This is a genomic window from Collinsella sp. SGI.095, from assembly GCF_050314535.1.
Taxonomy (GTDB): Bacteria; Actinomycetota; Coriobacteriia; order Coriobacteriales; family Coriobacteriaceae; genus Collinsella.
The window spans coordinates 1-48,738 of sequence record NZ_JBNPNG010000015.1 but is presented as its reverse complement, the minus strand read 5'-3'; the positions used below and the strand labels follow the sequence as shown (position 1 = coordinate 48,738).

At 60.3% G+C, this 48,738-nt stretch carries 38 protein-coding genes and 1 pseudogene; 20 read left to right on the top strand and 19 right to left on the bottom strand.

What is annotated here, in order from left to right; genetic code table 11:
* Positions 1-42 precede the first annotated feature (42 nt).
* Positions 43-1,605 (bottom strand): cation:proton antiporter, encoded by a 1,563-nt coding sequence (locus ACQRCA_RS06600; RefSeq protein ID WP_427719616.1) that lies wholly within the window; start codon positions 1,603-1,605, stop codon positions 43-45.
* A gap of 184 nt (positions 1,606-1,789) precedes the next feature.
* On the opposite strand from ACQRCA_RS06600, the gene ACQRCA_RS06595 reads away from it, so the two are divergent.
* The 5 genes from ACQRCA_RS06595 (at position 1,790) to ACQRCA_RS06575 (ending at position 10,477) form a co-directional block, all read left to right on the top strand.
* Positions 1,790-5,536: a phosphoribosylformylglycinamidine synthase gene (locus ACQRCA_RS06595; protein WP_427719615.1), complete on the top strand. Its 3,747-nt coding sequence runs from the start codon at positions 1,790-1,792 to the stop codon at positions 5,534-5,536.
* 100 nt (positions 5,537-5,636) lie between these two features.
* Positions 5,637-6,572, top strand: coding sequence for a DMT family transporter (locus tag ACQRCA_RS06590; protein ID WP_427719614.1), 936 nt, complete (start codon positions 5,637-5,639; stop codon positions 6,570-6,572).
* A 135-nt stretch (positions 6,573-6,707) separates the two neighbouring features.
* Positions 6,708-8,618: an indolepyruvate ferredoxin oxidoreductase subunit alpha gene (iorA, locus tag ACQRCA_RS06585; protein ID WP_427719613.1), complete on the top strand. Its 1,911-nt coding sequence runs from the start codon at positions 6,708-6,710 to the stop codon at positions 8,616-8,618.
* A complete protein-coding gene (locus ACQRCA_RS06580) occupies positions 8,618-9,226 on the top strand; it encodes an indolepyruvate oxidoreductase subunit beta (protein WP_427719612.1) in 609 nt (202 codons plus the stop codon). Before iorA ends, ACQRCA_RS06580 begins: the two co-directional genes overlap by 1 nt.
* Positions 9,227-9,241: 15 nt before the next feature.
* Positions 9,242-10,477: a phenylacetate--CoA ligase family protein gene (locus ACQRCA_RS06575; protein WP_427719611.1), complete on the top strand. Its 1,236-nt coding sequence runs from the start codon at positions 9,242-9,244 to the stop codon at positions 10,475-10,477.
* Positions 10,478-10,533: 56 nt separating this feature from the next.
* Here the strand turns inward: ACQRCA_RS06575 and ACQRCA_RS06570 are convergent, their stop codons facing one another.
* Both ACQRCA_RS06570 and ACQRCA_RS06565 read right to left on the bottom strand, forming a co-directional pair.
* The gene (locus ACQRCA_RS06570; protein ID WP_427719610.1) at positions 10,534-11,685 is read right to left on the bottom strand and encodes a diguanylate cyclase domain-containing protein; all 1,152 of its coding nucleotides are present in this window, start codon (positions 11,683-11,685) and stop codon (positions 10,534-10,536) included.
* Positions 11,686-11,835: 150 nt separating this feature from the next.
* A complete protein-coding gene (locus tag ACQRCA_RS06565; protein WP_427719609.1) occupies positions 11,836-12,858 on the bottom strand; it encodes a 2-keto-3-deoxygluconate permease in 1,023 nt (340 codons plus the stop codon).
* A gap of 514 nt (positions 12,859-13,372) precedes the next feature.
* On the opposite strand from ACQRCA_RS06565, the gene ACQRCA_RS06560 reads away from it, so the two are divergent.
* Positions 13,373-14,185: an HD domain-containing protein gene (locus ACQRCA_RS06560; protein ID WP_427719608.1), complete on the top strand. Its 813-nt coding sequence runs from the start codon at positions 13,373-13,375 to the stop codon at positions 14,183-14,185.
* Here ACQRCA_RS06560 and ACQRCA_RS06555 read toward each other — a convergent pair.
* Genes ACQRCA_RS06555 through ACQRCA_RS06545 form a run of 3 tightly spaced genes read right to left on the bottom strand, consistent with a single transcriptional unit; the run spans position 14,182 to position 17,807 of the window.
* Complete coding sequence (locus tag ACQRCA_RS06555) at positions 14,182-15,387, bottom strand: FAD-binding protein (RefSeq protein WP_427719607.1); 1,206 nt, start codon at positions 15,385-15,387, stop codon at positions 14,182-14,184. The two genes, ACQRCA_RS06560 and ACQRCA_RS06555, sit on opposite strands and share 4 nt — an antisense overlap.
* Positions 15,388-16,203: an electron transfer flavoprotein subunit beta/FixA family protein gene (locus ACQRCA_RS06550; protein WP_427719606.1), complete on the bottom strand. Its 816-nt coding sequence runs from the start codon at positions 16,201-16,203 to the stop codon at positions 15,388-15,390. It abuts the gene before it with no gap.
* A 2-nt stretch (positions 16,204-16,205) separates the two neighbouring features.
* On the bottom strand, positions 16,206-17,807 hold the full coding sequence (locus ACQRCA_RS06545) for an FAD-binding oxidoreductase (protein WP_427719605.1): 1,602 nt from the start codon (positions 17,805-17,807) through the stop codon (positions 16,206-16,208).
* Positions 17,808-18,151: 344 nt separating this feature from the next.
* On the opposite strand from ACQRCA_RS06545, the gene ACQRCA_RS06540 reads away from it, so the two are divergent.
* The 8 genes from ACQRCA_RS06540 (at position 18,152) to ACQRCA_RS06505 (ending at position 27,821) form a co-directional block, all read left to right on the top strand.
* Positions 18,152-18,448 carry a hypothetical protein gene (locus ACQRCA_RS06540; RefSeq protein ID WP_154517147.1) on the top strand — a complete coding sequence of 99 codons (297 nt, stop codon included), beginning with the start codon at positions 18,152-18,154 and terminating at the stop codon, positions 18,446-18,448.
* On the top strand, positions 18,445-18,954 hold the full coding sequence (locus ACQRCA_RS06535) for a hypothetical protein (protein WP_427719604.1): 510 nt from the start codon (positions 18,445-18,447) through the stop codon (positions 18,952-18,954). Before ACQRCA_RS06540 ends, ACQRCA_RS06535 begins: the two co-directional genes overlap by 4 nt.
* Before the next feature lie 87 nt (positions 18,955-19,041).
* Positions 19,042-19,644 carry a hypothetical protein gene (locus ACQRCA_RS06530; RefSeq protein ID WP_427719603.1) on the top strand — a complete coding sequence of 201 codons (603 nt, stop codon included), beginning with the start codon at positions 19,042-19,044 and terminating at the stop codon, positions 19,642-19,644.
* Positions 19,645-19,924: 280 nt separating this feature from the next.
* Positions 19,925-21,316 carry a hypothetical protein gene (locus ACQRCA_RS06525; protein WP_427719602.1) on the top strand — a complete coding sequence of 464 codons (1,392 nt, stop codon included), beginning with the start codon at positions 19,925-19,927 and terminating at the stop codon, positions 21,314-21,316.
* A gap of 87 nt (positions 21,317-21,403) precedes the next feature.
* Entirely contained in the window at positions 21,404-22,120 is a 717-nt protein-coding gene (locus ACQRCA_RS06520) for a DUF554 domain-containing protein (RefSeq protein ID WP_154517132.1), read from the top strand.
* Between the two features lie 88 nt (positions 22,121-22,208).
* Positions 22,209-23,969: a TerB N-terminal domain-containing protein gene (locus ACQRCA_RS06515; protein ID WP_427719601.1), complete on the top strand. Its 1,761-nt coding sequence runs from the start codon at positions 22,209-22,211 to the stop codon at positions 23,967-23,969.
* Positions 23,962-25,260: an ATP-binding protein gene (locus tag ACQRCA_RS06510; RefSeq protein WP_427719600.1), complete on the top strand. Its 1,299-nt coding sequence runs from the start codon at positions 23,962-23,964 to the stop codon at positions 25,258-25,260. Before ACQRCA_RS06515 ends, ACQRCA_RS06510 begins: the two co-directional genes overlap by 8 nt.
* A 116-nt stretch (positions 25,261-25,376) precedes the next feature.
* The gene (locus ACQRCA_RS06505; RefSeq protein ID WP_427719599.1) at positions 25,377-27,821 is read left to right on the top strand and encodes a DEAD/DEAH box helicase; all 2,445 of its coding nucleotides are present in this window, start codon (positions 25,377-25,379) and stop codon (positions 27,819-27,821) included.
* Between the two features lie 204 nt (positions 27,822-28,025).
* Here ACQRCA_RS06505 and ACQRCA_RS06500 read toward each other — a convergent pair whose 3' ends face one another.
* The 4 genes from ACQRCA_RS06500 to ACQRCA_RS06485 form a co-directional block, all read right to left on the bottom strand.
* Complete coding sequence (locus tag ACQRCA_RS06500) at positions 28,026-28,901, bottom strand: spermidine synthase (RefSeq protein ID WP_427719598.1); 876 nt, start codon at positions 28,899-28,901, stop codon at positions 28,026-28,028.
* The gene (locus ACQRCA_RS06495) at positions 28,902-30,809 is read right to left on the bottom strand and encodes an elongator complex protein 3 (protein WP_427719597.1); all 1,908 of its coding nucleotides are present in this window, start codon (positions 30,807-30,809) and stop codon (positions 28,902-28,904) included.
* A gap of 97 nt (positions 30,810-30,906) precedes the next feature.
* Positions 30,907-31,803, bottom strand: a complete 897-nt coding sequence (locus ACQRCA_RS06490) for a DUF4097 family beta strand repeat-containing protein (protein WP_427719596.1) — start codon at positions 31,801-31,803, stop codon at positions 30,907-30,909.
* Entirely contained in the window at positions 31,803-32,519 is a 717-nt protein-coding gene (locus ACQRCA_RS06485; protein ID WP_427719595.1) for a helix-turn-helix domain-containing protein, read from the bottom strand. The genes ACQRCA_RS06490 and ACQRCA_RS06485 overlap by 1 nt, the downstream gene beginning before the upstream one ends.
* Before the next feature lie 267 nt (positions 32,520-32,786).
* Between ACQRCA_RS06485 and ACQRCA_RS06480 the strand changes: the two genes are divergently transcribed.
* The 3 genes from ACQRCA_RS06480 (at position 32,787) to ACQRCA_RS06470 (ending at position 37,609) form a co-directional block, all read left to right on the top strand.
* On the top strand, positions 32,787-33,659 hold the full coding sequence (locus tag ACQRCA_RS06480) for a class I SAM-dependent methyltransferase (protein WP_427719594.1): 873 nt from the start codon (positions 32,787-32,789) through the stop codon (positions 33,657-33,659).
* Positions 33,660-33,778: 119 nt separating this feature from the next.
* Positions 33,779-34,660, top strand: coding sequence for a tRNA (guanine(46)-N(7))-methyltransferase TrmB (gene trmB / locus ACQRCA_RS06475; RefSeq protein ID WP_154517108.1), 882 nt, complete (start codon positions 33,779-33,781; stop codon positions 34,658-34,660).
* Between the two features lie 267 nt (positions 34,661-34,927).
* Positions 34,928-37,609 carry a DEAD/DEAH box helicase gene (locus tag ACQRCA_RS06470; RefSeq protein ID WP_427719593.1) on the top strand — a complete coding sequence of 894 codons (2,682 nt, stop codon included), beginning with the start codon at positions 34,928-34,930 and terminating at the stop codon, positions 37,607-37,609.
* A gap of 79 nt (positions 37,610-37,688) precedes the next feature.
* On the opposite strand, the gene ACQRCA_RS06465 is transcribed toward ACQRCA_RS06470, so the two are convergent.
* The 7 genes and pseudogenes from ACQRCA_RS06465 to ACQRCA_RS06435 all read right to left on the bottom strand — a co-directional run.
* Positions 37,689-39,446 carry a DUF2130 domain-containing protein gene (locus ACQRCA_RS06465; protein ID WP_427719592.1) on the bottom strand — a complete coding sequence of 586 codons (1,758 nt, stop codon included), beginning with the start codon at positions 39,444-39,446 and terminating at the stop codon, positions 37,689-37,691.
* A gap of 150 nt (positions 39,447-39,596) precedes the next feature.
* Positions 39,597-40,157 carry a metallophosphoesterase gene (locus tag ACQRCA_RS06460; protein ID WP_427719591.1) on the bottom strand — a complete coding sequence of 187 codons (561 nt, stop codon included), beginning with the start codon at positions 40,155-40,157 and terminating at the stop codon, positions 39,597-39,599.
* A gap of 92 nt (positions 40,158-40,249) precedes the next feature.
* Positions 40,250-40,387 carry a hypothetical protein gene (locus ACQRCA_RS06455; protein WP_427719590.1) on the bottom strand — a complete coding sequence of 46 codons (138 nt, stop codon included), beginning with the start codon at positions 40,385-40,387 and terminating at the stop codon, positions 40,250-40,252.
* An 18-nt stretch (positions 40,388-40,405) separates the two neighbouring features.
* The gene (locus tag ACQRCA_RS06450) at positions 40,406-40,732 is read right to left on the bottom strand and encodes an HIRAN domain-containing protein (RefSeq protein ID WP_117655201.1); all 327 of its coding nucleotides are present in this window, start codon (positions 40,730-40,732) and stop codon (positions 40,406-40,408) included.
* Positions 40,733-40,855: 123 nt separating this feature from the next.
* Positions 40,856-42,235 carry an aldehyde dehydrogenase gene (locus ACQRCA_RS06445; protein ID WP_427719589.1) on the bottom strand — a complete coding sequence of 460 codons (1,380 nt, stop codon included), beginning with the start codon at positions 42,233-42,235 and terminating at the stop codon, positions 40,856-40,858.
* A gap of 8 nt (positions 42,236-42,243) precedes the next feature.
* Positions 42,244-42,531 carry a hypothetical protein gene (locus tag ACQRCA_RS06440; protein WP_427719617.1) on the bottom strand — a complete coding sequence of 96 codons (288 nt, stop codon included), beginning with the start codon at positions 42,529-42,531 and terminating at the stop codon, positions 42,244-42,246.
* 52 nt (positions 42,532-42,583) lie between these two features.
* Positions 42,584-42,757: pseudogene (locus ACQRCA_RS06435) on the bottom strand (iron-containing alcohol dehydrogenase); the annotation flags it as partial.
* 406 nt (positions 42,758-43,163) lie between these two features.
* Here ACQRCA_RS06435 and ACQRCA_RS06430 point away from each other — a divergent pair.
* Positions 43,164-43,724: a ferritin family protein gene (locus ACQRCA_RS06430; protein WP_154517090.1), complete on the top strand. Its 561-nt coding sequence runs from the start codon at positions 43,164-43,166 to the stop codon at positions 43,722-43,724.
* 249 nt (positions 43,725-43,973) lie between these two features.
* Here ACQRCA_RS06430 and ACQRCA_RS06425 read toward each other — a convergent pair whose 3' ends face one another.
* Complete coding sequence (locus ACQRCA_RS06425) at positions 43,974-44,846, bottom strand: hypothetical protein (RefSeq protein ID WP_427719588.1); 873 nt, start codon at positions 44,844-44,846, stop codon at positions 43,974-43,976.
* Between the two features lie 545 nt (positions 44,847-45,391).
* On the bottom strand, positions 45,392-46,822 hold the full coding sequence (locus tag ACQRCA_RS06420) for a PLP-dependent aminotransferase family protein (protein ID WP_427719586.1): 1,431 nt from the start codon (positions 46,820-46,822) through the stop codon (positions 45,392-45,394).
* 145 nt (positions 46,823-46,967) lie between these two features.
* Here ACQRCA_RS06420 and pdxS point away from each other — a divergent pair, with 145 nt between their 5' ends.
* On the top strand, positions 46,968-47,858 hold the full coding sequence (pdxS, locus tag ACQRCA_RS06415) for a pyridoxal 5'-phosphate synthase lyase subunit PdxS (RefSeq protein WP_427719584.1): 891 nt from the start codon (positions 46,968-46,970) through the stop codon (positions 47,856-47,858).
* A 20-nt stretch (positions 47,859-47,878) separates the two neighbouring features.
* Complete coding sequence (gene pdxT, locus ACQRCA_RS06410; protein ID WP_427719582.1) at positions 47,879-48,466, top strand: pyridoxal 5'-phosphate synthase glutaminase subunit PdxT; 588 nt, start codon at positions 47,879-47,881, stop codon at positions 48,464-48,466.
* Positions 48,467-48,738: the final 272 nt, after the last annotated feature.

Genomic DNA, 48,738 nt, shown 5'->3' with positions numbered 1-48,738 from the left:
GGCTTTAAAGCGGGACGCGGCTTCCCCTAGGGAAGCATCTCGTTATTTGCCGTCGTCGTCCTGGGCTTCATCGCGCGCGTAGAGCTCCAGCATGCGGCGGCGGTATTCGCGCACGGCGAGCTTGGCGCGCTCCAAGCGGCGGCGCTCACGCGGAGTCAGCTTGGACGGGTCGATCTCGTCGCCATAGGTCTTCTCAGCCAGCAAATGAGCGGCGTCCACGATGCGGGCATCGATGTGGCCGCTCGCTGCCTCGATCGAGAGGCGGTCAGCAATGGAATCAAGGGTAGGTATGCCGTCGAGCGAACGCCCATGGCCATGCGAGGTCAGCAATTCGTGTTCGCGCGCGAGCAGGCTCGCTAGGTCGTGGTGAGCGCGCAGGATATCGAGTGCGTCGGCAGGGTGCTCGGCGACCTCTGCCACGGCAGTGGCCGGCGCGGCATCAACCACGCGATAGAAGAGCTGCGCGAGCAGCGGCATCAAGAACACCGTGATGGCACCGGCGGCTACCATAACCGAGGCGACGTCTTGCGACAGCGCGCCTGCGTTGACGGCCACACTCGTCACGGCAACGATGATCGGCAGGGCCGTAGTGCAGTACAGAGCCACGGTAATGCGGCCATACGCCGAAACGTCACGTGTCGCGGGACAAATGCTCATAGAGACAAGGATCGGCACGGCGCGAATGATCAGCAACGCCGCGATAAAGCCCACGAGCAGACCCGGGCGCGACGCCACGGCCGTCAGGTCAATCTTTGCGCCCGACACGGTAAAGAACACCGGAATCAAAAAGCCATAGGCCAGGCCATCGAGCTTGGTCTCGAGCGTATGGTTGCCCTCGGGGATGATATAGCGCAGGACAAAGCCGGCGGCAAAAGAGCCCAACACGATGTCGAGGTCAAAGATGGCGGAAAATGCCACGAGTGTGACCAGGATGAGCACCGTCAGGCGCACGAACGTCTGCGACGTCGTGTCGGCCCGTTCCTCGACAAACGCAAAGAAGCGGCTGCCGACGCGCTTGGAGCGGCTCGGAACCACGGCCAACAGCACACAGACCAGTGCAAACAAGCCAAGGATCACGAGCGTCTGGATACCAGTACGAGCGGAGAGCAGCACCGACATGGCAAGCACGGGACCGAGCTCTCCCCACGTGCCATAGGCAAGGATGGAGTCGCCCACGCGCGTGCCGGTCAGCGAGCGCTCACGCATGATGGGCACGAGCGTGCCGAGCGCCGTCGAAGTGAGCGCCAGCGTCACGGCGATACCGTCGAAATGGCTGACCGAGAACCACGGGGTAAAGCGCACGGCAAGCCAGGCAATGCCAAACGTGACGACCCACGTCGCCATGCCGTAGCGTCCCTCGACGCCCGTGATGTTCTTGGGGTCGATCTCAAAGCCGGCAAGCAGGAACAAAAAGGCCAGACCGAGCTCGGACACAAGCGAGACCTCGGCATCTACATGGATGACGCCGAGCATGTGAGGTCCCAGCACCGCGCCGAACACGAGCAAAAAAACCGTCTCGGGAACGGGCTTTCCGGGAATCGCCGATGCGATAAAGGGGCTTGCGAAGGCCACAAGCGCGATGATGGCGAGCGAAACGAATGCCATGAGATGCCTTTCTCTTGTTTGCGCTTCACTGTAGCACCCTCGCCGTCCTCAATACGCCATGAGCTGTCGTATCATAGTGACGTTTACAAACATGTGGCTCAAGGCGACCGCGAGGCTTGTCCCGCAAACCGACCGCTGCCGCATACCGCACCGTACGCCCAACCGATCAGGAAGGCAGGAACCAATGGTCTCTCGTATTTACGTGGAGAAGAAACCCGGGTTCGACGTCGAGGCTCAGCAGCTCAAGGGCGAGCTGACCGAAATTCTCGGCATCAAGGGCATCGAGGCCCTGAGGATCATCAACCGCTACGACGTCGAGGGCATCGACGAGGAGCTTTTCCGCTCCTGCGTGCCGACCGTCTTTAGCGAGCCCCAGGTCGATGTGACCTACGACGAACTCCCCGCAAGCGATGGCGCCGTCTTTGCCGTCGAATTCCTGCCTGGCCAGTTTGACCAGCGCGCCGACTCCGCCAGCGAGTGCGTGCAGCTCATCAGCCAGGGCGAGCGCCCCGCCGTGCGTTCCGCCAAGGTCTATATGATCTCGGGCGCTCTGGACGAAGCCGCCATCGAGGCCATCAAGCACTACGTGGTGAATCCCGTCGAGGCCCGCATCGCCTCGCTCGACCTACCCGAGACGCTGTACATGGAGACCCCCGAGCCCCAGCCCGTTGAGGTGCTCGACGGCTTCCGCGAACTCGACGAGGCCGGCCTTGCCGCCTTTATCTCCGAGCGCGGCCTTGCCATGGATGAGGCGGACATCGCCTTCTGCCAGCAGTACTTCCGCGATGAGGACCGCGACCCCACCATCACCGAGATCCGCGTGATCGACACCTATTGGTCCGACCACTGCCGCCACACCACCTTCGGTACCGTCCTGGACGACGTGACAATCGATGACGCCGTGGTACAGCAGGCCTTCGACCGCTATATGGAGATGCGCCACGAGCTCGGTCGCGACGCCAAGCCCGTCTGCCTCATGGACATGGGCACCATCGGTGCCAAGTACCTTAAGAAGACCGGCGTCATGACCGATGTCGACGAGTCCGAGGAGATCAACGCCTGCACCGTCAAGGTGAAGGTCGATGTCGACGGCGAGGACCAGGACTGGCTGTTCCTGTTTAAGAACGAGACCCACAACCACCCGACCGAGATCGAGCCCTTCGGCGGTGCCGCCACCTGCGTGGGCGGCGCCATCCGCGACCCGCTCTCTGGCCGCAGCTATGTGTACCAGGCCATGCGCGTCACCGGCGCCGGCGACCCCACCGTCCCGGTCTCCGAGACGCTCGAGGGCAAGCTGCCGCAGCGCAAGCTCGTGACCACCGCTGCCGCCGGCTACTCCAGCTACGGCAACCAGATCGGCCTTGCCACCGGTCAGGTCAACGAACTCTATCACCCCGGCTACGTGGCCAAGCGCATGGAGGTCGGCGCCGTCGTGGGCGCCACCCCGGCAAACCACGTGCGTCGCGAGTGCCCCGCCCCCACCGACAAGATCATCCTGCTGGGCGGCCGCACCGGCCGTGACGGCATCGGCGGTGCCACCGGCTCCTCCAAGACTCAGAATACCGATTCCATCGAGACCTCGGGCGCCGAGGTCCAGAAGGGCAACGCCCCGGTCGAGCGCAAGCTGCAGCGTCTGTTCCGCCGCGGCGACGCCTGCCGCCTGATCAAGCGCTGCAACGACTTTGGCGCCGGCGGCGTCTCGGTCGCCGTGGGCGAGCTTGCCGACGGCCTGTATGTCGACCTGGACACCGTGACCAAGAAGTACGATGGCCTGGACGGAACCGAGCTCGCTATCTCCGAGTCCCAGGAGCGCATGGCCTGCGCCGTCGCCGACGGTGACGTCGAGGAGTTCATGGGTTATGCCGCCGAGGAGAACCTGGAGGCGACCGTCATCGCCGAGGTTACCGCCGAGCCGCGCATGCGTATGGCCTGGAACGGCGTCGCCATCGTCGATCTGTCCCGCGAGTTCCTCAACTCCAACGGCGCACCCAAGCACCAGGTCGCCCACGTGTGTGCCCGTAGCGTGTGGCAACCCAGCTGGGCCGGCACCACGCTTGCCGAGCGCATGACCTCGCTTGTCACCGATCTCAACGTCGCCTCCAACAAGGGCCTTTCCGAGCGCTTCGACTCCACCATCGGTGCCGCTACCGTGCTCATGCCCTTTGGCGGCAAGACGCAGCTCACCCCGAGCTCTGCCATGGTCGCCAAGTTCCCCGTGGACGGCGAGACCACCACGGCGAGCGCTATGGCATGGGGCTTCAACCCCTACCTGATGGAGGCCGACCAGTTTGCAGGCGCCTACCTGTCCGTGGTCGAGTCCATCGCCAAGCTCGTTGCCGCCGGCTTTGAGCACAAGCGCGCCTACCTCTCCTTCCAGGAGTACTTTGAGCGCCTGCGCACCGAGCCCGAACGTTGGGGCAAGCCCATGGCAGCCGTCCTGGGCGCCCTTATGGCCCAGGTCGACCTGGGTGCCGGCGCCATCGGCGGCAAGGATTCCATGAGCGGCTCGTTTGAGGACGAGGCCGGCGAGCTCAACGTTCCGCCGACCCTGATCAGCTTCGCTGTCGCCGTGGGCCGTGCCGCCCGCGCCGTCTCCCCCGAGTTTAAGGGCCTCACGCACCGCGTCGTTCGCATCGCCCCCGCCACCTATGGCGAGGACTACCGCCCCGATGCCCAGCAGCTGCTCGCCGCGTTTGACGCCGTCGAGGCGCTCACCGCTACCGGCGACGCCCTGGCCGTCTCTACGCCCGGCTACGGCTGCGGTGCCGAGAGCCTCTTTAAGATGTGCGTCGGCAACCAGATCGGTATCGAGCTTGCCGAAGATGTGGACGCGGAGAGCCTCTTCACCCCGCTCTACGGCAGCTTTATCGTCGAGCTCGCCGAGGACGCCGAGCTGCCCGAGGTCGCCGACGGCGTTGTCGTCGAGCCCCTGGGTACCACCGTCGAGGGCTATGTCATCGACACCGGCTCCGAAGTCATCGAGCTCGCCGAGCTCCAGGAGGCCTGGGAGAGCGGTATCGAAGGCGTCTTCGCCTACCGCAGCGCCGGCGAGACCCCAGAGGTCGAGGCCATCGACTTCCGCGCCAAGGATATCCACGTGTACGGCGGCGCCAAGATCGCCCGCCCGCGCGTGATCATCCCTGTGTTCCCCGGCAACAACTGCGAGTACGATAGCGCCCGCGCCTTCCGCGCCGCCGGCGCCGAGGCCGACACCTTCGTGATCAACAACCTCACGCCCGAGGCCGTCGCCGAGAGCACCCACGAGCTCGCCCGCCGCATCCGTGCAAGCCAGATCGTCATGATTCCCGGCGGCTTCTCGGGCGGCGACGAGCCCGACGGCTCCGCCAAGTTCATCACGGCGTTCTTCCGCGCTCCCGAGGTCACCGAGGCAGTCCGCGACCTGCTCAAGGCCCGCGACGGCCTGATGCTGGGCATCTGCAACGGCTTCCAGGCCCTGATCAAGCTCGGCCTGGTGCCCTACGGCGACATCGTCGATGCCACGCCCGATGCGCCCACGCTGACGTTCAACACCATCGGTCGCCATCAGAGCCGTCTGGTGCGCACCCGCATCTCGTCCAACCTGTCCCCGTGGCTGTCGCAGTGCAGTCTGGACGACCCCTACACCGTCGCCATCAGCCACGGCGAGGGCCGCTTTGTCGCCAACGATGAAGTGCTCGCCCAGCTGATCGCCAACGGCCAGGTCGCCACGCAGTACGTGGGCGAGGATGGCAAGCCCAGCATGAATCTCTCCGTCAACCCCAACGGCTCCGCGCTCGCCATCGAGGGCATCACGAGCCCCGACGGCCGCGTCCTGGGCAAGATGGGCCATGCCGAGCGTCGCGGCGACAACCTGTACCGCAACGTGCCCGAGCATGTCCCCGGCGATAAGTTCATGCCGATCTTTGAGAGCGGCGTAGCCTACTTCGCTTAAATACGTTCCCATCGGGTACAATCCCCTCGGGTAACAACACCCGCCACCGGCACACCCGGCGGCGGGTTCTTTTTTACTTCGCGCATACAGGAAGGACATCATGGAAAGCCGCAAGCCGTATCTCGCCACCCTGCCCGGACTCATCCTGGGCTGCCTCGTCTGCTGCGCACTCTGGGGGTCGGCTTTCCCCTGCATCAAGATCGGCTACGAGCTCTTTGGCATCCCCGCGCACGATAGCGCCTCGCAGCTGCTCTTTGCGGGCTTGCGCTTCACGCTTGCCGGCGCCCTGGTTATCGTTGGGATGAGCACGGCCCAGCGCTGCCCACTCGTTCCACAGGCTCGCGACATTAAGCCCATCTGCATCCTGTCGCTCTTCCAGACTATCGGGCAGTACTTCTTTTTCTACCTGGGACTCTCGCGCGCCAGCGCCATGTCGAGTTCCATCATCGAGGCCAGCGCCAACTTCCTCGCCATCCTCTTTGCCGCTCTGGCGTTTCGCACCGAAAAGCTCGATGCAACCAAGGTGCTCGGCTGCGTACTGGGCTTTGCCGGCGTCGCATTCGTCAACCTTTCGGGTGCGGACGGCACCTTTGGCTTTACACTCGACGGCGAGGGATTTATCTTGGCTTCCACTATTGCGGGCGCCCTGTCGACCTGCCTCATTGGCATCTTCTCGCGCGAGCATGACGGCGTCTTGCTCGCCGGCTGGCAGTTTTTAGTCGGCGGTTTGGTCCTTACCGCCATCGGGTTTTTGATGGGCGGCGCGCTATTCCCCACCGAAATCGCCCCCGCCATCGCGCTCATCATTTATATGGCGCTCATTTCCGCCGTCGCGTACTCGCTGTGGTCCCGCCTACTCGCCGTCAACCCCGTTAGCCGCGTTTCGGTCTTTGGCTTTATGAACCCGGTCTTTGGCGTGCTGTTGAGCGCGTTGTTGCTCGGAGAGGGCGCTGGCACGACCCCCGTTACCGTAATTGTGGCCCTGCTCTTGGTCTGCAGTGGCATCATCATTGTCAACAAACCTAAAAAGGCCTAACAAACCACCCCGTTTGGAAAAGGGCAGCTCTCACTTTAGCTTAATGGAGTACACTGTATCTCGTTGATTTCGTACCGAGTCGCGGCGACAGACGCCGTCTTGCCGTAACGCGCCGGCGACATCGAGGGGATACAGATGCATAAGAAACTGGTTATGGGAAACCAGGCCTTTGCGTATGCCGCGCTTGCGGTGGGCGTTCGCGTGGTCGCCGGTTACCCGGGCACGCCGTCGACGGAACTTGTCGAGACAGTTGCCAAACTCAAGGCCCAAGGTAGTGCCGAGGGTGTCCACGTCGAGTGGTCGACCAACGAAAAAGCCGCGCTCGAGGTGCTGGCAGGTGCATCGTATGCAGGAGCGCGCTGCCTTTTTACCTGCAAACAAGTCGGACTAAACGTTGCCTCCGACCCGCTCATGAGCCTCAACTACGTGGGCATCAAGGGCGGCCTGGTGCTGTTTGTTGCCGATGATCCCGGCCCCATCTCCTCTCAAACTGAGCAGGATACGCGCCGCTTTGCCGCATTTGCGAAGATCCCCGTGCTCGATCCGCAAAATCTGGAGCAGGGTTACGCGATGATGCAAGAGGCATTTGAAATCTCGGAGCGCTACCATACGCCCGTTATCGTGCGCCCCACCACCCGCGTATGTCACGCCTCAACCTATTTGGAGGTACCCGAGCATACCGTCGCACATCCCGCTGGCACCTTTGAGAAGGATCCCAAATGGGTTATCTTCCCGCGCCGTTCGTTTGCCGCCCATGGCGAGGTTAACGAGCGCCTGCCGCAGATTGCAGACGCCTACTCCAGCGGCAAGGCCGCAGACGCGTTTAACCCCATCGAAAACCATGGCGATGCCACGCCGCGCCTGGGTATTATGGCCGGTGGCGTCTCGTATGCATACACGCGCGAGGCGCTGGCGATTATCGAGCGTCGCGCCGCCGCGGCAGACATCGCCGTGCCGCCCTATCGCTTGATGCAGGTCGGCCTTCCCTATCCCTTCCCCACTGCAGCTGCCGGGCGCTTTGCCGAAGGGTTGGGTCAAATTCTCGTCGTCGAAGAGCTCGACTTTGTCCTTGAGGACGAGATGCTGCGTCTAGCGGGCCGTACGCACGCGGCATATACCGTGCACGGCAAGCTCGACGGCACCATGCCCGGTCGCGGCGAGAACACCGTCGACGATCTGGTTGAGCGCCTGGCGGCGTTCCTTGGCATCCCCGCCCAGGCTATTACCCCACGCGCCGACGCTTCGCTTCCCAAGCCGCCCGCGCTCCCCGTGCGCCCACCGGTACTTTGTCCCGGATGCCCGCACCGTGGCAGCTTTTACGCCGTCAAGCAGGCACTCAAAGCGATAGGCGCTACCGACGCCGTCCTTTCGGGCGATATCGGCTGCTACACGTTGGGCAACGCCGCCCCGCTCGATGCCGTCGACACCTGCCTGTGCATGGGGGCCGGCATCACTATGGCCCAGGGCCTAGGTATTGCCGAACCCTCGCGAAAGCAGATCGCTTTTGTGGGCGACTCCACGTTCTTTGCCAGTGCCATGACCGGCATCGCCAACGCCGTCTACAACGGCCACGACATCACTGTCATCGTGCTGGATAACGCCACCACCGCCATGACGGGCGGCCAGCCTCATCCAGGCACCGGCCTGCGTTTGGATGGTACCAAAACCCAGCCCATCAAAATCGAGGCCGTGCTGCGCGCCTTGGGCGTCACCTGCATCGAACATGCCAACCCGTTTGACCTAGCTCAGACAACCGAAGCCGCCCAACGCGCCATTACGCACGAAGGCCCCTCGGCGCTCATCTGTGAGGGCCTCTGCATTACGCTGAGCAAGCCCAAACCCGCGCTTTGCGTCGACGAGAGCCGCTGTACGGGCTGCAAACGCTGCATCACGCAGATCGGCTGCCCCGCTATCTCTTGGGACGCCGAGCAACGACGTGCACGCGTTAACCCGACCCTTTGCAACGGCTGCGGCCTGTGCACGCAGGCCTGCAAGTTTGGAGCCATCGGTCCAAACGCAGAGGCCGCGAAGGGAGGCGAGGCCTAATGCTCAACATCATGATTACCGGTGTGGGCGGCCAGGGCACCGTCCTTGCCGCCAAGGTGCTCGCGCAGGCAGCCGAAACCCGAAATTGGCGGGTGCGCACCGCCGAGACCATTGGCATGGCCCAGCGCGGCGGCTCCGTCGTATCGCATGTCCGACTGGCAAATCAGGACGAGCCCCGCATCGACGCGCCGCTTATCGCCCACGGCGAGGCCGACCTCATCATTGCATTTGAGCCCGCCGAGGCCGTGCGCTGCCTGGGCTATCTACGTCCCGGCGGCGCCTTGGTAAGTGCTACGAGTAGCGTGCAACCCGTAACGGCGGCGCTCTCGCGTGACGCCTATAGCTCCAAGCCTTTCCTAGAATACCTGCGGCAGACTGTCCCCAATTGCCTGCTGGTCGATGACACCGCGCTCATTAAGCAGATCGGCTCGCCCAAAGCGCTCAACGTCGCGCTGCTGGCAAGCGCCGTCGCCATAAGCGACCTGGGGCTCACCGTCGAGGAACTTCGCGCAGCCATGCACGCCAGCGTGCGCTCCCAATTTGTCGCACTCAATGACCGCGCCATTGATGTGGCTGTTGCCGCCATCTCCGCATTCGCCTCCCGTTAACGCAAGGACAAAACCATGAAGATGCAGCCCGCGCAGCTTGAGCTTATTACCAAGCAGTTCCAGACCCTTAAAGACCGCTCGCCGTTTTATGCCAAAAAGTTCGATGGCATTGACATCGCAAACATTTCCACACAAGAAGAATTTGAGCAGCTGCCCTTTTCCGAGAAGGCGGACCTTCGCGAGGCGTACCCGCTTGGCATCCAGGCCGTACCAGACGAAGAAGTCGTTCGCATCCACAGCTCATCCGGAACCACCGGCACGCCCGTGATCATCCCCTACACCAAACAAGACGTGGACGACTGGGCCGATATGTTCGCCCGCTGCTATCGCACGGCCGGCATCACCGCGCAGGACCGCATCCAGATTACCCCGGGCTACGGACTGTGGACGGCGGGTATCGGCTTTCAGCTGGGATGCGAACGCCTAGGCGCCATGGCCATTCCCATGGGTCCCGGCAACACCGAAAAGCAGCTCAAGATGATGCAGGACCTAGGATCGACCGTCATCACGGCAACCTCGAGCTATGCCCTGTTGCTGGCCGAGGAAATCACCAAACGCGGTCTGCGCGACAAGCTCCACCTAACCCGCGGCGTCATCGGCTCGGAGCGTTGGGGCGAAAAGATGCGCAAGCGCATCCAAAACGAGCTGGGCATCGAGATCTTTGACATCTACGGTCTCACCGAGATTTACGGTCCGGGCATCGGTATCTCGTGCCGCGAGCACGACGGCATGCATATCTGGTCCGATTACGTGTACTGCGAGATCGTCGACGCCAAGACCGGCAAGGTCCTTCCTGACGGCGAAGTGGGCGAGCTGGTTCTTACAACCCTGCGCAAGCAAGGCGCACCGCTTATCCGCTACCGCACGCACGACCTGACACGCATCATCCCCGGCACATGCGCCTGTGGCCTTGACCACCCGCGCATCGACACCCTGGTCGGGCGCACCGACGATATGATCAAGGTCAAGGGTTGCAATATGTTTCCCGCGCAGATCGAGGAAGTTCTTAAGTTCGTCGACGGAGCGAGCTCGGAGTACCAGGTAATGATCGAGGCCGTCAACGGTCGCGATGTACTCGAGCTACTGTTCGAAAGCGAGCTGACGGGCGCCGAGCGCGATGCATGCGAGCGCGAAGTGGCTGCCGTCTTTAAGGCCAAGATCGGCTGCACGCCCAAGGCGACCGCCGTACCGCTCGGTGAGCTACCGCGCTCCGAGAAAAAGACGAGGCGCATCTTCGACAGCCGATACTAGTCCCCGAAAGCGCAGAAGGGGCGCACGACCATCGCAACGGTCGTGCGCCCCTTTTTCTAGCGTATCTGGACGCCGGCTTTCTTCTTCTCGCGCTTTACGCGGTAGAGCTCCGCGTCGGCAGCACGGAGCAAGTCTTGCCAGGTATCGACGCCATCACCAACCCGTGCGTAGCCGATGGACATCCGCAACAGATACGGAACCTCGGCGCGCGCGAGCTCGTCGTTGATTGCCGCGCACAGATGCAAGATATCCTGCTCCGCTGTCGCCTTTTGAAGCACCACGAACTCATCGCCGCCATAACGCGCGATAAAGCTACCAGACGCCGAGCAGACTTCTTTGAGCGCAGCGGATATGACCTGAAGAGCATGGTCGCCCTCCACATGTCCATAGCGGTCGTTAATCTGCTTAAAGCCGTCGGCGTCCATCATAAGCAGATACACGTCTTCGGCCTGATCCACATTTGAGAAGAGCGACAGTATATAGGTCTCAAAACGGTTGCGATTGTTGAGGCCAGTCAACGGGTCGGTCGAGATGAGCTGCTCCTGGAAGACAATGTAGAGCAGCAATATGCTAATCATTATGCCGACACAAAGGCCGGGCAACGAGTATACAACCTGAAAGGTACCGCCCACCAGGGCCGGAATGGCGAAAAATGCCAAGGTTCGATAGATGGTCTTCGTCTGCAGGCTCTCGACCCTGCGAGATTGCACAAACGCATGTAGGGACGTATGTAGAACGTAACAGTAGCTGACAATGGGCTGGATCATATAAGCAGGGCCGCGACTATACACGCCCTGCGAATCGATATAGAACAGGGCGTGCGTCCAGTAACTGGTAAACGCCAGCACGACCACCAGAACCGTAGGCGACGCTACAAGCACCACCCTATAGCGCGAGGCCAAAAGGCGAGAACCCTGCACCGTCTCGGAATAGATAAACCAAATGAGACACACGATGGCAAAGAGCGAAAACGAAACCGCGTTGGAAATCCAGTTGACAGCAATGCCCAACGCGCCGTCCACACCATCCAATAGCACCCAGATCATATCGAATAATATGTACGCGGCAGAGGTGTAGCCAAGCATGCTAAACAATAGCTGCTGGGTGCTCGAGAACAAGGAGCGACGACTCCGCACGGCAAGCCCGATAAGAACAATCATGCATAGCAGGAATATCTCAATCTTGAGCGCCTTAACCACCAGGCCCATCTCCCCATCATCAAACCGACAGCGCTTCTCCGAGCCGCACGCATCACCATAACTCCCCCAATCCAGAGGGGAATGAGGGAATAATACCAGAGCGCCCGGGCGCTCTCACGGCGCGAGTTGCACGCCAGCATCATTGATGGGCGCCGATGGCTACTCGCCATCGATGTCGGCCGCGACGGCTTCCTCGATGGCCTCGACACCGGCGGGCGACAGGTCTTCCTTGCCCTGGTAGAACTTCTTATCGACCCAACCGGTCAGAATCGGAGCCATGATTGCCGTGATGATGACGGCGGTGGCGATCTGAGCGTATGCGGCGGGCGCAAGCTCGGCATAGCGCGGCGCGACCTCGGCAAGAGCAACCGGCGTGGTCATAGCCGTGCCGGCGATGGTGGAACAAGCCACGGCGGCTTTGCCGTTACCGCCGCACAGGCGCTCGAACGCAAAGGTGATGGGACCGACGACAAACAACGTGACAAGGCCCAGCAAGATGCCGGAAATGCCGCCGGTGATAAAGCTCGACAGGCTCATAGACGCACCGAGCTGAAATCCGATGACGGCGATCGCAGGATTGGTGCCGGGAACCAGCAGGTTCTTGATGAACGGGAAGAGGTTGCCCAAAACCATGCCAATCACGAGCGGCAGGATGGAACCGATGATGGTGCCAACGGGAATGTTGGCAAGACCAGAGACACCAAGAATGATCATGGTAACCGCAGGGCCCGCCGTGAAGAACAGGATGCCCACGGCGCCCTGCTCGGACTCGTCGCCAAACTCGCCCATGATGCCCGTGTAGAGCGCCATGTTGCAAAACGTAATGCCGCCGATGATGGAAACCGAGCTCAGGCCCAAAAAGTTGTCATTAAAGAAATACGCAACGCTCAAGCCCAGCACGGCTGCCACCACAAGCTTAGGAATCAGTACGACGATGCCGGTCTTGATGGCACCCGGCGTGGACTTAAAGCTGATGCCGGCACCCACGAACAACAGGATCGCGGCGACGATGGTATTGGAACCGCCGCGGCAGGCGGCGGTAAAGAAGCCGCCGATCTCGAAGACCTGCGGGCAGAAGGTATTGAGCAAAAGGCCAACGATCATCGGGTAGATCATGATGTCACCCGGAATGCGCGGTACTTTGAATTTCTTTTGCTCGTTGGCGATCGCTTCCTGTGCCATGAAACCCCCATTTCCGCCGACGCAGAACAAAAGCCCACGTCATGCTTTGCTACAGTAAAGTTTGACCATGGTACCAGAAGAAGCAGACCGGCTCGGTGAGAAATCCGTTTCGTTGGGCCCGGACGGTAAACGCACCCCACTCCTATACGAGGCTCAAAACGATATAGAGCCCGATACCCGAGACGCAGCACCACAACATCGACTTTGTCTTGATTGCCACCGCAACGACGCCGACAGCCGCTGCGAAAAGAGCAGGCAAATAAAGAGCGATGTGCAGACAAAACCCGCAATAGCGGTGGGGACATCGACAACGGCGCGCCTATCGCAACATTGGTAAGCATCACCGGCCAGACGGTTTTAACGATTTTGAGCACCATAGTGTTCCTCGTCCCGACAAGCTTTCCGAGCCGCATTCGACGACATGGCAGAATCATCGCCCGGCGGCAACCGAGTTCACCTACAATTGCCACCGGATCGAAAGACACAGAAAGACACAGCTTTTTAGGAAGTCGTTATGACAGCTATCGATCGAACGGGGGCAATCGCGGCCTTCAGGACCTACACCGATGCCTACGATGCCTCCAATCCGCGTATCGCGCTCAAAATCGAGCATACGTACCACGTTGCCGAGGCATGCGATGCCGTGGCACGCAAGCAGGACTGGACACCGCAGGACATTGACCTGGCGTGGCTTTGTGGGATGTTGCACGATATGGGCCGCTTTGAGCAGCTGCGACGCTGGGACACGTTTAAGGATGCCGAGAGCATGAGCCATGCGAAGTTGGGCCTCGAGGTCCTTTTTGGCAAAAACCCTGCAGACGCGCCCGCGGCAACAAGTATCCGCGACTTTATCGACAGCCCGGCAGAAGACGAGCTCATCCGCGCGAGCATCGCCTATCACAGTGACTTTCGCCTGCCGGCACAACTCGACGAGCGTACACGGTGCTTCTGCGATATCGTGCGCGATGGCGACAAAATCGACATTATGCGCACCATCGCCGACAGCACCGTAGACACCATCCTCAAGGTGGATGAGGACGCATTTCTCGCCAGCCACTTCTCGGCGCCGACGTTGGCCGCCTTTGACGAGCACCGCTGCGTCGCACGTGATGAACGCGACGAGCCCGCGGACTACCTGGTAGGACTCATCTGCTTTATGTTTGAGCTCGTCTATCCGGCGAGCCGCGCGCTGGCGCGCGAGCAGGGCGATATCCACCGCCTGCTCGACGCGCCCTTTGGTATTACGCAGCCCTTTACCGACCCCGCCACACAGGCAACCTGGAGCCGTCTTAGGGAAGAGATGCGCGACTGGCTGGCGCGCGCCTAGCGCTCAAGCTGGGCTAGCAGCTCCTCGACGACCTCGACGGCATCACCGACAACCTTGTACTGGGCAGCACCAAAGATGGGGGCATCCGGGTCCTCGTTGATGGCGATGATGCATTCCGCCCCACCGATGCCGGCAAGATGCTGGATGGCGCCCGAAACACCGATGCTCACAAGAATCTTGGGCGAAACCGATACGCCCGTCTGGCCAATCTGATGGCGATACTCCAACCAGCCGGCCTCCACGACGGGTCGCGTGCAGCCAAGCTCGGCTCCCAGAGCCTCGGCGAGCCTTCGCATCAGCGGCAGGTTTTTCTTGGAACCAATGCCGCGACCTACCACGACCAGGCGCTCGGCATCGGCGATTGAAGCCTGCTGTCCCCACTCCTCGGCGGGAATCGAGATCTCGACACGAGCCTTAGCATCATCCGCAAGTGCTATCTGGGTGATCGTGCCGGAGCGGCCGTAGTCAAAGTCGGGCGCCTTAAAGATGCCGGGGCGCACCGTTGCCATCTGGGGACGATGATTGGGGCAGACGATGGTGGCCATCAGGTTGCCGCCAAACGCCGGACGCGTCTGTTGCAGCAGCCCCGTCTCCGTATCCATCGAAAGCACGGTGCAGTCAGCCGTAAGGCCCGTCTGCAAACGCACGGCAACGCCGGGTGCCAGTTCGCGGCCAAAGGCGGTCGCTCCGTACAGAATGGCCTCGGGCTTGCGCTCTGCCACCAAATCGCAGATGAGGCGAGCGTAGACCTCCACATCGTTCTGGCGCAGACGCTCGTCGCGACAGATCAGGACCTCGTCTGCACCGGCGCAAACCAGATGCTCCAGGTCACCGAGAGAACCCTCGGGGCCCATGCCGACCAGCGCCACCAGGCGACAGCCGCGTGCATCCGCAAGCTCGCGGCCCTTGCCCATGAGCTCGAAGGCAACGGGAGCCACCGTATCGTGCTCGTCGGTCTGCGCGAATACCCAAATGTCTCGATATGCATCGAGGTCAACCGCGCCGGCGGCCTCGTCGCGCTCGATCGAAATGGCATTGACGGGGCAAGCGTCGACGCAGCCGCCGCATAGGATGCAGCCGTCGGTTACGCGGGCGCAACGGTTGGGCCGCTCGCCTTCCACTACGATGCCGCCCGAGGCACAGGCGCGAACGCAGCGACCACAGCCGATACAGGCTTCGCTATCGATAATCAGTCCGCTCATCTATGCCATCCCCTCGATAATCTTGGCAAGTTTCGCCGCCTGCTCGGACGCCGTTCCGTCAACGGCCTCGCACGTTTGGTTGCGGTCGGGCACAAACGATCGCACGACCTGTGTCGGCGAGCCGGCAAGACCGCAGCGCGCGGGGTCGGCGTTCACGTCGGCAGTGTTGACCACGCGCACGTCCGCCTCCTCGGCCGCACGAATACCGGCGATACTCGGCATACGCAGTTGGCCAATCTCCTTGGCAGTCGTCATCGCGCACGGCATCTCAAGATAGACCGTCTCCTCGCCGGCATCGCAGCCGTGAACAAGCGCCAGTGAACCACAGGTCGTAAAGCCCGCACTCTGCACGCAGCTCACGTCGGTCACGCAGGGAATCTCGAAGGCACCGGCAAGCTCGGGACCAATCTGGGCCGTATCGCCGTCCACCGCCATCTTGCCGCAGATGAGCAGGTCGAAGTCCTCGTCGAGCGCCTCGATGCCGCACTTGAGGGCATAGGTGGTTGCCAGGGTATCGGCACCTGCAAAGGCGCGATCGGTTAGCAGCAGTGCGTCATCGGCGCCTCGGGCGATGCAGTCGCGCAATAGCGATTCAGTCGCGGGGATGCCCATCGACACCACCGTTACGCGCACGTCCATGCCAAAGCCGATAAAGTCGTCCTTCAGCGCCAGCGCGCATTCCAAAGCGCTCGCGTCAAAGGGATTAATGACCGCCTGCTTGCCATCGCGCACGATGGTATTGGTCTTGGGGTCCATCTTGACCTCGGTGCTGCCCGGCACCGCCTTGACGCACACCACCATATGGAAATCGCTCATCTTCACGCGCCCCCTTTCTGGACGAGCTCATCCAAGAGCTTCTCCGAAAACAGGTTACCGCGGCCCAGCTGCCCGGCAGGATCGAGCTGGAGCTTGAGCCGCGCCGACTCGATCATGGCCTCGTGACCGTACATCGTCTCCAAGAAGCCCGCCTTGATCTTGCCGACGCCGTGTTCGGCGGAGACAGCGCCGCCCATGGCCGTGACCTCGGAAGCCCACTGGGCAAAGAGCTCTTCGCCGCGGCGGTAATCCTGCGCATCGCGCGGCAGAATGTTCACATGCAGATGGTTGTTACCGATGTGCCCCCAGGCGGCAGATTCAAGCCCACTTTCGGCCAACGTGCGGCGATAAAGGGCGATGACATCGGCCAAGTGTGCGTTGGGCACCGACATATCCGACCCCAGCTTGGTAATGGTGGGGTCCGTGCGGCGACGCTCGTCGATGAGCATGTTGACGCTCTCGGGCACCGCATGGCGGAAGAATCGCTGACACTCGCGATCGACCTCGGTGCGCGCGACCCATGTCGCATCGTCGCTGCCGCCCGCAAGCTCCAGTACCCACCCCAAGTGATACAGCTCCTCAGTCGCCTGGGCTTCGTCGTCGCAGTCGAGCTCCACGTAGACACAGACCTTGGCGTCTTTGTCGAGCGCCGGCAGCGAGGCAAACGCGGTCGACTGCTCGCGCTGACGACGCAGGATATCCAGGGCACCCGCATCGAAATATTCGATGGCAGCCGCGTGGGACAGGACGGGACGTACAGAATCGGTGAAGGACACGGCCTTGTCTTCGCTGTCAAAGAAGCAGCTCACGCCCCAGACGACCGCAGGCGCCGCCTGCAGGGCAATCTCGAGCTCGGTGATGACGCCGAGTGTGCCACACGCACCGATAAACAGATCGATGGCATCCATATCGTCAGCAACGAAATAGCCCGAAGCATTTTTGGTCTTGGGCATGGTGTAGTCGGGAAGGTCGAGCTCGAGCGTGCGGCCCTGCACCGTGACGAGCGAAAGGCGACGACCCTGTGCAAAAACCTCGCCACGGTGAAGCTCGAGCAGGTCGCCATCGGTCAGCACGACATGAAGGCCCGTGACGTGAGGGCGCATGGGGCCGTAAGCGTAGCTACGGGCGCCGGAAGCGTTGCATGCCGCCATACCGCCCAGGCAGGCAGATGCCTCGGTGGGATCGGTAGGAAAGAATTGCTCGGGAGCTTCCTGGAACTCCTCGTAGGCCTCAAGCGATGCCTGGTCCCAGCCGGCAGTCGGCAGCACTTTCTTGCCCAGTTGCTTGCGCAGCTCAGACAGCACGACGCCGGGCGCCACGCGCAAAAGAAAGCGGCCCTGCTCATCGCGGCGAATGCCTAGGTAGCGATTCATGCGGGAAGTATTGAGAATGTGACCGCCATGAGGCACGGCGCCGGCGGCAAGACCGGTCCGGGCGCCCTGAACCGTCACCGGGACACGCTCGGCATGGAGCTTTTCCATAATGGCGCGGACCTCGTCCTCCGTTGTCGGAAACGAGATGCTCGAGGCCTCGCCCGATGTGCGAGACTCATCGCGACCATACTCTTCGAACTCGTCGGTGAAGGGTTTGATGGTTGCAGACACGCGAACTCCCCCTTTAGCTAACTACAGTGTTTGCAGGGAAATGTTACCGCATCGTTTCACCGACATGTTCGAGACCGTCTCCATAATTGACGTTTTTAACGTTCGCGCAATTCGGCGAGCGGTGGGATTTTCGAGACAAGCGACGCCTTTGCCACACGTTGCCGCGCAGCCACAACATGTGCATTTATCAATCAAAAATAGTTGAGATTTTTTTCACATGCTTTTACCTGCGGGGATATCGGCTCGTCAAGCAATTGGTTAGTTATTGGGCAAGTTGCGGCTGATACGGTCGGCATCGACAGCCAAACCAATAGGAGTTTTGGCCCCAGAGCAGGGAGGTTTCCATGGCATATTACTGGCCCCAATACGGTTTCGCCATCGAAGTCGATGACGACCCCTATCTCTTGCCTTTCGACGAAGATGCATTTCCAGGTACGGAGGTCTACCACGTCACCACCGATGTGATCTGCGACCCCGAGTCGTTCTCGGCGCTCGCCCACCACATCGCGCGTATCCACAACATCGAGCTCCCTCACGACTTCGACGAGCTCATCTACTCGCGCCGCCTGATGCTTCACATGCTCTTTGGAGCGGACCCGTCCACGTTCGCACGTGTCTACACCACCAAGGACGCCGCATGAGTGCGAAGAAGCCGCCCCGCCTTGCAGGACTGGGGCGTCGCAAGAAACTCGTCGTTGTCTGCCTGGCTGTCGTCTGCGCCCTCATCGCCGTAGGGCTATACGCCTGGCAGTCGCAGCCCGTGCCCGAAGCGGGCGCCTCAGTCACGACGGCAGAAGGTAAATCGCGCCAAGAAATCCAGGATGAGCTCGACGCCATCGTCCGCGACAACATGATGACGATCTCGGTCGCGCCGGTCGCACAGTTGCAGGAAGGCGGCAAGTTGCGCGTCAACGTGCAAAACGTCCAAGACAACAAGTTTCCCCAGCGCTTCCGCGTGATTCAAAACGACGAGACCATCTATGAGTCCGGTGTGGTCGAAGCCGGCAAGACGGTTGAGACCTGCCCCGCCGGCGATATCCAAGAAGGCGAGGCATATATCGAGATTCAGGCACTCGATGCCAAGACCTACGACACCCACGGCAATCCGACGCGCGTCAAAGTGCGGGTGGCACAGGCAGAAGGCTAGTGGCCGACGCGCTCGCAGGGGCAGCACCCTGTCCCCATTCGTCCAACCATCACGGAAACAGTCCGTGACGAGCAGAAGGGATCGATTATGAACACACCCATGAACCTGAGCGGAGCCAGGGCACTCGCCGTGGGCGCAGGGCTTACGCTCGCACTTGCGATGGGCGCCGCGCCAACGGCGGCCATGGCAGAGGTGCGCGTTGGAACCACCGATGTGACGGTGAAGGCCGACATTAGCAATGTTTCGTTTAAGGCGCCAACGGTCATCCCCTTTGCCGCCAAAGCCGACGGAACGCTTGTAGGACCCTCCGACGAGACGATTACCATCGACAACCTCTCGGCATATGGCATCCACGTCACCAACATGAAGGTCACGGCCAAGAACGACTGGACAATCGTTGCAGACGCAAAGACGGGCTCGGCCCAAAACTCCATCGATTTTAAGGTTGGCCCCGATACGGCAGAAAAGGATGCCAGCTCGGCGACTCAGACTACGGGCCTCGATCTTTCCAAAGACGCAAGCTTCGACATGAAGTACAAGGACATTGGCGACGGAACGGACAAAATTAGGCTCAATGTGAGTGGCCACGTCGCCCGCGTCACGCGTGACATCTACCACGCCACCGGTACGGGAGATCAAGTGGCAAGCATCACCTGGACGGTCGAGCCCGGTGCGCACGCCACGTCCTAAGGCGATTGCACTGGCCGCCATCGTCAGCATCTTGGCGTCCGCACCCGCAATGGCCTTTGCTCAACAAGAGCAAGCGCAAGCGGCCACAGAAGTGACCGTCGATCTTTCGGGCCTTAATCGCGGCAGCCGTCACGAGCCGCTCGTCCAGACGAGCGACACCCGGCAACTCATTGCGGTAGGCGTCGCCACGGTGGGAGCAGGACTGACGTGCCTTGGCCTGCACATCAAACGCAACCAATAGCCAAGCACGACCGGAGTACGCGGAATAGATAGGAGAACCATGGCACCCAAAAACCTTTTGCCCGTTGCCGCGCTCTGCAGCGCACTGGCGAGCGGTACGCCTCTCGCCGCTTGGGCGACGCCCGCCACGGCAAGCTCCTTACCGCAAGCTCTGAACCCCGCGGCGAATTCGTCGGGTATCGTCGCCTGCCAACGTTTTTCGCTCGCACATGCCACGGTCCGAACCTCGGGATGCCTTCACCGCAATGCGGTCGACTCGATAGTCGTGGATATCAAGCGACCGGACAAGGAGAACGGCCCCCAGACAGGTTGCGCCATCTGCACATGGAAATCGGCTGCAGTCGACGCCGATGGCGACCCATGCGACTTAGAGCTGCGCATCGATATTGCCTCGGTCGATGACTCGGCGAACGGGGCAAAGGTCGTCTTCGACAGCGCGGCCCATGAAGAAGAAGGGGGTGTATGCCTGGGCTGCGTTCCCTCGAATGCCGATGGCGCGCAGCCCATCATCTCCTTTACGGCGTCGCTGCGGCTGACCAAGGCGGACACCGAAGCCATCGCAACGGGAGACGCGCCTTTGCTGTTCTACGCTGGCGACGCGGACGACCAAAAGGCTCAAAGCACCAGGCAGAAGGGCTCGCTTAACCTCACGCGCGGATCAGAACCCGCCCCCATCAATATCGATGCCCAGGAGCCGGGCGTGCGGCGCATTCTCGCCGATCCGGCGCTGCTCCAAATGACATGGCACGGAGTGGGGTCCGTCGAGATTTCCGCTCCTATATCGAGCGATAATGACAAATCCCCCAAAGACGAGGTCGCAGACGCACCGGCACATGTTGACGATGCATCATCAGAAGACAACGCTGCGGTTCCTCTCGAGAAGCCAAGCGGCAACGCCACCGAACTAGGCGATTCCCAACCGAAAGACGGCCTGGACTTTGCCGCTCCCCCAGGTGTCGACGAAGGCAACTGTTGCATGATGGTCGCGCTCGACCACACGGAAACCGTCGATGCTGCAAGCATTGAGCCAGTCGCTGCCAATGCGCCCCGCCGCAAAAATATCCTCATCGCATTCCCCAACACCGTCGAGCTCGTCTTTTTGCCTTCGGGCGAAGTCGTCGCGCCTACGGCACTTACAGCAGTGGGAGCAAAGAGCGCATCGAACGATATCCAAGCTATCTCGGCACTTGATGCCACAACGACCGCCAAGTTACACCTTTATTCCGTTGCAGCAGACGGAACGCGAACCGAAGAATTCGACGGAACCAAGCTTTTGGTTCCTCGTCGCATCGGTATCCAAGAAGACGTCCCCTATCAAATGGAACTTGAAGGGTTCGATCGCGCACGAGATGCCGACATCATTGCCGCAGCCATCGAATCCCCACAGCACCTCATGACGCTGCGCTTCGACTTTAGCCCCATCCTGTCCTAGACCGCTAACTGCCGCTTGGCTCGGATACTGAGCGCCCCTCCCCGTTCTGCTACGATTGCCGCGTTGGCATCAATTACAGGAGGGTTCATGCCGGGTTTAGGAACGATCATCAACGTCGCGCTTTTGATCGCGGGCGGTCTGCTTGGCCTTATGGGTGGGCGCTTCATTACGCCTCGCATCCAAGACACGCTCATGAAGGCGTCGGGGTTGTGTGTTCTGTTTATCGGCTTGGGCGGCACCATGCAAAAGATGCTCGTTATCGATGGAGAGGCGTTGGCGACCACCGGCACCACCATGCTTATCGTCTCATTTGCCCTCGGTTCGCTCATCGGCGAGGCCATCAACCTGGAGGCCGCCATCGAGAACCTCGGCGAATGGCTCAAGCGCAAAACCGGCAGCGAAGGCGACAACGAGTTTACCAACGCCTTTGTCTCGGCATCGCTCACCGTGTGTATCGGCGCCATGGCCATCGTAGGATCGATTCAGGACGGTCTGCTCGGCGACTGGTCCACGCTTGCCCTGAAGGGCGCGCTGGACTGCATCATCGTCTGCACCATGACGGCCTCGCTTGGCCGCGGCTGCATCTTCTCGGCCCTGCCCGTTGCCGTATTCCAGGGCACGATCACGCTTTTTGCCGGCGCACTCTCCCCCATCATGACCACCGCAGCCCTCGACAGCCTTTCGCTTGTGGGCTCTATGCTCATCTTCTGTGTTGGGGTTAACCTTATTCGACCTCAGACCTTCCGCACGGCCAACATGCTCCCCTCCGTCGTCGTGGCGGTCATCTACGCCCTCTTGTTCTAAATCTATCTACGTAGCGATATCTCGAACACCTGTTTGATGCTGTGCTATGATATGAGGTCACCGAAGCTGCGTTAGGAGAGGAGAAGCGGTGGCCGACCAGGACGTCAAGACGCTCATCGAGCGCATTATGGCCGAGGCCCGGACCCATCAGTCCGCCCGCTTCTCAAACGAAATCTATGCTGACGAGCCGATTCTCAAGACCGGTCGACAGATGCAGAACTTCCTCCCCGACCAGTACCGCAAGATGCGCGAGATATCACGCTGGCAAGATGATCCCAAAGGCGGCGCGGGACGTTGGCTATCGGAGGCGGAGCTCTTTTACCGCCAAGGCCTGCTGATGGCCGACTTCGAGGACGATTGTCCCTACAACGGCACCTTTAAGTCGTACTTTCCCACCTACAATGCCATGAGCGATCGACAGTTGCGCGGCTACTTTACCTGGCGTGCCCAAGTGCGCCGCGGAACTGTCGAGGAAACGTCTACGTCCTTTGCCTTCCTGTATCTCTATGAGCTGATCTGCGGCATTGGCGTAGATGACCCACTCGATGGCTTTAGCAAGATCAAGGCCTTTTGGAACGCCTATCGTGCCTTCGAGCCCGGCATCGACCGGTTTGCACGCGTGTGGTTGCAAGATTACGCCGTTTTCCACGGGCTCGACCCCAAACTGCTTCGCGACTCTAAAACCGTCATGTTCGATAACGCCCTTATCGAGCTGCGGCGCGCGGCTCGAGACCTTGCATCTGCACCGACGCCGTCGGATCTGCCGCCTGCGCGTCGCAAGACCTCCGAGCCTACGCTCCCCCTCCCGCCCGACGAGGCGGGCGAGGAGCGACTCATGGCCGCTATCAACGCCCTCTCCACGTATAACCTCGATAACTCTAGACTCGATCGCAGCCACCATCGCGACCTACGCCACGTGGCATGTGCCGTGTACGTCCGCATGGCGCGCTACTATGACACGCACCGAAAGACCGGTATCGTGGCGAGCTTGTTTGGGGAGGAGACGGCCATGCCCTATACCATGTTTGCCTCGGCCGTGTTCTTTGCGCCCGAGCGCCACGAGGACTGCGAATACCGTCTTGACCCCATCCATATCTACCGCTGCCAAAACGGTTTTTGGGAATGCATGCGAATTCACGGCAGCAGGCAAAAGAGCAGCAAGCTTGGTGAGATGATGCGCGCCTGCGACCAACGTCTGCGCCTGGCCCTAGCCCCCGCCCACCCCCTGAAGGAGGAGAAGGTCCCCAAATATCTGGCCAAAATCATCGATGACGAGATCGTGGCATGGCTTTCGTGGGATGCCGCACACCAGCCCGTCAAGATCGATATCGATTTGAGCCAGCTGGGGCACATTCGGAGCGCCGCCGCGCAAACGCGTGAAGCGCTTTTGATTGATGAGGAGCGCGAGGACGGCACGCCCGTGGAAGCCGAGGCAACGCTTATCGAGCAGCCGGGCCGCGAGTCTGCGCCCGGCATGACTGCCGAACCTGGCGAGATGACCATTCAGCAAGACGAACCCGACGAGCAGACTGTCTCCGCCGAAGAGTTTGGCGTCATGGCACCGCTCCTCGTGTCTGCGCCCGCACCCGCAACGCCCGCGTCTGCCGAAGCTACGAACAAACTCGCGCCCGCCGAAGATACCTTTCTTCGCGCACTCCTCGAGCAAAACACAGCGCAAGCGACATCGGCAGTGGAGAGGTCGGGCCAGAGCGAGGATATGCTCGTCGACAGCATCAACGAGACGCTCTTTGACCTGGTGGGAGACACCGTTATCGAGTTCGGCGCGGCAGGACCGCAAATTATCGAGGATTACGAAGCAGACGTGAGAGGATACCTAGACCATGAGTGATACCGCATCCGCAGCACCCCGCGTGCCCAAGCGCGTCGCTGCCGTCATTCTCAACTCACTCAAGGGCGGTGTGGTCCCGCGCATCGGCCTTCCCTATATCACCGTAGGGCGCGAGGTCGAGATCCGCGCCCTGCTCACCGATTTGAGTCTCATCGCCGACGGTGGCGCGAGCTTCCGGTTTCTGGTCGGTCGCTACGGCGCAGGCAAGAGCTTTTTGCTCCAGACCATCCGCACGCACGCCATGGGCGAGGGGTTCGTCGTCGCCGATGCCGACCTGTCGCCCGAGCGCCGCCTGCAGGGCGGTCAGGGGCAGGGCCTTGCCACCTACCGTGAGCTCATCCGCAACATATCGACCAAGACGCGCCCCGAGGGCGGTGCGCTCAACCTTATTCTGGATCGCTGGGTCGCCTCGTGTGCCGACGTCGACGAGTCGGTCGTCAATGCCCAACTGGCCCCGCTCGAGGAGATGGTCCACGGCTTCGACTTCGCCCGCATGCTCCGCCGCTACCGCACGGCCGTATCCGAGGGCGATGAAGAGGCCATGAGCCGCGTAACCAAATGGATCCGCGGCGAATACCGCACCAAGAGCGAGGCTCGCGCCGAACTGGGTTCCTCGACCATCATCAGCGATGACGACTGGTACGACTACGTTAAGCTCATTGCGCGCTTTTTGGTCTGCAGCGGCTACAAGGGCATGCTGGTGCTCATCGACGAACTCGTGAATCTGTATAAGATTCCCAACGCGATCACGCGCCAATACAACTACGAGAAGATCCTGACCATGTACAACGACACGCTCCAGGGCAAGGCGCAGTACCTGGGCATGATCATGGGCGGCACGCCAACCTCCATCGAAGACCGCCGCCGCGGCGTGTTCTCCTACGAGGCCCTGCGTAGCCGACTCGCTCAGGGCCGCTTTGCACGCGAGGACCTTAAGGACATGCTCGCGCCCATCATCCGTCTGCAGCCACTCACCTACGAAGAGTTGCTGGTGCTGATCGAAAAACTCATGCAAATTCACGCCGGCTACTTTGGCTGGACGCCCACGCTTACCGAGAGCGACCTGGTGGACTTCCTCAAGATTGAGTTCGGTCGCGTGGGAGCCGACACGCATCTGACGCCGCGCGAAGTCATTCGTGACTTTATCGAGCTGCTCGACATCCTATGCCAAAACCCCGACGCCAACGTGGCCGAGCTGCTGCAAAGCGTCGGCGGTGACGCGCCAGCAGCCGCAACAGACGACACCGGCACCGCAGGCGCCGACCGCAACTTCGCCGAATTCTCCATCTAACCTGCCAAAAAGGGACAGGTTTATTTTGGCAGGTTTTATCTGGGCAAACATTGAAGCAGTCGTGCAGCAAGCCACTGCCCGCCGCGTCGAGAGATTCGCTTTTGAAAGGAGGCCCCGTGAACGCCTTTGACCGCTACGCCCCGTTTATCCAAGACTTCATCTACTCCCACGATTGGGAGAGTCTCCGCTCCATTCAGGTTGCGGCGGCAGATGCCATCTTTAACACACAAGACAATGTGCTCCTGACGGCATCCACGGCTTCCGGCAAAACCGAGGCGGCCTTCTTTCCCATCCTGACCGAGTTTTGGGAGAGGCCGCCCGCGAGCGTGGGCGCCCTCTACATCGGCCCCCTCAAGGCGCTCATCAATGATCAGTTCGTCCGCCTTAACGACCTCTGCGAAGAGGCCGATATCCCTGTCTGGCACTGGCATGGCGATGTCTCGCAGTCGCACAAGGCTAAGCTCATCAAAAAGCCGAGCGGCATCTTGCAGATTACGCCCGAGTCACTCGAGGCGCTCCTGATCCATAAGCACATGGCGATCCCGCGCATGTTTTGCGACCTGCGCTATGTGGTCATCGACGAGGTCCACTCGCTCATGCGCGGCGACCGTGGCGGGCAGACGCTCTGCCTTATCGAGCGACTCTCGCGCATGGCCGGCGTGCAGCCTCGACGCATTGGCCTTTCGGCCACCATCGGCGACCCCGAGCGCACGGGCGCTTTTCTCTCACAGGGAACGGGACGTGACTGCATTATCCCCCGTTTTGAGGAACCGCGCCGCGTGTGGCGCATCTCCATGGAGCACTTCTACAACTCGGGTCCCCAGGCACAGCAGCGGGGATTCGAGAGCATGGGTCCTCAAGAGGCCGAAGTGCTTGTCTCCGAGCGCATTGAGGCAGCGGCACCCACGGCGCTGCCGGCCGACACCCAAGGCATGTGCCACAGCGGACAGCCCACACAGGAGGAGCGCCGTCAACGTCGTGAGCGAGCACGGGGCAAGGCCGCTCCCAAGGACCGCCAAGCTTCCTCGGCCCCCGAGGGCGAAGTCGACATTCCCCGGGCCGCCGAGCAAGCGCTCCTCAACCCCACCGACACCGCACCCGACAACGCCGATCCCGGCATGGGCTATATCTTCGAACACACCCGCGGGCGCAAGTGTCTGGTCTTTGCCAACTCGCGCGAGGAGGCAGAGGCCGTATGTTCCATGCTGCGCAGCTACTGCGAGAGCCGACACGAGCCTGACCGTTTCCTCATCCATCACGGCAATCTTTCGGCATCGTTGCGCGAGACGGCAGAAGAGCTCATGCGCGATGAGGAGCAGGCACAGACGACCGTCACCACCTCTACGCTTGAGCTTGGCATCGACATCGGCCGTCTGGAGCGTGCGTTTCAGATCGATGCGCCATTTACCGTCAGTTCCTTTTTGCAGCGAATGGGCCGCACGGGACGCCGCGACCTTCCGCCCGAGATGTGGTTTGTCATGCGCGAGGAAGAACCCGAGCCGCGTACGATGATGCCCGAAACCATTCCGTGGAAGCTCCTGCAGGGCATCGCACTCGTACAACTCTATCGCGAGGAAAAGTGGGTCGAGCCGCCCGAACTCGATCGACTCCCCTACAGTCTGCTCTATCACCAGACTATGTCGACGCTTGCCAGCACCGGAGAGCTCACGCCGGCAGAACTTGCCCAGCGCGTGCTCACGCTCAGTTATTTCCACCGCGTCTCAGCCGATGACTATCGCGTGCTGCTGCGTCACCTCATTAAGATCGACCATATCCAGGTCACCGAGGGCGGCGGACTCATCGTGGGCCTCGCGGGCGAGCGCATCATCAACAATTTTAAGTTCTACGCCGTGTTCCAGGAAAACGAGGAGTTCACCGTTCGCAGCGAGTCGGCCGAGCTGGGCACGATCGTCAATCCCCCACCGCCCGGTGAGCGCATCGCCATCGCCGGGCACTGCTGGATTGTCGAAGAAGTGGACTGGAAGCGCCACACCGTCTTTGCTACGCAGGTCAAGGGCCGTGTGCCGGCCTACTTTGGCGATTGCCCCGGCGACATCAACACGCATGTACTCGAGCGCATGCGTAAAGCGCTCAACGAACATGCCGCGTATCCGTACCTTATGGGCAACGCGCGAGCCCGTCTGGCGCAGGCTCGCCATACGGCCGAGATTTCGGGTGCGGGCACTAGGCCACTCATTAACCTGGGCGGCGACACCTGGGTGCTCTTCCCCTGGCTGGGCAGCTATGCCTTTTTGGCGCTCGAGCGCATGCTCAAGATTAAATGTGCCGCGGAGCTGGGCCTTCGCGGACTCGACCCGTCGCGCCCGTACTTTATGCAGTTTAAGATGAAGGCCGACGAAGAGATGTTCTTTGAGGTACTCGCCGCCGAGGCCGAGAAGGACTTCGATCCCATCGAGCTCGTCTATCCCGGCGAGGTGCCTTACTTTGATCGTTACGATGAGTTCGTTCCCGAAGAGCTCGTGCGTAAGGGCTTTGCCGAAGGCGTGCTCGACATAGACGGCATGAAGCAGCGTGTCCGCAGCTGGCGCGACCACGCCTAAAACGGGGCTGACTATATGAGCAGTCAATTTGGGACGGGGCTATTTTAGCTGCCCTTGCAGGTAAAGCGAAAGGTTTGTCCGATTAGTGGCAGGGATAGCTAAAATAGCCCCGTCCCAAATTGACTGCTCCCGATGTGGAGCGAGCCGGCATCCGAAAGCAGCTAAAAAGCCCCGTCCCAGAAAGACTGGTCGCAGAAAGACGCGCTAGTCGTGAAGGACGGCGCCGAGGAAGTCGGCGTCAAAGGGCACGGCTTCGGCAAAGACATAGTCGCCGTCGCTGGCGATGAGCAGGTAGTTTTCCTCGCCACCGAACTCCGCATCGCCACAGGGGACCACCCAGGCGTGGGCGAATACCTCGAGTGCCGTGGCAGCGCAGTCGCGCAGGAACGTTACATCGCTCCCCTCGTTTGCGCTCACGATATTGGCAACGTAGATACCCCCGGGGTTCAGGCTGCCCCGCACTAAACGCAACGCCTCAACCGTCGCCAGCTCGCCTACGGGCTCGGCACCGCCAAAGCAATCGCTCACGACCACGTCGTAGCGACGATGGCCCACACTCGTCACACCCAGATACGAGCGAGCCTCAGCGGTTATCACCCGCAGGCGATCGCCCGCCGCGCGCTCTAGCTCGTCTAGGTAGAACCAGCGGCGCGCCAGGCGCGTAATCTCTCCGTCATACTCGATAACGTCCATGCGCAGGCCCTCGTGCGACATCAGCGCAAATTTGGGATAGGCAAACCCGCCGCCACCTAGCATAAGCATACGGCTGATACCGTGACCATAAACGTCACGCATCGCATCCTCGGCCTCAAACACGTCGTCAAACGCGCGATAATACGCAAAGACGGGCTCCGCCCAGCGCTCGCCGACGTAACTCGCGCTTTGGTAGACACCGCCTTGCACCAATACGCGGACTTCATCGCCGCCCTCATCGTGCACGCGTTTCACACGCGCCAATCCATTGCGGGTTCGCGCGACCTGCAGGCAGGCAGCGCGAACAGCGACGGCAGCCGCGCCCAGCGCCGCGGCTCCCAGAGCAACGCCGGCAACAACGCCGGCAGAAACACTCGGCTTGTTCATCTAGAGCTCCTTTTGCAGATAAAGGCCATGGTCATAAAATCCAAGATGGCGATAGTACTCGCGCGTGCCAATCGCGCTGATCACGTTGATGCGTGCATACCCCGCATCCCGGGCAATCTCGCACGCACGCTCTACGAGCAAACGCCCCAACCCGTGATGCTGCGCCGCCTGGCCCTGGTCGCCCACGCGCGCCGCCATGCCGTACACGTGCACCTCGCGAATCATCGCCTCGTCCGGCGTCGTCGGCAACTCGTCCGCATGCGCGGCAACAAATGAATGGTCGGGCAGCGACAGGCGCAAAAAGCCCGCAATCTTGCCCTGCGGCGTCACCCACTGCAAAAAGCGCTCGTGCGTCACCGGCGTCTCGTACGCCACATCCTCGTCAAGGGTCAGCTCATCCAAGTCGGCACCCGCCGTGCTGATCTCGCGATAGCGAATCTCACGCACCGTCGCACCGTCACCCCGAGCAGCCAGGCGGTTCTCGACGAGCTGACGCAGGTTGGGCTTCTTGTTGCCCACCATAATGTCGTCGGAGCTAAAATCGCGGATCATGCGGCTGATGCGGCAGAACGGCGGCGTCACCACGATATCGTCGGCCAGCACGTCGAGTAGTTCCTCCTCGGTATAGGGGCGCCATTCGCCGCGCTCGTAGCAGCCCACCAGACGCGAACCCTCGATGAGCGCGCACGGGTAGACCTTGACCTCGTCGGGCATAAAGGCCCCCTCGGTCATAAAGCGCTCGTAGTCGCGCTTGTCCCCCTCGGGTGTGGCACCCAGCAAGTTGAGCATAAAATGCGCGTGGATCTTAAAGCCAAACAGGCGCGCAAGCGAAAACGCCCGCTCGATTTGCCCCACCGAAATGCGACGCTCGTTGATATCGAGCAGGTACTGGTCGAGGCTCTGGATGCCCATCTGGATCTTGGTGCAGCCCAGGCGGCGGATGAGCGTAAGCGCCTGCGGCGTTACGGCATCGGGGCGCGTCTCGATAACGAGTCCCACCACGCGATGCTTCGCCGTCTCGTTGATGCGCTGCTGACGCTCGAGCTCCTCCATCGTTGCCGTCTGCCACTCGGCGACCTCGCCCCACGGCGTACCGGGGCCGTACAAACGACGCACCGCACGGTTATAGCCGCCCACGGCAGCATCCACACGCTCCTGCTCGTCGGCAACGCCGGCAGCGAGCTCGGCCTCGTCTGTCGCAATGCCGGCAGCCCGATAGCGCTCGCGGCGCTCCGCTACCACCGGCGGCAGGGCATCGGCGGGTGCATCGTCGAGCAGACGCCCCGCCTCGGCACGGCTGATACCCGGACGCGCCAACATGGGGTTTGCCGCCACGCCGGCGACGGCATCGTCATTGAGCGCACGGAAAAGCTCCGACATAAACCATGTCTGATAGCCTTCCGGATAGTCGCTCCAGGTGCCACCGAGCACAATGAGCTCAATCTTATCGGTCGCATGCCCCATCTGCGAAAGCGCGGTCAGACGAGCGCTCACCTGCAGATACGGATCGAAGCAATTTTGCTCCGCACGGGCGCACGCGGGCTCGGCATGCAAATAGCTTTTGGGCATACGCAGGTCGTTGGGGCAAAACAGGCAATCGCCCGAGCACGGCCACGGCTTGGTGATGACGGTAATGGTCGCTACGCCCGAAGCCGTGCGGCGCGGCTTCATGCGTAGCACCTGCAGCAGTTGACGTTCCAGATCGGAATCGACATTCCACGCAGCCCAACGAGCCGGATCCTCACGTTTAACCCGCTGGTAGAACGGCAGCAGACGGCGCTTGGCCAGATCGCGTTTGTCGGCACCCTCACGGCGCGCCTCGGCATGTATCAGCTTGACGAGCGCCTTGTCGTCCACGGTCTCGCCGCGACGCAGAGCCTCGAGTATGTTCAAGATAATCTGTTCCATGCCCCCATTGTAAAGGCAAAGGCGCCGAAACCCGTCGCGGCTCCGGCGCCTTCATCAAAGAGCACGCCTATATGTACCGATCTCCGAAAACCGCGTGTCACTCCGGATCAAACGACATGTCACCCGAACCGACCTCAAAACGATACGTGGCAGACTTATCCCCGTTGTCGAATTCAAGATTCAAAATGGTCTCGCCGTCGTAGCCAAGCGGAAGGAAATCGCTCTCGAAGTCGCCGCTGCCCAAGGTGACGCTCGCCTTAAAGCCCGTCGAGTTCGGAACCGTCATCTCCACATCGCCCGAGCCCACACTCACGTCCATCGACTTCGCGGGGGCCTGGTAAAGCTCGAACGTCGCATCGCCCAAACCGACCTCAGCATTCAGAGTGTCGGTCACGGCGCCCGCAAACGCGACGTCTCCCGAATCCAATGTCAAATCAAAGTCGTGGCACGCAATGTCCGCGACCGTCAGGTCTCCCAACCCCACGTTTGCCGTAATGCCCATCATGTTATCGGCAAGCTCACGCGGCAGTTCAATGGTGACCTTACGGTCAAGGGCGCGCTCGTCATCGCAGTCGAACTGGCTAATCTTAAGTGTAGAGCCCTCGATCTTGACCAGATTCTGAGTGGCGGCATCGGAAGCAGACACCCCCTTTGTAACGTGCCCGCTTTCGATGACACGTACCGGTCCGCCAGAGACACGTTTAACCTCGACCGTCCCCGACGTCACATCCAAGTCGAGCGATTGGAACGCGTCTTCGTCAAAGGTCACACTCGAAAGTTGCTGAGGCCGAGCGGAATAGTTACCGCTATTCAAGGAATCGTCCTCGTCAAACATATCGTCAAAATCAGACAAATGGCCAGATAGAATACCGGTCGTACGCACCATATCGGAATGAGCCAATAGCCGCGAAATGCCAAAGACAAGCCCAATGATGAGCACAAACGCTCCGACGCCAACGCCCAAGCGTACCTTGGATTCATGCGAAAGCTTCATCATTCATCACCCTCTTTGGCAATCGGCTCAGCGGTGGTCGCGGTAGCCACGTCAGTATCAACCGCAGCGGAAACATTCCGAGCCCTAGCCGTCACCGGTGCCGGACCAACCTGAATATCCCCGCGTGACCAATCACCATCGAGCGCACGCGCCACCCAGTGATAGATGGGAATCGTAAAGAAGATGAGCGCAGCAAAGGGGCCGGCACCAAACGGGAACATCAGCAAAAAGAACAGCAGCCAACACACAGCCCAATACGGGAACGACTGGAACGGGCCCTTCACCGGAATCGAGCCAACTGCGCCGCCACTCGTCGCCTGCGCCGTAGCAGCATTGGCGGCCTGCGCACTCCAGCTTGCCGCTTGTGCCGCCTTGGCCGCAGCATCACTCGCCTGCGTTGCCGCCTCGGTGGCGCGTGCCGCCGCCTCATGGGTGCGGGCGCGCTCCGCGGCCTCGGCCTCGCGCTGACGGGCGCGGTCCTCGTTCTCAAACTCGATATCGTCCTCGATCTCATCGCTCGGATTGAGGAGCTCGTCCAGGCTCACGCCATAGAGTTTGGCGAGCGAGATCAGGTTCTCGGTATCGGGCGAGCTCTCCGCGCGCTCCCATTTACTGACCGCTTGGCGCGACAGTCCCAGCTTTCGCGCCAGCCCTTCTTGGCTAAAGCCTTTGCTGCGGCGAAGGTCGGCGAGCCGCTGCGCAGTTTCTACATTCATGGTTCCTCCTATGTGATGCCAGCCGTGCCGCCGGACCGTTTTTGTTCTTAAGGCGCCTTGCACAGTTAAAAATCTATCCGCCACCGCCAAAAGCATGCCACCTATTCTAGTGAGATTTTTGACAACCGGCGGTTGCGGGTGCATATGAGCTGCGGAAATGTGTCCAAACAAAGCAATGGCACCTAGCTTGGTTGTCCCCGTTGCGGCGTTAACGGTAGTATGGTCGTACTGTTTATTCCGCACCGCCAACGGAGGGAGTCCCGCGCCGTGAACCGCGATTTCGCCTCATCGCTCATCCAGCTCAACAACACGTTCTATCGCGAGCACTCCGCCTCCTTCTCCGATACGCGCCAGGCCCCGTGGCCCGGCTGGGTGCGCACCATGGACATCGCGCTCGAGCAGCTCGACGTCGCCACAATCGAGCATCCCGTCCGCGTCTTTGACCTTGCCTGCGGCAATATGCGATTCGAGAACTTTGCCGCCGGCGGCGCACTTGCCGCCAAGGGCGTCGACGGCGCAAACTCCTCGGCAGATGTCAGCTGCCCGTTTGAGTTCTATGGCGTCGACTCGTGCCAAGACCTGGCTATCGATGCACGCGGTCACGCTCTGCGCATTCCCAACCTGCACTTCCAGGAACTCGACGTGCTCGATGCCCTCATGAAGCTCAACCCCGCCGAGGCGCCCGACGCGCTTTTCGACGCCCCGCTCGCCGACATCTCGGTCTGTTTTGGCTTTATGCACCACGTGCCGTCGTGCGAGTACCGCGTACGCGTGCTCGACGCCCTGGTGCGGCAGACGCGCCCGGGCGGCATCATCGCCATTAGCTTTTGGGAGTTTATGAACGACGAGCGCATGGCGCGCAAGGCCGTTCGCGCCGAGGCCCGCGCCGAGCTCACCCCGCCGTTTGAGGGTTACGATTCCGCGCAGTTTGAAGCCGGCGACCACCTCATTGGCTGGCAAAACGACCGCCACGCCTACCGCTATTGCCATCACTTTGACGATCAGCAGATCACCGACCTGGTGCGCGGCGTTCGCACGTTCTACAAGAGTGGCGAGGTCCCCGTACGCGAGCTTGAGCGCTTCCATGCCGACGGTCGCAGTTGCGAGCTCAACCGCTACGTGATTCTCAAGCGCCTGTAGGCGCCGACGACTCGCCGTCGAGCCGCACTGCATCTGTCGGGCAAGCTATGCCTACCCTTTTTTCAACCCATTGATGGAACGCGCAGCTATGCGTTCCATACTTATGACCAAGGAGCCTCATGGGAGCCGTCCACGTTCGCACGCCTAAGAACTTTGTGCTCGAAGAGCGCCTGGAGCGCTACGCCGATGCGATTGAGACGAACCCTGAAATCTATGCCGGAGATTGGCGCGAGGCCTGTGCGCCCGCAGGCAGCAAGTCTTTCGAACACCTTCACCTGGATCTTGGCTGCGGCAAGGGAACGTACCTTGTAGAGCGCGCGGCCCACGAGCCAAACACGCTCTTTATCGGCATGGACCAGGAGCCCATCTGCATCGCCTATGCCGCACAGAAAATCTGCGAGCAGGAACTGACCAACGCACTCGTCCTGCCCCGAGGCGCCGCATCGTTGCCGCAGCTGTTTGCCACAGGCGAGCTCGATGCCATCACCATCAACTTTCCCACGCCGCAGCCTAAGGCCAAGTACGCCAAAAAACGACTCGTCCATGTCGACCATCTGATGCTCTACCGCCCGCTTTTTTCAGCCGGCGCCACCGTCACGCTGCGCACCGACAGCAAGCCATTGCGCGACTACGCCCTGGGGCAGTTTGCCGCGGCCGGCTACGACACACTTTGGGTAAGTGACGACGTTCGCCGCGACCATCCCGAGCATCCCGAGACCGAATACGAGCGCCGCACGCGCGAGATGGGTGCCGCCGTCTATGGCATTTGCGCCACTCCCGACGCGCTGCCCAGCGACGAACAGCTCACGGCGGGGCGCGCGCAGGAGCAAAGCCTTGCGTGCTACCTGCCCGACAATCTCGATGAGCTCACCTACGTGCCCCTCGGCATGGAAGAGGCCGTCGAGAACTTTAAAAACCGCGCCCGCAAGGGCAAGAAGCGCTTACCGCAGGAGTCCCAGGGGCCTCTGATGGTCGCGGCTTCGGCAAACAAGCGCAAATAGACGCCAGCAAACGACCCTCAAATCTAAGTGAGTAGACTTTTTTGCAATAGCCAAGCACAACTCGCATAACCAATACTAAAACCGCAGGTAGAGCCTTTGCACAAAAGCCATGTGCTCGCAATATTGCAAAAAGTCTACTCACTTAGCTGGCAACTGCACCAAACAGCTGGGCAGAACGCCCATTTCCTGCATTTTCTTGCCTGCGAACGCATCGATGCGACGCTACGCCATAATAGCTGGCGGACAATCGCGAGAGAAAGCAAACACATGGCACAGACCACAACAGATACCGCCGCCAGCACCGTCTCCGGTGCCGGCGCCGCCAGCTCGTTCTCGGGCGGCACGGGAACCGAAGCCGAGTTTGGCTCGCTCGGCGCGCTCTCTCCCACCTGGTGGGAGCCCGAGGACGGCAGCGAGCCCGAACCATGGCTCACGCCCGATCAGGCCTTCGAACGCTTCTTTGAATGGACGAGCGACCGTGGCATTGAGCTGTGGGATCACCAAGAAGAGGCCCTCATGGACCTGGCCGCCGGCGATCACGTCATTTTAGGCACACCGACCGGATCGGGTAAATCGCTCGTCGCGCTGGGCATGCTCTTTATGGGCATGGCTCAGGGCAAGCGCTGCTATTACACGGCCCCCATCAAAGCCCTGGTCAGCGAAAAGTTCTTCGACCTGGTACAGGTACTCGGCCGCGATAACGTCGGCATGATCACCGGCGATACGCATATCAATACCAAGGCGCCCGTCATCTGCTGCACAGCCGAAATCCTTGCCAACGATGCGCTGCGCGAGGGCGAGGGCGCCGACGTGGGCTGCGTGGCCATGGACGAGTTCCACTACTTTGCCGACCCTGACCGCGGCTGGGCCTGGCAGGTACCGCTGCTCACCCTGCCCCACACGCAGTTTATGCTCATGAGCGCCACGCTCGGCGATGTCACCGCCATCGCTGCCTCGCTCGAGGAGCACACCGGCGCTGCTTGCGACTTGGTTGTCGATGCCCCGCGTCCTGTTCCGCTGAGCTACGACTATGTGACGACCTCCCTCGAGGGCACGGTCGAGCTCGCCATGCGCCGTGGCGAGGCCCCGCTCTATATCGTGCACTTTAGCCAGGATGCCGCCCTTGCGACGGCACAGTCGCTCGCCAATTTTGGCATCGCCAGCAAGGAGCAGCGCGAGGCCATTAAGGAAGCGGCAAAGGGAACGAGCTTCTCCACGGCCTTTGGCAAGATTCTCAAGCGCCTGCTTGGATGCGGCGTCGGCGTGCACCATGCTGGCATGTTGCCGCGCTATCGCCTGCTGGTCGAGCGCTTGGCGCAGCAGGGCCTGCTGCCCGTCATCTGCGGTACCGATACGCTCGGCGTCGGCATCAACGTACCCATCCACACCGTGGTGCTCACCGCGCTCACCAAGTTCGATGGTTACAAAATGCGTCGTCTGCGCGCCCGCGAGTTCCATCAAATTGCCGGTCGCGCCGGTCGCTCGGGCTTCGATACCGAGGGCATGGTAATCGCCGAGGCACCCGAGCACGAGATCGAGAATGCCAAGCTTATGGCCAAGGCGGGCGACGACCCCAAAAAACTCCGTAAGATTAAAAAGAAAAAGGCCCCCGAGGGCTTTGTCTCATGGAACAAGCAAACTTTTGAGCGCCTGATCGAGACGCCACCCGAAACACTCAAGCCACGCCTGCGCATCACGCACTCTATGGTGATTAGTGTGGTCGAGCAGGGCGGCAATGCCCGAGCCCGCGTACATGACCTCATCGAGACAAGCCTGCAGACCCCCGAAGAAAAGGCCAAGCTTGAGGTTCGCGCCGACGAGATCTTCGCCACGCTCATCGACTCCGGCGTCGTCGTGCGCACCGAGGTGCCGCCCGCACCCGACGCTCCGGCTGACGCCGCGCCGGACATCGACTACGCGCTGACGGTCGACCTGCCCGAGGACTTTGCGCTCGACCAGCCGCTCTCGCCGTTTTTGCTTGCCGCGCTGGAGCTGCTCGACCCCGAAAGTGAGACCTATACCATGGACCTCATCTCGATGGTCGAGGCCACGCTCGAGGACCCCAAGCAGGTATTGCGTGCACAGGAGCGCGCCGCACGCGATCGCGCTATGGCCGAGATGAAGGCCGACGGCATCGAGTATGAGGAACGCTTGGAGCGCATTCAAGACGTCACGTACGAAAAGCCGCTCGAGGATTTGCTCGACGCCGCTTTTGACAAGTACTGCCAGGAAGTGCCCTGGGCAAACGACTACCAGCTCTCTCCCAAGAGTGTCCTGCGCGATATGCTGGAAAGCGCGAGCGATTTTAAGGGTTACATTCAAAAGCTCGGCATCGCCCGCTCCGAGGGCATTTTGCTTCGCTACCTGGCAGAGGCCTACCGTTCGCTCGACCGCACCGTACCCATCGAGAAGCGCGACGAGCGCCTGCGCGACATTATCTCGTGGCTGGGCTTTGTGGTGCGCTCGGTGGACTCGAGCCTGGTGGACGAGTGGGAGAACGCCGGCAACCCTGCAGCCCTCGATGCCGCGCCGCCACAGGGCATCGACGAGGTCGTGGCGGACCGCCGCGGCTGCACGCTGCTGGTGCGCAATGCACTCTTCCGCCGCGTGACCCTTGCCGCCCGTGAGCACGTTCGCTACCTGGGCGAGCTCGACGACGACTGGGGCATGAGCGAGATCCGCTGGCAAAAGGCCCTCGATGCCTACCATGAGCAGCACGAGGAAATCCTCACCGACGGAGATGCCCGCAGCGCCGCGATGTTTTCCATCGATGAGTCCGACGAGAAGACCACGCACGTATGGCACGTGCACCAGATCTTTGCCGACGAGGACGGCGACCACGACTTTGGCATCATGGGCGATGTCGATCTGGACGCCACGCAAGACGGCGGTGAAGTCATCTTCAAAAACTACCGCGTCGGCTTTATCGAAGACCTGCTCGAGGACTAGTCGAACATACTGGAACGAAACGAAGCGGGGCCGTTGGCAATATCGCCAGCGGCCCCGTTTTTGCACTATACGCTATGCCTTACTCGGTATCCTCGACCTCATACGAATCCGCCTCGGCTGGCTCATCGTTTGTCTCTGGCGCAGCCCCGCGCGCCTCATCAAACGCCGCCTTCATGGTCTTGTTGCCCCACGTGAGCTTGCGAATGGTAAGATCGTCGGCCTTCTTGTTGGCTAGGCGCAGATTGTTCTCGGAGGACAGCAATGCCTCCTTGGTTTTCTGCAGATGGCTAATCGTCTTGTCGATCTCATCGATTGCCGTTTGGAACTTGCGGCTCGCGATCTCGTAGTTGCGACCGAAATCATTCTTGAACTTCTCCATCTTGGCTTCGAAGTTCGTGACGTCGATATTCTGCTGTTTGTACTCCGCTAGCTCCTGCTTATAGCGCAGTGAGCCCATGGCGGCGTTGCGAAGGAGCGTGATCATGGGAATGAAAAACTGCGGGCGAATCACGTACATCTTCTCGTAGCGATAGCTCACGTCGACTATCCCTACGTTATAGAGCTCGCTCTCGGGCTCGAGCAGCGTGCAGAGCACCGCGTACTCACAGCCTTTCTGGCGACGATCGTGATCGAGTTTCTTAAAGAAGTCCTCGTTTTTATGCTTGGTCGCAGTCTCGTCGTTCTCGTTTTTCATCTCGAACATAATCGAAATGACCTCGTTGCCGCTCGCGTCGCACTCACGGAAGATAAAGTCGCCCTTGGTACCCTCGGACGCATCGTTATCCTTCTCGAAGTACGCGTTGGGAAATGCCGTCATGCGCAGACGGTTAAACTCGGTTTCGCAATGCTGCTCGAGCGACTCGCCCACCATCTTGGTGGACAGACGGACCTTCATGTCCTTAAGGCGCTCGATCTCTTCATCCTTGTAGCGAATCAGGTCATCGCTCGCGCGCTTGGCCTGCGCAAGCTCGAGCTCGTGTGCCGCCTTGGCCTGTTCCTCGCGAGAATCGCGCACCGCCAGCTCGCTCGTCAGTTTGGCACGCGCCTCATCGCGCTCTCGCTCCGCCGCGGCGACCGCCTTCGACAGCTCCATTTTTGCAGAAAGTTCTTGCTCACGAAGCTGTGCACGAAGGCCCTCGGCCTCGCGCTCAGACTGAGCCTTTGCGGCGGAAAACTTCTCTTGTACCTTCGCACGATAGTCAGCAAGCGCGCGTTCGGCCTCGCTGCGAGCGGCATCGAGCTCACGCTGCGACTCTGCCGCGGCAGCGGCAAGCGCCATCTCCTGGGCCTTGTCCGCAGCGGCAAGCCTGGCCTGCAGCTCGGCAATCTGAGCATCACGTGCAGCTAAATCGTTTTGAGCGGCATTGCGCGCCGCCGACTCGACGAGCTTGGCTTCGTCATCTTTGCGCTCCAGCTGCGCACGCAAATTGTCGATCTCGCGCTGGAGTTCGGCATTCTCCTTTTGAGCGTTGGCTCGTGCCTCTACCGCCGCGCGCTGGCTTGCACTCTCGCGCTCTGCGGCAGCGCCCTCGAGCTTGGCGCGCAGCTCGGCGAGCTCAGCATCGCGCTTGGCAACCTCTTGTGCCAGCTGTTGAGCTGCAGCGTTCTTCTGCTCGGTAAGCTGAGCGTTGCGCTGGGACTCTGCCTCCTGCAAAGCGGCAGCCGATCGTGAACGTTCAAGCTCCAGCGCTTGCTCGCCCTCGCGCTGGACCGCCTTCACACGCTCATCCAGGTCGCGCGAAAACTCGGCATCGCGCACTTGCTTGACGATATCCGCATAGCCGGACGCGTCGACCTTAAAAACTTCGCCGCAATGTGGGCACTTAATCTCGTTCATAGCAGCTCCTCGATAGACGCAAATTTCAACCGCCTACACTCTACCGCGCCGCACGGACAAAAAAGGTGCCCCCACCATAATGGCAACGGCGCCAGAACCGCCACAAAGGTGCCCGTCCCCTTTGTGGCGGTTTGTGTAACGGTTCGAGAATTACAATCCAAAGAAGCCTAGGATTTGGTCACGGCTTACGGGCTTGTACTCGTTGGCATCGAGGCCGACATCGTAGCGAAAGATAGGACGTTCGCGATCGCGGTTGCGCGTATTGGTGCGGTCTCCCCTGCTGTGGATATGCCCGTGCAGCATGATGGCGCCACGTGCCTTGCCATTCCAGCTGAGCATGGGGTAGTGGCTCATAACCAGACGATGACCCTTGGCATAGCCGGGGGCAATCTCCAGGTAATCACGCACGTCTTCCCAAATCTGCGGCACGTCGGGATCTTCCCAGTCGCCGTCATGGTTACCACGGATGAGCGTCACGTTCTGGCATTCGATGCGCTCGCGCAGGCGCACGGCATCCGCTAGGGGCAGACGATAGGTAAAGTCACCCAGAATATAGAGGCGGTCGTCCGCAGCCACGCACTCATTGATGACATCGATGACCTTGCGGTTCATCTCCTCAACCGAGCCAAACGGTCGGTCCATGTCGTGCAAGATATTCGTATCGCCCAGGTGCAGGTCGGCGGTAAACCACATCATCGTCTCAGTCCTCATTTCGCAACGCGTCCAACTCGTGCTAAGTATACAGACGCAGCGATGCGGCAGTTACCCAAAGAGCCCGCCAAACAGTCCGCGACGGCACTTGTCTATTTATTCGTACCTTTACCCTGGGCGTTCTTATCCTTTTGCTTTTTGCGATCCTGCTCCAGCTCATCGTCGTCGAGTAGCATATCCCACTCAAACGAATCGTCCGTCAGATCGAACAGGTCATCGTCATCAAACATGGCAGCCTCCCTTACCGATTAGCGGGCATCCACCACATAGAGCCCAACGCGCACCTGATGCCACGGGCTACGCTCGGGGGCAACCTGCTGCACGCGGGCCTCAAATACGTCCTCATGGCCGTAATACATCATCAAGGACAGCGGACCGACCTCGTTTCCCGGAACATAGCCAAGCTTGGTGTTGCCGTAGTAGATCGCAACCGCCTCGGGATCATGGGGATTATCGCGCTCGGCGCACAGCGTCAGTTTATCGCCCGCTTTAAGATCGCCCAGGACCAAAGCGCCGTCGGCATACTGAAATCCCGCAATGTGAAACGACAGAAGAACACGTGAAGGCTCGTACATAGCAACTCCCCTAACGGCCGGATAAACCGGCGCTTAACCTTACCGAGAAGTCTACGGGTCCGTACGGACACAAATTCATCCTGTCTGCGTCTTTTCGACCGTTTGTCCCTACGCCATCTGATTTTAATGCACAAACATGCGCACGAATTTGTGCTTCCGGTTTGCGTAAGGGGCATAGCGGAATGGCACGTCCAGCCACGTTGCCTTGTTCACGATGCTTTTCTTGTGGCTAAACGTATCGAAGCTCTCGCGTCCATGGTACTGCCCCATACCGCTCGCTCCCATGCCGCCAAAGCCCATATGGCTCGTAGCCAGATGCATGATCGTGTCGTTGACGCAACCGCCACCAAAGGGCACGTAACGCACAAAGCGCTGCTGAACCTCACGGTCCTGGCTAAAGATATACAGGGCCAGCGGCGTCGGACGATCCGTAATAAACGTCTCGGCCTCGTCTAGGCTCTCAAACGTCAGCACCGGCAAGATGGGACCGAAAATCTCCTCCTGCATCACGGCGTCATCGGGGGCCACGCCGTCCAAAATTGTCGGCTCAATCTTGAGCGAGGCCTCGCGCGCAGCACCTCCAAGCACGACCTTATCGGAATCGATTAGCCCATGCACGCGCGCAAAATGCTTGGCATTGACGATATGCCCGTAATCCTCGTTGTCGAGCGGATGCTCGCCAAACATACGGCGCACCTCTTCCTTGATGAGGCCCAGCAACTCGTCGTGCACGCGCGTATCGACCAGCAGGTAGTCGGGCGCCACACAGGTCTGCCCCACGTTGAGCCATTTACCAAAGGCGATACGCCGTGCCGCAACCTTCAAGTTTGCCGTCGCATCCACGATGCAGGGACTCTTTCCACCCAGCTCAAGCGTCACGGGCGTAAGGTTTTTACTTGCGCGCTCCATGACGAGCTTGCCGACCGGAACGCTACCGGTAAAGAAGATCTTGTCCCAGCACTCATCGAGCAGCGCTTCGTTCTCGGCACGCCCGCCCTCGACAACTGTCACCAGGCACGAATCAAATGCCTCTTCGCAGATCTGCTTGAGCACCGCACTCGATGCCGGAGCATAGGCGCTCGGCTTGATGACCACAGTATTGCCCGCGGCAAGGGCGCCGGCGAGCGGCTCGAGCGTTAGCAAAAACGGGTAGTTCCACGGGGCCATGATGAGCGTGACGCCATAGGGCACGGCTTGCGTTTTGCACACACTCACGGCGTTGGCAAGGTCGCACGGACGCAGGCGCGGACGACTCCATCGAGCCACATGTGCGATCTGATGACGAATCTCGGAAAGCGACGTGCCGATCTCACACATATACGCCTCATCATGCGACTTTCCCAAATCGGTCTTGAGCGCATGGGCAATATCGGCCTCGTGGGCCCGCACCGCATCGCGTAAACTCACGAGCGCACGACGTCGAGCATCGACATCAAACGTGGCGTGCGTCTTAAAGTAGACGCGCTGGTCTCCGACGATGCGCGCAATTTCCTCGGTGTTCATGGACCCTCCTAGTTCTCGCCCTCAAACATACCACCCGCGACGACCTCGTACATGCGCATCAGCTCCAAACGGTCCTTCAAAAATGGAACGGGGTACAGCGGATTGGCCTCGGCACCGGCATGCGCCGCCATCTCGGGAATCTCAGAGCGGCGAATGCCCGTCACATGTTTGGGAATGTCCAAGGCGGCGTTCATTCGATCGACCCAATCGATAAAGGCCTCGACGGCATGCGTCAGGGCGCCCATGCCCGTCTGCCCCGTAATGGAGGCGGGCAGACCGCGCGAACTCGGGGTCATGCACCGCAAAGCGCGGGATAAGCACAAAGTCGTTAATGGGGTACTTATAGTGCGTCTCGTCATCGGTGATAACCGCCGCGAGCGTGACTTCGCTTCCCGTACCGGCGGTAGTGGGAACCGCAATAAGCAGCGGCAGGAGACGGTGGACGCGCAGCAGGCCGCGCATCTTGTTGATGGGCTTGTTTGGCTGCGCGATTCGTGCTCCCACGCCCTTGGCACAGTCCATGGCCGAGCCACCGCCAAAGCCGATAATGGCCTGGCAGGCGCTCTCTCTCAGCATGCTCCAGAATGCGTGGCTCGGTATAGGGCAGCACCGGCAATGCGATGCGAAAACCGTTTGATACGTTCGGCACCAGGCGCAGCGGGCTAGATGCATAAAGGAAACTCCCTCATTTGTTGATTGGTCAACATTTGTTCGACCGATTGTACTCATCAGAGGTCGCAGGCGGCCTGCCAATCGTTAATCAATCAACATCTTCATCTCTCAAAATTGTTTTATCAAAAATCATTCCTAATAGGCTTCACATTTTGTTGCATTTATGGATAATAGAACTCGTCAAGACGCACGTCCGGAGAGGGCCCTTACGGGATCGGACAAGCGCCCCATCGCCATCCATCGAAAGGATTGAATCATGAAATTTGTTTGCCCCGTTTGCGGTTATGTGGAAGAGTTCGACGGCGACCAGCTGCCCGAGGATTTTAAGTGCCCCCAGTGCGGCGTTCCCGGTTCTCGTTTCCTGAAGCAGGAGGAGGGCAAGCTCGAGTGGGCTGCCGAGCACGTCGTGGGCGTCGCCAAGATGGAGGGCGTCTCCGAGGACATCGTTGCCGACCTGCGCGCCAACTTTGAGGGCGAGTGCTCTGAGGTCGGTATGTACCTGGCCATGGCTCGCGTCGCCCATCGCGAGGGCTATCCCGAGATCGGCCTATACTGGGAGAAGGCTGCCCACGAGGAGGCCGAGCACGCCGCCAAGTTCGCCGAGCTCCTGGGCGAAGTTGTGACCGACTCCACCAAGAAGAACCTCGAGATGCGCGTTGAGGCCGAGAACGGCGCCACCGCCGGCAAGACCGATCTTGCCAAGCGTGCCAAGGCCGCTGGCCTCGATGCCATCCACGACACCGTGCACGAGATGGCTCGCGACGAGGCCCGCCACGGCAAGGCTTTCGCCGGCCTGCTCAAGCGCTACTTTGGCTAAGCCAACCGCCTGAGAGATAATCTCTAACTTTAAAGGGCCCGAACCGCATGGTTCGGGCTTTTTTCGTGTCTCATGAACTCGTTAACGCCCTGAAATAGGGCCACTTTCGGCATCGACTTCTCGTCAAAAACTAAGTGAGTAGACTTTTTGGAACTTGCCGAGCAGACCATCCATATTGCTCTATAAAGCCGCAGGTAAATAACTTGTTGCAAAACGGCCTGGTCGCCATCACGCCAAAAGTCTACTCACTTAGATCCGCGCTGTCCACGATCGAGCTGTTTTGTGTCCAATGGACATCTTTCCGTCGATTACTCCCAATTTTGTCCAGTCAACGAATAGTTCAGACCGGAGTAATGCCTCAGCCCTTTGCTCATCCGAGCTTTTATAGCGATATTCAACATCGAGCATCCTGCATACGGCCTTAACGATCGCACGGAATCTATCCTCATCGGATATCTGTCCGTGTGTCAGGAGAAGCACGTCGTAGCCCATGGCTTGAAGCGCCGTCATGCGGTTAGCGTCACGCAAGCCATCCCCCGCGCGCCCGTGCGAGGCCTTTCCCTGACATTCAATGGCCACCTGTCGCCTCCCGTCCGGCGAGGAAAGAAGTAGATCGATATATACGCGGGTCTTTCCTACAATCGCTCGAGCACTTGTGCTTAGCACCACTTTGACATTGAGCTCTATGCCGCAAAACCCTTCACCTCCCAGGGCTCGCGGCAGTCCAAGCAACAAATACGCCTCGACCTCAAAAGGCGAAGCGGCACCCAATGGAACGAGTTGCGACACCGCCATAAATCGATTGCCGTAACGCATCCCGCAAACATCTGAACAAAAACGGTCAAGGTCCCCATCCAAAACCAAAGCGTCGCGACGCCACAAATTTGAGGCGGCGCCGCCCTCGGACGGGCAGCGCATCCAACCCAACGTTGTCGAAATCGTACCCGAATCAATTGCACGCGAAAGCTCCACCTCAAGTGCCGCCGGCAGGGCGCATACCGCAAACAAGCCGCACATCTCCGCCAATACCAGAAGAAGTTGGAGATCCGTCAGATGTCGAGACATGATAAATGCCGTCAGCAGAGGAGACGTGACCAAAAATCCATGCTCCGTTTCCAGCACGGATTCCCTGGGGAGTTCACCAAGAAACAGCCGCTGCCTAATGTTGGCAGGGCAAGTCCGTTTGTTTCTCGTCCGAACCAATGTATACAACGGAAAACCGAGCGCGACCGCAGCCGTCGGGTTGCGGACGAGGTCATATCGCTGCCGGTCTTCATCCGGCCGCGGAAGCGGAGGACACAAAGCGCGGACTTGAGGGGGCAAACGCCAGTACCTAAAAGCCGATATGTCACAAAGTAGATCCTTCATAGGCACAGGAAAGCACGAATTTCAACCCAGTCGGTCTCTCATTGGCGCGAACGCACCAAAAATGGCTGCGAACGAACTGCAAAGTTTCCAACAGCCCTCCCCAACTGGCCAAAAGCTTACCGAGAACTGGACGAAGCCCTGTTGAAAACCCCATTTTTTCTCATCCGGAAGCTTTGCACGGCAAGTGAGTAGACTTTTTGGGACATCCCGAGCAGACCGATGATCCCACTTCTCAAAACCACAGGTAGATAGCTTGTTACAAAACTGTCTGGTCGCCAAAGTGCCAAAAGTCTACTCACTTAGGTTACAGAGTGCCCCATTAGCTGCGATTCCAGGGTATTAAGCACCTCCGGACTCAGGTCGTCATACTGGACAAGAATTTGAGTTGAGTTTTCAGGGACAGATGCGCCATCGGCGCACCAATAACAGTTACTGATATCGATAAAAGGGATGCTCGAGCGCGTGAGGGCCTGCGCAAAAGAGCTTCCGCCCGTTCCCCGCTCCGCAACCACGGTGCAGTAAAGGCCTGCGTCTGCATGCTCGATCGAAACCTCTCCTGCTGTAAACGCATTCCGTACAAGCGCCGCCAGGCCATCACGCGCCTCACGAGCACGAACGCGCACGCGGTTCACATGTCGCTCGTAATCACCCGATTCCAGCAAACGAGCCAAAGCGACCTGGTCGACAGAGCTCACCGACGAGGCGTAGAAACCAAGGTTGCACCTAAACCGCTCCATCAGCTCATCGGGCAACACCATGTACGCTAGACGCAACGCCGATGAAAGGCTCTTCGAAAACGTGTTGGTGTAGATAACCGATTGAGCGGCATCGATCGAAGCAAGCGCGGGAATCGGCTTGCCGGCCAGACGAAACTCGCAATCAAAGTCATCTTCGATGAGATATCGACCTGGTCGCTCGGCGGCCCAGCTCAGCAGCGCATAGCGACGCGCAATGCTCGTCACAAGGCCGGTCGGATACTGATGGGACGGCATCAGGTGAAGGACATCGGTCCCCGTTTTCTGCAGAGCGCTCAAGTCTACGCCCTCATCATCCAACGGGATATGTCGAACTTTGCAACCCATAGCCTGATAGATGCGCGTTAGGCGCAAATAGCCCGGGTCCTCAACGGCATACACCTTGTCGGCGCCAAGCAACTGAACCAACATGGTATCGAGCAGCTGGGCGCCTGCGCCGATAACAACGTTGTTGGGGTCGACATTCATGCCCCTTGTCCCGCGCAGATGGTGGGCAATTGCGCGTCGTAGCCGAGTGGTGCCCTGTGCCGGCGCGGTCGAAAAGATTTCGCGCTCGTCTTCGGATGCCAGCGTCGCCCGCAGCGCGCTTTGCCAAAGCCGCGCCGCCTCCAAAGCAGAAGGAGAAAGTGCATCGAATCGCTCGACCTGTCCGTTGAAATCATGCGCGCCGGAACCCGCAGAGACGGCATCCCGGGCGATGCCCTCTGCAGCCGAAGCCAAAACCGGTGCATCCGGAAGCTCGCAAGCGTAGTAGCCACGACGCGGCATTGAGCAAATATAGCCCTCGGCAAGTAACTGGCTATATGCATTCTCGATGGTAATGACACTGATTCCCAGATGATTGGCAAAGGCGCGCTTAGACGGAAGATGCTCCCCCGCCGCAATGCGTCCAGCAACGATATCATCTCGAATTTGCTGGTAAATATACTCATAGAGCGATGCTTCGCCACGTTTTTCCAAATTGTAGTCAAGCATGAGTTTATCACCTGACCTTATTGAGTCATTCAATCTGGTATTAGTCTGGCCTTATTATTATCTCTAAAACTGAGTATTTCGCCATACCCAGCTCCCCGATAGGATGTTCCGTCAAGCAATGCACATGCCAACCAAGGGAGCAACCATGGCAGAACAGACCAGCAAGGCAGATCGCGTCAAACTCAATCGCGAGCTCGCGCAGATGCTCAAGGGCGGCGTCATCATGGACGTCACCACGCCCGAGCAGGCACGCATCGCCGAAGAGGCGGGCGCCTGCGCCGTCATGGCACTCGAGCGCATCCCGGCCGACATCCGTGCCGCAGGCGGCGTTTCGCGCATGAGCGACCCCAAGATGATCAAGGGTATCCAAGAGGCCGTCTCCATCCCCGTTATGGCCAAGTGCCGCATCGGCCACATTGTCGAGGCGCAGGTCCTGCAGGCCATCGAGATCGATTACATCGACGAGTCCGAGGTTCTCTCCCCTGCCGACGACGTCTATCACATCGACAAGACCCAGTTTGACGTGCCGTTTGTCTGCGGCGCCCGCGATCTGGGCGAGGCGCTGCGCCGTGTTGCCGAGGGCGCCACGATGATTCGCACCAAGGGTGAGCCGGGTACGGGCGATGTCGTCCAGGCCGTGCGTCACATGCGCAAGATCCAAAAGCAGATCCGCGACGTTGTTGCCCTGCGCGACGACGAGCTCTTTGAGGCAGCCAAGCAACTGCAGGTTCCGGTCGAGCTGGTCCGCGAGGTCCATGCCACGGGCAAGCTTCCCGTCGTGAACTTTGCCGCCGGCGGCGTAGCGACTCCCGCCGACGCCGCGCTGATGATGCAGCTGGGCGCCGAGGGCGTCTTTGTGGGATCGGGCATCTTTAAGAGCGGCAACCCGGCCAAGCGCGCCTCCGCCATCGTCAAGGCCGTGGCAAACTTCACCGATGCCAAACTCATCGCCGAGCTTTCGGAGGACCTGGGCGAGGCCATGGTGGGCATCAACGCCGACGAGATCGAGATTATCATGGAGGAGCGCGGGCGCTAGTCCGGCAGAAAGGATCGCCCATGAGCGATTATGCAGACCAAACGGTCGCCGTGCTGGCGGTCCAAGGCGCTTTTGCCGAGCACGAAGCAAGACTATCCGAGCTGGGCGCACACTGTATTGAGCTGAGGCAGGCGGCCGATTTGCAGCAGAACTTTGACCGTCTGGTACTTCCCGGCGGCGAGTCCACCGTTCAGGGCAAGCTACTTGCCGAACTCGATATGCTCGAGGATCTTCGTACCCGCATTGTTGAAGGCATGCCTGTACTGGGAACTTGCGCCGGTCTGATTCTGTTGGCGCGCGACCTTGCCGCCCACGATGACAAGGGAACACCGCGCTTGGCGACCATGGATATACTCGTTGAGCGCAATGCCTATGGCAGGCAGCTCGGCAGTTTTCGCACCAAGGGGCAGGTAGGCGGTATCGACAGTGAAGTGCCGTTAACGTTTATCCGTGCACCCCGCATCGTCGAGGTGCACGGCAATGCCGAGGCCTTAGCGAAAGTCGACGGACGAATCATCGCCGCGCGCCAGGGCAACCAGCTCGGCGTAACCTTCCACCCCGAGCTCGACGACGACACCCGCCTCCACGAACTGTTCCTACAAATGTAGGCAGATAACAAACGAACGTGGTTTTTCGGACGCATAGCAAATGAGAGTGGAAATCCCCCACTTTGAGCTTGGATGCAGGCTCAAACCGGGAGATTATCCACTCTCATGCTATGTAGTCGTTGGGGACGTTCTCAAACGACTAGTCAAACAAGAACGTCCCCAACGACTACATTGCGATAGACGGCCACGTTTGCCCAGATAATACCGACCAAAATAAACCTGTCCCTTTTTGGCAGGTTTGGATCAAGGCAACGCCGATGTTTTGGCGACGA

Excerpts from the sequence above, each read along its gene's own strand:
- ACQRCA_RS06430 (WP_154517090.1), top strand. The coding sequence starts at position 43,164 with ATGAAATTTGTTTGCCCCGTTTGCGGTTATGTGGAAGAGTTCGACGGC.
- ACQRCA_RS06560 (WP_427719608.1), top strand. The coding sequence starts at position 13,373 with ATGACAGCTATCGATCGAACGGGGGCAATCGCGGCCTTCAGGACCTAC.
- ACQRCA_RS06575 (WP_427719611.1), top strand. The coding sequence starts at position 9,242 with ATGAAGATGCAGCCCGCGCAGCTTGAGCTTATTACCAAGCAGTTCCAG.
- trmB (WP_154517108.1), top strand. The coding sequence starts at position 33,779 with ATGGGAGCCGTCCACGTTCGCACGCCTAAGAACTTTGTGCTCGAAGAG.
- ACQRCA_RS06500 (WP_427719598.1), bottom strand. The coding sequence starts at position 28,901 with ATGAACAAGCCGAGTGTTTCTGCCGGCGTTGTTGCCGGCGTTGCTCTG.
- ACQRCA_RS06570 (WP_427719610.1), bottom strand. The coding sequence starts at position 11,685 with ATGGGCCTGGTGGTTAAGGCGCTCAAGATTGAGATATTCCTGCTATGC.
- ACQRCA_RS06590 (WP_427719614.1), top strand. The coding sequence starts at position 5,637 with ATGGAAAGCCGCAAGCCGTATCTCGCCACCCTGCCCGGACTCATCCTG.
- ACQRCA_RS06490 (WP_427719596.1), bottom strand. The coding sequence starts at position 31,803 with ATGAAGCTTTCGCATGAATCCAAGGTACGCTTGGGCGTTGGCGTCGGA.
- ACQRCA_RS06540 (WP_154517147.1), top strand. The coding sequence starts at position 18,152 with ATGGCATATTACTGGCCCCAATACGGTTTCGCCATCGAAGTCGATGAC.
- pdxT (WP_427719582.1), top strand. The coding sequence starts at position 47,879 with ATGAGCGATTATGCAGACCAAACGGTCGCCGTGCTGGCGGTCCAAGGC.
- ACQRCA_RS06535 (WP_427719604.1), top strand. The coding sequence starts at position 18,445 with ATGAGTGCGAAGAAGCCGCCCCGCCTTGCAGGACTGGGGCGTCGCAAG.
- ACQRCA_RS06595 (WP_427719615.1), top strand. The coding sequence starts at position 1,790 with ATGGTCTCTCGTATTTACGTGGAGAAGAAACCCGGGTTCGACGTCGAG.
- ACQRCA_RS06460 (WP_427719591.1), bottom strand. The coding sequence starts at position 40,157 with ATGAGGACTGAGACGATGATGTGGTTTACCGCCGACCTGCACCTGGGC.
- ACQRCA_RS06530 (WP_427719603.1), top strand. The coding sequence starts at position 19,042 with ATGAACACACCCATGAACCTGAGCGGAGCCAGGGCACTCGCCGTGGGC.
- ACQRCA_RS06565 (WP_427719609.1), bottom strand. The coding sequence starts at position 12,858 with ATGGCACAGGAAGCGATCGCCAACGAGCAAAAGAAATTCAAAGTACCG.
- ACQRCA_RS06455 (WP_427719590.1), bottom strand. The coding sequence starts at position 40,387 with ATGTTTGATGACGATGACCTGTTCGATCTGACGGACGATTCGTTTGAG.
- ACQRCA_RS06445 (WP_427719589.1), bottom strand. The coding sequence starts at position 42,235 with ATGAACACCGAGGAAATTGCGCGCATCGTCGGAGACCAGCGCGTCTAC.
- ACQRCA_RS06440 (WP_427719617.1), bottom strand. The coding sequence starts at position 42,531 with ATGACCCCGAGTTCGCGCGGTCTGCCCGCCTCCATTACGGGGCAGACG.
- ACQRCA_RS06525 (WP_427719602.1), top strand. The coding sequence starts at position 19,925 with ATGGCACCCAAAAACCTTTTGCCCGTTGCCGCGCTCTGCAGCGCACTG.
- ACQRCA_RS06470 (WP_427719593.1), top strand. The coding sequence starts at position 34,928 with ATGGCACAGACCACAACAGATACCGCCGCCAGCACCGTCTCCGGTGCC.
- ACQRCA_RS06420 (WP_427719586.1), bottom strand. The coding sequence starts at position 46,822 with ATGCTTGACTACAATTTGGAAAAACGTGGCGAAGCATCGCTCTATGAG.
- ACQRCA_RS06485 (WP_427719595.1), bottom strand. The coding sequence starts at position 32,519 with ATGAATGTAGAAACTGCGCAGCGGCTCGCCGACCTTCGCCGCAGCAAA.
- ACQRCA_RS06510 (WP_427719600.1), top strand. The coding sequence starts at position 23,962 with ATGAGTGATACCGCATCCGCAGCACCCCGCGTGCCCAAGCGCGTCGCT.
- ACQRCA_RS06450 (WP_117655201.1), bottom strand. The coding sequence starts at position 40,732 with ATGTACGAGCCTTCACGTGTTCTTCTGTCGTTTCACATTGCGGGATTT.
- ACQRCA_RS06495 (WP_427719597.1), bottom strand. The coding sequence starts at position 30,809 with ATGGAACAGATTATCTTGAACATACTCGAGGCTCTGCGTCGCGGCGAG.
- ACQRCA_RS06555 (WP_427719607.1), bottom strand. The coding sequence starts at position 15,387 with ATGAGCGGACTGATTATCGATAGCGAAGCCTGTATCGGCTGTGGTCGC.
- pdxS (WP_427719584.1), top strand. The coding sequence starts at position 46,968 with ATGGCAGAACAGACCAGCAAGGCAGATCGCGTCAAACTCAATCGCGAG.
- ACQRCA_RS06580 (WP_427719612.1), top strand. The coding sequence starts at position 8,618 with ATGCTCAACATCATGATTACCGGTGTGGGCGGCCAGGGCACCGTCCTT.
- iorA (WP_427719613.1), top strand. The coding sequence starts at position 6,708 with ATGCATAAGAAACTGGTTATGGGAAACCAGGCCTTTGCGTATGCCGCG.
- ACQRCA_RS06550 (WP_427719606.1), bottom strand. The coding sequence starts at position 16,203 with ATGAGCGATTTCCATATGGTGGTGTGCGTCAAGGCGGTGCCGGGCAGC.
- ACQRCA_RS06465 (WP_427719592.1), bottom strand. The coding sequence starts at position 39,446 with ATGAACGAGATTAAGTGCCCACATTGCGGCGAAGTTTTTAAGGTCGAC.
- ACQRCA_RS06520 (WP_154517132.1), top strand. The coding sequence starts at position 21,404 with ATGCCGGGTTTAGGAACGATCATCAACGTCGCGCTTTTGATCGCGGGC.
- ACQRCA_RS06600 (WP_427719616.1), bottom strand. The coding sequence starts at position 1,605 with ATGGCATTCGTTTCGCTCGCCATCATCGCGCTTGTGGCCTTCGCAAGC.